At 61.1% G+C, this 43747-nt stretch carries 53 protein-coding genes (1 of these 53 only partly in view); 12 read left to right on the top strand and 41 right to left on the bottom strand.

Annotated features, from left to right (window positions below; genetic code table 11):
• The 4 genes from EHW12_RS31190 to EHW12_RS31205 all read left to right on the top strand — a co-directional run.
• Nucleotides 1-210, top strand: the final stretch of a protein-coding gene (locus EHW12_RS31190) for an AAA family ATPase (protein ID WP_125053080.1). The gene continues 1092 nt to the left of window position 1, outside the view; the window shows 210 of its 1302 coding nt (coding positions 1093-1302); its start codon lies beyond the left edge, outside the window; it ends in the stop codon at nt 208-210.
• On the top strand, nt 207-647 hold the full coding sequence (locus EHW12_RS31195; RefSeq protein ID WP_047269150.1) for a hypothetical protein: 441 nt from the start codon (nt 207-209) through the stop codon (nt 645-647). The genes EHW12_RS31190 and EHW12_RS31195 overlap by 4 nt, the downstream gene beginning before the upstream one ends.
• Before the next feature lie 180 nt (nt 648-827).
• Nucleotides 828-1034: a hypothetical protein gene (locus tag EHW12_RS31200; protein WP_125053082.1), complete on the top strand. Its 207-nt coding sequence runs from the start codon at nt 828-830 to the stop codon at nt 1032-1034.
• Nucleotides 1035-1330: 296 nt separating this feature from the next.
• Nucleotides 1331-1909, top strand: coding sequence for a hypothetical protein (locus EHW12_RS31205; RefSeq protein ID WP_047269152.1), 579 nt, complete (start codon nt 1331-1333; stop codon nt 1907-1909).
• Nucleotides 1910-2024: 115 nt separating this feature from the next.
• Here the strand turns inward: EHW12_RS31205 and EHW12_RS31210 are convergent, their stop codons facing one another.
• The 3 genes from EHW12_RS31210 to EHW12_RS31220 all read right to left on the bottom strand — a co-directional run bounded on the left by EHW12_RS31210 (nt 2025) and on the right by EHW12_RS31220 (nt 5571).
• Complete coding sequence (locus EHW12_RS31210; protein ID WP_047269153.1) at nt 2025-2396, bottom strand: hypothetical protein; 372 nt, start codon at nt 2394-2396, stop codon at nt 2025-2027.
• 134 nt (nt 2397-2530) lie between these two features.
• The gene (locus EHW12_RS31215; protein WP_064112267.1) at nt 2531-2770 is read right to left on the bottom strand and encodes a hypothetical protein; all 240 of its coding nucleotides are present in this window, start codon (nt 2768-2770) and stop codon (nt 2531-2533) included.
• A 137-nt stretch (nt 2771-2907) separates the two neighbouring features.
• A complete protein-coding gene (locus EHW12_RS31220) occupies nt 2908-5571 on the bottom strand; it encodes an ATP-dependent DNA helicase RecG (RefSeq protein WP_125053084.1) in 2664 nt (887 codons plus the stop codon).
• 135 nt (nt 5572-5706) lie between these two features.
• On the opposite strand from EHW12_RS31220, the gene EHW12_RS31225 reads away from it, so the two are divergent.
• The gene (locus EHW12_RS31225) at nt 5707-6084 is read left to right on the top strand and encodes a hypothetical protein (RefSeq protein WP_125053086.1); all 378 of its coding nucleotides are present in this window, start codon (nt 5707-5709) and stop codon (nt 6082-6084) included.
• On the opposite strand, the gene EHW12_RS31230 is transcribed toward EHW12_RS31225, so the two are convergent.
• From EHW12_RS31230 to EHW12_RS31270, 9 genes are all read right to left on the bottom strand, one after another.
• On the bottom strand, nt 6074-7216 hold the full coding sequence (locus EHW12_RS31230; RefSeq protein ID WP_125053088.1) for a hypothetical protein: 1143 nt from the start codon (nt 7214-7216) through the stop codon (nt 6074-6076). The genes EHW12_RS31225 and EHW12_RS31230 overlap by 11 nt on opposite strands.
• Nucleotides 7217-7259: 43 nt before the next feature.
• On the bottom strand, nt 7260-8003 hold the full coding sequence (locus tag EHW12_RS31235; protein ID WP_164490653.1) for an AAA family ATPase: 744 nt from the start codon (nt 8001-8003) through the stop codon (nt 7260-7262).
• 68 nt (nt 8004-8071) lie between these two features.
• Nucleotides 8072-9211, bottom strand: coding sequence for a hypothetical protein (locus EHW12_RS31240; RefSeq protein WP_125053090.1), 1140 nt, complete (start codon nt 9209-9211; stop codon nt 8072-8074).
• Nucleotides 9212-9952: 741 nt separating this feature from the next.
• A complete protein-coding gene (locus EHW12_RS31245) occupies nt 9953-10684 on the bottom strand; it encodes a hypothetical protein (RefSeq protein WP_047269159.1) in 732 nt (243 codons plus the stop codon).
• The gene (locus EHW12_RS31250; protein ID WP_047269160.1) at nt 10668-10937 is read right to left on the bottom strand and encodes a hypothetical protein; all 270 of its coding nucleotides are present in this window, start codon (nt 10935-10937) and stop codon (nt 10668-10670) included. Before EHW12_RS31250 ends, EHW12_RS31245 begins: the two co-directional genes overlap by 17 nt.
• The gene (locus tag EHW12_RS31255; protein WP_047269161.1) at nt 10934-11338 is read right to left on the bottom strand and encodes a hypothetical protein; all 405 of its coding nucleotides are present in this window, start codon (nt 11336-11338) and stop codon (nt 10934-10936) included. The genes EHW12_RS31250 and EHW12_RS31255 overlap by 4 nt, the downstream gene beginning before the upstream one ends.
• Before the next feature lie 196 nt (nt 11339-11534).
• Nucleotides 11535-12026: a hypothetical protein gene (locus tag EHW12_RS31260; RefSeq protein WP_125053092.1), complete on the bottom strand. Its 492-nt coding sequence runs from the start codon at nt 12024-12026 to the stop codon at nt 11535-11537.
• A 14-nt stretch (nt 12027-12040) separates the two neighbouring features.
• The gene (locus EHW12_RS31265; RefSeq protein ID WP_047269163.1) at nt 12041-13051 is read right to left on the bottom strand and encodes a ParA family protein; all 1011 of its coding nucleotides are present in this window, start codon (nt 13049-13051) and stop codon (nt 12041-12043) included.
• Between the two features lie 2249 nt (nt 13052-15300).
• Nucleotides 15301-15525: a hypothetical protein gene (locus EHW12_RS31270; RefSeq protein ID WP_047269165.1), complete on the bottom strand. Its 225-nt coding sequence runs from the start codon at nt 15523-15525 to the stop codon at nt 15301-15303.
• A 724-nt stretch (nt 15526-16249) separates the two neighbouring features.
• Between EHW12_RS31270 and EHW12_RS31275 the strand changes: the two genes are divergently transcribed.
• From EHW12_RS31275 to EHW12_RS31285, 3 genes are all read left to right on the top strand, one after another.
• Complete coding sequence (locus EHW12_RS31275) at nt 16250-16909, top strand: hypothetical protein (protein WP_125053094.1); 660 nt, start codon at nt 16250-16252, stop codon at nt 16907-16909.
• Between the two features lie 185 nt (nt 16910-17094).
• Nucleotides 17095-17886, top strand: a complete 792-nt coding sequence (locus EHW12_RS31280) for a CPBP family intramembrane glutamic endopeptidase (protein ID WP_125053096.1) — start codon at nt 17095-17097, stop codon at nt 17884-17886.
• Between the two features lie 40 nt (nt 17887-17926).
• Nucleotides 17927-19090, top strand: a complete 1164-nt coding sequence (locus EHW12_RS31285) for a site-specific integrase (protein ID WP_125053098.1) — start codon at nt 17927-17929, stop codon at nt 19088-19090.
• A gap of 92 nt (nt 19091-19182) precedes the next feature.
• Here EHW12_RS31285 and EHW12_RS31290 read toward each other — a convergent pair whose 3' ends face one another.
• The 3 genes from EHW12_RS31290 to EHW12_RS31300 form a co-directional block, all read right to left on the bottom strand.
• A complete protein-coding gene (locus tag EHW12_RS31290; protein ID WP_125053100.1) occupies nt 19183-19479 on the bottom strand; it encodes a hypothetical protein in 297 nt (98 codons plus the stop codon).
• A 261-nt stretch (nt 19480-19740) separates the two neighbouring features.
• A complete protein-coding gene (locus EHW12_RS31295) occupies nt 19741-20010 on the bottom strand; it encodes a hypothetical protein (protein ID WP_125053102.1) in 270 nt (89 codons plus the stop codon).
• 82 nt (nt 20011-20092) lie between these two features.
• A complete protein-coding gene (locus tag EHW12_RS31300) occupies nt 20093-20719 on the bottom strand; it encodes an HNH endonuclease (protein WP_058228453.1) in 627 nt (208 codons plus the stop codon).
• A 243-nt stretch (nt 20720-20962) separates the two neighbouring features.
• On the opposite strand from EHW12_RS31300, the gene EHW12_RS31305 reads away from it, so the two are divergent.
• On the top strand, nt 20963-21214 hold the full coding sequence (locus tag EHW12_RS31305) for a hypothetical protein (protein WP_125053104.1): 252 nt from the start codon (nt 20963-20965) through the stop codon (nt 21212-21214).
• Between the two features lie 322 nt (nt 21215-21536).
• Here EHW12_RS31305 and EHW12_RS31310 read toward each other — a convergent pair whose 3' ends face one another.
• Nucleotides 21537-21800, bottom strand: coding sequence for a hypothetical protein (locus tag EHW12_RS31310; RefSeq protein ID WP_058228455.1), 264 nt, complete (start codon nt 21798-21800; stop codon nt 21537-21539).
• A 241-nt stretch (nt 21801-22041) separates the two neighbouring features.
• Between EHW12_RS31310 and EHW12_RS31315 the strand changes: the two genes are divergently transcribed.
• Nucleotides 22042-23079, top strand: a complete 1038-nt coding sequence (locus tag EHW12_RS31315) for a hypothetical protein (RefSeq protein ID WP_064112231.1) — start codon at nt 22042-22044, stop codon at nt 23077-23079.
• A gap of 39 nt (nt 23080-23118) precedes the next feature.
• Here EHW12_RS31315 and EHW12_RS31320 read toward each other — a convergent pair whose 3' ends face one another.
• The 5 genes from EHW12_RS31320 to EHW12_RS31340 form a co-directional block, all read right to left on the bottom strand.
• On the bottom strand, nt 23119-23334 hold the full coding sequence (locus tag EHW12_RS31320; protein ID WP_064112230.1) for a hypothetical protein: 216 nt from the start codon (nt 23332-23334) through the stop codon (nt 23119-23121).
• Complete coding sequence (locus tag EHW12_RS31325; protein WP_064112229.1) at nt 23331-23657, bottom strand: hypothetical protein; 327 nt, start codon at nt 23655-23657, stop codon at nt 23331-23333. The genes EHW12_RS31320 and EHW12_RS31325 overlap by 4 nt, the downstream gene beginning before the upstream one ends.
• Nucleotides 23654-23917 (bottom strand): glutaredoxin-like protein NrdH, encoded by a 264-nt coding sequence (gene nrdH / locus EHW12_RS31330; RefSeq protein WP_047269175.1) that lies wholly within the window; start codon nt 23915-23917, stop codon nt 23654-23656. The genes EHW12_RS31325 and nrdH overlap by 4 nt, the downstream gene beginning before the upstream one ends.
• Nucleotides 23918-24516: 599 nt before the next feature.
• Entirely contained in the window at nt 24517-24792 is a 276-nt protein-coding gene (locus tag EHW12_RS31335) for a hypothetical protein (RefSeq protein WP_125053106.1), read from the bottom strand.
• Between the two features lie 74 nt (nt 24793-24866).
• On the bottom strand, nt 24867-25553 hold the full coding sequence (locus tag EHW12_RS31340; protein ID WP_064112228.1) for a DUF2786 domain-containing protein: 687 nt from the start codon (nt 25551-25553) through the stop codon (nt 24867-24869).
• A 231-nt stretch (nt 25554-25784) separates the two neighbouring features.
• Between EHW12_RS31340 and EHW12_RS31345 the strand changes: the two genes are divergently transcribed.
• The gene (locus tag EHW12_RS31345) at nt 25785-26246 is read left to right on the top strand and encodes a hypothetical protein (protein WP_058228460.1); all 462 of its coding nucleotides are present in this window, start codon (nt 25785-25787) and stop codon (nt 26244-26246) included.
• Between the two features lie 119 nt (nt 26247-26365).
• On the opposite strand, the gene EHW12_RS31350 is transcribed toward EHW12_RS31345, so the two are convergent.
• The 20 genes from EHW12_RS31350 to EHW12_RS31445 all read right to left on the bottom strand — a co-directional run bounded on the left by EHW12_RS31350 (nt 26366) and on the right by EHW12_RS31445 (nt 40112).
• Nucleotides 26366-26752, bottom strand: a complete 387-nt coding sequence (locus EHW12_RS31350) for a hypothetical protein (protein WP_125053108.1) — start codon at nt 26750-26752, stop codon at nt 26366-26368.
• 220 nt (nt 26753-26972) lie between these two features.
• Complete coding sequence (locus EHW12_RS31355; protein WP_064112171.1) at nt 26973-28178, bottom strand: PIN domain-containing protein; 1206 nt, start codon at nt 28176-28178, stop codon at nt 26973-26975.
• A 131-nt stretch (nt 28179-28309) separates the two neighbouring features.
• Nucleotides 28310-28831, bottom strand: a complete 522-nt coding sequence (locus EHW12_RS31360; RefSeq protein ID WP_125053110.1) for a hypothetical protein — start codon at nt 28829-28831, stop codon at nt 28310-28312.
• Nucleotides 28832-29084: 253 nt separating this feature from the next.
• Entirely contained in the window at nt 29085-29528 is a 444-nt protein-coding gene (locus EHW12_RS31365; RefSeq protein ID WP_125053112.1) for a DUF3846 domain-containing protein, read from the bottom strand.
• A 278-nt stretch (nt 29529-29806) separates the two neighbouring features.
• The gene (locus EHW12_RS31370; RefSeq protein WP_125053114.1) at nt 29807-30565 is read right to left on the bottom strand and encodes a hypothetical protein; all 759 of its coding nucleotides are present in this window, start codon (nt 30563-30565) and stop codon (nt 29807-29809) included.
• A 29-nt stretch (nt 30566-30594) separates the two neighbouring features.
• A complete protein-coding gene (locus EHW12_RS31375) occupies nt 30595-31212 on the bottom strand; it encodes a hypothetical protein (protein WP_125053116.1) in 618 nt (205 codons plus the stop codon).
• Nucleotides 31209-32081, bottom strand: coding sequence for a hypothetical protein (locus EHW12_RS31380; RefSeq protein ID WP_125053118.1), 873 nt, complete (start codon nt 32079-32081; stop codon nt 31209-31211). Before EHW12_RS31380 ends, EHW12_RS31375 begins: the two co-directional genes overlap by 4 nt.
• A 255-nt stretch (nt 32082-32336) precedes the next feature.
• Nucleotides 32337-32717 carry a hypothetical protein gene (locus tag EHW12_RS31385; RefSeq protein ID WP_125053120.1) on the bottom strand — a complete coding sequence of 127 codons (381 nt, stop codon included), beginning with the start codon at nt 32715-32717 and terminating at the stop codon, nt 32337-32339.
• The gene (locus tag EHW12_RS31390; protein WP_125053122.1) at nt 32710-33252 is read right to left on the bottom strand and encodes a hypothetical protein; all 543 of its coding nucleotides are present in this window, start codon (nt 33250-33252) and stop codon (nt 32710-32712) included. Before EHW12_RS31390 ends, EHW12_RS31385 begins: the two co-directional genes overlap by 8 nt.
• A 96-nt stretch (nt 33253-33348) precedes the next feature.
• Nucleotides 33349-34341, bottom strand: coding sequence for a DNA cytosine methyltransferase (locus EHW12_RS31395; RefSeq protein WP_223304381.1), 993 nt, complete (start codon nt 34339-34341; stop codon nt 33349-33351).
• A 397-nt stretch (nt 34342-34738) separates the two neighbouring features.
• Nucleotides 34739-35152 (bottom strand): hypothetical protein, encoded by a 414-nt coding sequence (locus EHW12_RS31400; RefSeq protein WP_125053124.1) that lies wholly within the window; start codon nt 35150-35152, stop codon nt 34739-34741.
• Nucleotides 35149-35355, bottom strand: a complete 207-nt coding sequence (locus EHW12_RS31405) for a hypothetical protein (RefSeq protein WP_125053126.1) — start codon at nt 35353-35355, stop codon at nt 35149-35151. Before EHW12_RS31405 ends, EHW12_RS31400 begins: the two co-directional genes overlap by 4 nt.
• Nucleotides 35352-35768 carry an ASCH domain-containing protein gene (locus EHW12_RS31410; RefSeq protein ID WP_075835589.1) on the bottom strand — a complete coding sequence of 139 codons (417 nt, stop codon included), beginning with the start codon at nt 35766-35768 and terminating at the stop codon, nt 35352-35354. The genes EHW12_RS31405 and EHW12_RS31410 overlap by 4 nt, the downstream gene beginning before the upstream one ends.
• Nucleotides 35756-36214, bottom strand: a complete 459-nt coding sequence (locus EHW12_RS31415) for a hypothetical protein (protein ID WP_125053128.1) — start codon at nt 36212-36214, stop codon at nt 35756-35758. Before EHW12_RS31415 ends, EHW12_RS31410 begins: the two co-directional genes overlap by 13 nt.
• A 278-nt stretch (nt 36215-36492) precedes the next feature.
• The gene (locus EHW12_RS31420; RefSeq protein WP_058228469.1) at nt 36493-36813 is read right to left on the bottom strand and encodes a hypothetical protein; all 321 of its coding nucleotides are present in this window, start codon (nt 36811-36813) and stop codon (nt 36493-36495) included.
• 109 nt (nt 36814-36922) lie between these two features.
• Complete coding sequence (locus EHW12_RS31425; RefSeq protein ID WP_125053130.1) at nt 36923-37474, bottom strand: hypothetical protein; 552 nt, start codon at nt 37472-37474, stop codon at nt 36923-36925.
• A 272-nt stretch (nt 37475-37746) separates the two neighbouring features.
• Nucleotides 37747-38103 carry a hypothetical protein gene (locus EHW12_RS31430; protein WP_047269191.1) on the bottom strand — a complete coding sequence of 119 codons (357 nt, stop codon included), beginning with the start codon at nt 38101-38103 and terminating at the stop codon, nt 37747-37749.
• A 177-nt stretch (nt 38104-38280) separates the two neighbouring features.
• Nucleotides 38281-38655, bottom strand: coding sequence for a hypothetical protein (locus EHW12_RS31435; protein ID WP_047269192.1), 375 nt, complete (start codon nt 38653-38655; stop codon nt 38281-38283).
• A gap of 55 nt (nt 38656-38710) precedes the next feature.
• Nucleotides 38711-38983, bottom strand: coding sequence for a hypothetical protein (locus tag EHW12_RS31440; protein ID WP_047269193.1), 273 nt, complete (start codon nt 38981-38983; stop codon nt 38711-38713).
• Between the two features lie 550 nt (nt 38984-39533).
• Nucleotides 39534-40112, bottom strand: a complete 579-nt coding sequence (locus EHW12_RS31445; RefSeq protein ID WP_064112145.1) for a hypothetical protein — start codon at nt 40110-40112, stop codon at nt 39534-39536.
• A 2316-nt stretch (nt 40113-42428) separates the two neighbouring features.
• Between EHW12_RS31445 and EHW12_RS31450 the strand changes: the two genes are divergently transcribed.
• Entirely contained in the window at nt 42429-43466 is a 1038-nt protein-coding gene (locus tag EHW12_RS31450) for a hypothetical protein (protein ID WP_052959784.1), read from the top strand.
• Nucleotides 43467-43747 lie beyond the last annotated feature (281 nt).

Genomic DNA, 43747 nt, shown 5'->3' on the forward strand with positions numbered 1-43747 from the left:
ACCGGAGGCCGGCCGATCTGGAGACCCCAGATGGCGGATCTGATAGCGGCGCAGAAGCTACTCGACGCCGGCCTGGGCGCCGAGTTCGCCGCGGCCACTCTTGTCGCGGCCTGCCCCGACCCAGATGTTTCCACATTGGTCGCCACCGCAGTCTCGACGTCCTTCGCGATCCCCAACGTCCGTCCTCTGCAGCTTGGAGGCGCAGCATGAGCAGTCTCGCTGTACCCATGCCTACGTGGCGAGCCCGCGGTCCGCTGACCAGTCTCGACGGCACGAACACCACGGGCATCGACACCACCGCTGACCTTCTCGGTGTCACCTTCGCCGACATCCCGGACGATGAACTGGTCCTGCACACTCTGAGAGTTGTCGAATACGCCTTCCGCCGGGACATGTGCGGGCTCCCGGACGTGCAGTCTGAGGCTGGGGCATCAGTTCACGGCAACACCGTTGTCGCCTTCGCTCCTCTGTCGAGGCGCCGATGCAAGACTCGATCCATCGAGCACGGGCTTCGAGCGGCACTGACCAACATCCTCCACATGCACGTCAATGGTTCGCCCGTGCGTGCTGACGGAACACAATTGTTCCCGGCTCTCGCTCGCCCGATCGTTGGCATCCGCGGGTTTTCCCTCGGTCACAGCGATTAGTGACCCCGCCACAACGCCTTCGGCGCCTTTGCGTCGAACCAGCCAGCCGTCCACCAGAATCACGTCGACTCGCCTAAGCCCCATGAAATCTCGCGCCTCCTTCTGATCTCGTCGACACCGCGGGCCATGTCGGACCATCAGGGCACACTGACCGGAACCAACTACGAGAGGATGACAGGCATGAGCAAAGAAATCACCAAAATTCTTACGGTCGTCGCGGGGATTGGCGGGATCGGCTTCGCGATCGGAACGCTGATCGGGTGGCTGTTCCTTTCCGACACAATGGAACCGTGGCAATTCGGCCTGATCTTCGCCTTGGTCGTACTGTTCTTGGGTCTCCTCGGCGCTGCCCCGCTGGCATCGCGCCTGTTCACTGGACGAAGCTAGCTCGAATCACACGCGCCGCGAACGAAGAGACGTCGCTTCAGCGTCCGAGCACTTGGAATGCGTTGCAGCGCGGCATTCATCACCTGTGGCCACCGAAGGCAAGGGACAATCATCGACTTGCAGCAAAGGAATACCGCCGGAGTTGCTCGTCCAGATCGGAATCCGGCAATGCGATGTGCTTCAGACCGAGCGATAGTGACTGAGATCGGAGCTGGACCACAACTCACTCCGCGCGATGTCCTGTTGCCCGTCGCCGCCACCGTCAACGGCGCAGAGCATTGGAAAGTGAGATAACCATGAACCTCGTCCTCGGTATCATCGGCGTCATCGCGCTCTTTCTTCTCGCGTGGCAGGTTTTCGTGAGGCTTCCGGCCACTCTCAATCGCCGCGATCAAGCTCAAGAAGAACAGCCCGATTGGCTGACCGGCGGAGGAGACAAAGACGACGCAATCAGAGGTAGCGGCGCTGTCGGCGACCACAGCGGATTCGATGGCAACGCAGACTCTTCCAAGTACGGAACCAGCCACAAGGACCAACGAGAACCTCTGGCGAGGACGCCTGACTACAAGGATCACGGTCAGGATCCCGACGAGTATCAAGAATTGGTCAACGTCGATCTTCCGTCCAACACCGCACTCGTTCAACTCACAGCATTTGAAGCCGAACACTGCGCAATGATCATCGGCGCGTACTTACAAGGTCAAACCGGATACGAGCCCGCAGCGCTTGATGTTCGGTGGTTCCTCCTGGCTGCTGCGGCTTCAGCGCGCCACCCAGACAACGACCACCTCGCGCAAGTGCTCGCTTCCCGCCGCGACGCCGTGATGAATTGGCCGTTTCCACGTCCGGGCGGACCACGGGCTCAACCGCGATAACACCTAGTCGTGACAGCGCAGAGAAAGCGGCAACCCAAATCGGAGCTCGAATGCCCACAGGTTGAGGTTGGTCTACCTGGCCGCCAATGTCTTCTCTTACCGGTGCCTGTAGAACTCACTCCACGATCAGGCCGCGTACTGCCATGATCGGGAGGACGTGCAGGTTCCCACGCTCGTCGGCGAACTGCACCGAGCACTCGTTCACCCCAACGATTGTGCCCTTCACCGCATACATCGCTCTGAGATGGGCGACGAACACTGTCCCTGACGCTGCGCCGTAGCCGTTCCCGATACGTCCGGTCAGTAGCGTCGCGACTTGCGCGGCGTGTTCACTGCCGTCGATGACTTCAAAAACAGCAGCATCGGTGGAAGCGACGATCCAGTCGTGGAAAGCCTCGATCGAAACGGACTGTGCCATATACGGGCCGACCGCTGGGATCGACTGCTCATCGACCAGGCCGGCGTAGTCATTTGTCGTGAAGCCCATCGCCTTGCTCCCTTTGTCCTGTGGGGTAGATGCGGTTCACCATCTCGCCCCGCACAAACACGTGCGGCATCAACGCGACTCCGCGGATACGCCTTGGCGTCAGCAGAGTTCGACCACCCACGCATACCACCTGCTCACAGCACGCTCGGAATACCTGACGGATCCCTCTCACTCATCACGACCGCGTCCGCTTCATCGAACTGCTCGACGGACAATCCAGTCTGAGAAACCCATTCACGGCGAAGCTCGTCGAACAGGTCCGTCGGCCACCGCTGGATCAACTTCGGCAACGATCCCGGCACCAAAGCCCCATCGACAGTTGCGCGCACCGTCACTGTCACCGAAACTTCGAAACTTCTTTTATTGCTTTCCATTTCAACCTCCTGTTCGAACAGCGTTCCTCGTGACTCGACTCTGTCTGCCGGCGCACGAGCCTGCGGCACCGACCATCTCGGCCGGACACGAATCTCTGCCACCGGAGGTTGCTTAGCGGCGCGAGCGGAACAGCCAATCAGCTCTTCGTCAGGTAGTGCGCATCGTCGCCGAGAGCAGCCTCAACTTCGCGTTTCATCAGCTGACTGCGGTGCAAGTGTGGGTCACGAGCCAAGATGTCGTGGGCATCCGCCCGCGCTGCGAGATGGATGCGAGCATCATCGATCAGGTCCGCAACCAACAGCCCAGCATCTCGCCCTGCCTGTGCTGAACCGGTCAGGGAGCCAGGCCCGCGGATCTGCAGATCGCGATCGGCGAGTACAAAGCCGTCGTCGGTCTCGCACATCGCATCCATACGCGCCACACCGTCCTCGCTATTGGTCTGTCCGACAAGCCAGCAGTGGCCGGGCCAGCGTCCACGTCCGACTCGGCCACGCAGCTGATGTAGCTGGGCCAGACCAAATTTCGTGGCATCCAAGATCGCGATCACAGTCGCATTCGGAACCGAAACACCGACCTCGATCACGGTTGTCGCAACAAGTACGTCGAGTTCGTGTTCCTTGAACGCGCGCATCATTTCTCGCCGCACGTCCGGCTTCTGCTTCCCAGTCGCCAAACCGATCCGCAAGCCTGCCAATGCGCCGGCCTCGAGTGCGACGCAAGTGTCTTCGGCTGCTGCCGCCATCTTAGTTTCCGAGTCTTGACCGGAGACTTTGACCAACGGGCACACCACGAACGCTTGTCTCCCCTGACTGATCTCGCTACGGATGGATTTCCACACCGGAGAATTCGGGTCGTCCGTCGTCGCGGATTCCAGCCACGTCGTCACTGTCGGGGTTCGACCCGGCGGCTTCTCATCAAGGATCGACAGCTCCACGTCACCGTAGGTCGTGATCGCGGCAGTCCGAGGTATAGGAGTCGCTGTGGCTTGCAGAATATCCGGCGTCGACCCACCCGGGCCCTTCGTGGCCAGCACTGCACGTTGATCCACACCGAAACGGTGTTGTTCATCGATCAATGCCACACCAAGGTTCGCGAACACAACCGGATCCGACAGCACAGAGTGGGTTCCCACCAGCAAGTTCACATGCCCGCCCGCGAGGTCTGCGAGCACATTTTTCCGCGGACGGGGAAGTCCCCGCGACACCAGCAGATCCACTGTCACACCCAACGGACGCAGCACCTCGGCCATCTCCTCGAAGTGCTGGCGCGCGAGTATCTCAGTCGGCGCCATCAGCACTGCCTGGTAGCCACCCTCAATGGCCATCAGTGCAGTTGCCGCAAGTACCAGCGTCTTTCCTGCACCAACGTCGCCTTGAAGCAGCCGGTTCATCGGCCGGGCAGCGACCATGTCTTTGCGAATCTGACCGATCGCTCGCGACTGCGCACCCGTCGGCGTGTACGGAAGGCCAGCCAGCCAAGGATCTACGAGTTTCCCAGTCGGTGTGTGCGTCACACCCGGTTCCGCGGCCTGCGCATTTCGGAGTACGCCGAGCGCGAGTTGCAGTCTCAACAGCTCGTCGTAGGCAAGCCGATTTCTTCCCAAGTCCGCGTCAGCTTTCGACTCCGGGACATGCACCGACCGCAGCGCAGCCAACCGCGTTGGTAGCTTCCGCCTAACCAACAGTGGAGCCGGGATCGGATCGTCGAGCGCCGGGATACGCCGCAACGCGTCAACCGCCGCCCGTCGCAACATCCAAGTGTCTACCGAATGCTTCTGCGACTGTGGGTAAATCGCCAACAGCGGGGCCGTGGAATCCGACATCAGTTCGAGTAGCGGAGAGGTCATTGACAACGCTCCGTTGAACTCGCCGAGATCACCCTGCACGATCAACAGGTCACCACGGTGGAACCGCTGGCCCATCCACATGGCATGGAAGAACATCGCTGAGATGTTCGTACGGTGGTCGCCGAGCGTGAATCGGACGTAACGCTTCTCCCAGTCCGTTTTCATTCCGAGGACTCGTGCAACGAACGTCACCTGCTTTGTCCCGGCGACCAGTGTCTCCAGAGGGGCCAACTGCGTTCGGTCTACGTAGCGGAGGGGCACCCGCATCAGCAGGTCGAACACACTCGAAACTCCGCCAGCCACCATCTTTTCGTTCGTCGTCTCACCAACGCCGTCAAGATCGTCGACAGGAACTCCCCGCAGAGAATCGAGCAGTCCATCGAATAGCAGCGGTTCACCGGAACCCTTCTCCGCGAGAACCGCTGCTGCTGACCTGTTGTCCTCAATATGAGGGATCGCGAGTTCAACACCCACTGCTGCGAACGATTCCGCAACGGTCGGAGCCGCCGCAACTCGCGTACCACTCCCCCACGAGACTGTCGACGCCACCAGTGAGGACACAACCGCTTGCTGAGCCTTCGGCTCTCTGGACGATGGCGCCGCGACTCGTGTCCCACTCCCCCACGGCCAGTCACTGTCCTGCACCGACTGCTCCGCTGATTCCTCGTCACGGCCGCTGTGTCGCACTCCGCCCCCTGGCGCCGACTCACCTGCCCCCGGTGCGCCGGCAGGTAGATCTGGCAAGCTCTCAACTATTACTCCCAGCGCCGGCAACGCATCGGCGTGCGCGCGTACATCAACGAGGAGTTGCAGAGACAGACGGGGCGGCCACGACGATTCATCTCGAACATTGCGTTTACGAGCAGAATCCATCGCAGGGGTACACACACCAACTGACGCCAACCGGTCCGCTGCATCCCGCAGACGCGCTCGCTGGGCCAAGCTCAGTTGCACGTCAACACGCTCCCTACTGGGTCGTGGTCACGGATGATTCCGCGCCTCGATTTCAATTCTGCGAGACGCACTTCCGGTCATGCGGCACTCTGCGTCGTGCCACACACCAGAACCACCCACACCACAATCAAAATCATGACCACCACATCCGGCAGTAACTCACTTCTAACCTGGGTCACAATCATCACTCCGACAAAGCCAATTGCAGAGTGCTGCGCGGAGTTCGGCCTCACCGTGCCGTCGATCCTGTTGGTCTTGGCCACTGATCGCGGCCCGTCCACAATGTCCAAACTTCTTGCAGGTCTATCAATTACACAATCCACCGACAAAACGGCTCACATCATCAAGGCCGCAGAACCGTCAATCACCGAATTCGCGATGCAATACCCTGATCAGCTACTCGCTCGCTCCGGAACCGGTCGACCATTCACAGCAGTCGACGACACCGGCGTCCCCTACACAGTGTGGGCCAACCTCACAAAGCTGACTTCGGCTGTCAGCATCACTGATTGAACCCGTCACTCGAGATAACCGCATCACCGAATCGAAGCAGCTGAGTGCGAGTGTTATTTGACAACTTGTCCAAAACGATGATGTCCCCGCCTTCCAGGTGCTGATCGAACGGCACCTCAACGACAGCCCTGACGATATTTCGATAGAAATCCATGATCTTCGCTGTATTGGTTTTCGTCCGGTCGTGCCTCGAATTGACCACCACCACAGCATCATCGAGTAGTCGTTTGTATTTCGGCTTGGCCTCGGCCCGGTCCATCATGCGGTTAGCCGTCCAAGTCGACGACCGAACCCCATCCCCACCCTCGGACACGATCACCACGAGATCCGCATCATCGAGGACAGCTTCCACGACATCGGAAACCATGCCTGCGGCGCAGTCGGTGATCGTCACCTCGTAATGCTCGCGAAGTATCTCGGTCAACCTTACGTAGTCCGTGCTCGTGAAAACAGCCTCCGCCGACGTCGATGCGTCGGCCGCAAGGACGTCCAAGCCACCGGCCACCCGGTTCATGTGAGCTCGCAGATCATCGAGTGTCCGGATCCGCCCGATGCCTTCGACGACGCTACGTACGTTTCCCGCAGGTCTTTTCGACTCGGGAACTCTGTTTCCCAAGTCACCACAGCCGGGTGATGCGTCGACGGCAACGATCGGACCGTTCCGGATCGAAGCCAACAACAGCCCGAGAAGCACGGCGGTTGTCGTCTTCCCTGTCCCGCCGCCCTCGTTGATGAAGGCAATGTTCTTCGGCTCGTTCAGCGGTCGCCGGATTGACTTCGCCAGTGCCACATCGTCGCCGGGGCCAGTCGCTGCGGTGCGGCCACGCAGCATCGTCAGCCATCGCCCGCGACGCTTCTCCGACTTCGGTGAATCCTCTCGGCGACGGGGCTCCGCTGCCGAAACCGGCCGTTGTCCACCAGCCTTCGTCGGATTCCCGGCGCCGGCCGGCCGCAGAGGTCGTCGGACAGCCGTGACCGACGCCGGAGTCGCTGACTCCGCCCACTGAGTGTTGTCCGCCTGCGGCTCAGCCTCTCCGGGCCCAACCTGGTCGTCGAGCGCCCGGTCATCCCACGGGTTGTCGGATCCACCCCCAAACGAATCGTTGCGCCCGGAGCCCGCATTTTCACTCATCGACGTTCACCTCCTGAAAATCGTTCGCCCACCATAGTGACTGTCACTGTTCCGGTGTTCTGGTCAACTGGTCGCGCCACCGCTCGTGAACAGTGTCCGTCCTGCGATCTACCCAGCCAGTTGTGCAGTCTTCGGTCCACTGACGAAGGCGCGATGTCGACTGAGCGCCCATCCACGCAGCCAGACCTACATCACCGTCCCAACCTTGTCTGTTCGTTGTTCCCACGATGATCAACGGCCCCTGGTGACCTGCGATCTGACCGCACAGTTCCTTCCAGGCGGACTGAATCTGATCTGAGCGCCTGGTGGCGACGCCGATGTCATCTATGAGGATCACCGACGCTCCTCGCAACCAAGCCTGCAATCGTCCTCGCAGTTCCCACGGTGCAACGTCACCGCCGAGAAGCGCTTCCTCCGACACAAATCGCACCTGGTCGGCACCAAACTTTTCAGCGACCGCATTGCAGACAGCGAACCCCGCGAAGGTCTTGCCGATTCCTGTGGGTCCGAAGAACATCAGCCCAGCTCGCGCTCGATCATCAAGTTCACAAGCGGCGACCGCTTCGCATGCTGTGCGGCCCCACCGGGTGTTTCGAACGTCCGGGTCACCCAACGTCGCCGCTTCGTAACCTGCAGTCGCATCGAACTCGGCGATCCTGCGCAACAGTCGACCGCGGGCTTGGCCTTCGAGTTCGCGATCCCATGTCTGCTCGTAGTCCTCTCCGCGACAGCGAGTGCATGTGACGTTCGACTGCCAACCAGTCGGTTGACCTGGCATTCCACTCATGCGCAGAACTTCCTCTCCGCACTGGCGACACTTCACCCTGACCACAGTGTTAGCTCTCGTTTTTGCCATCAGATCCCCCGCACGGTCACCGTGGTGGATCCCACGGCCGCGACACTGTCACCCGCGAGCGTATTCGTCTCGTTCACACCTGCCCCAATACCGCTTCGTGTTCGGATCGATCCTGATGCCATGTCCACCATCGCCTTTCGGATCTTCTCGATCGAGGGAAAGTCGTCGCCTTGTACGTAGAATCGTGCGCGTCCGGCGTCAGGTGCGAGTATCCACAAGATGACTGCCTTCACATCTGCCACAGGCACGGAGGCGCCGCCGTCCGATCCCGTCAACACCTCCCAGATCCTGCGATACGTCACCCCCCGAACGGGAACTTCCCCGTTCTTGAGCAGTTTGCCCAGATAGCACGACCAGCCGCGACTCAACTCCTTGATCGCCTCGGCATGTTCCCCACCGTCACGCACAGGGTCGAAACCGGCACCTGCAGTTCGATAGTCGGCGTACAACTTTTGGAATGTTCGTTCGGTTGGCATGCCCTGGATATTCGACTTCCAATGCGGCTTATGCTTCATCGCCCATGAGATCGCCCCGGAAGCTTCCTCGACATCTCGAATTCGAAGCACAGCCATAGCGTTTCGCCGCCACGCTGTCGTCGGGGTCACATCTCCCACCACCCCGTATGTCCGTACGGTGTTTATCACTGCGCTGATCAAACGGTCGATGCCAGCGACTATGACTGCACCGCTCTCGGACTCGGCAAGTCTGAATTCAGCAAGCATCTGCGAGTACGGCCCCGCTTTCGGAGCCCCCGACCGTGTCGGGTGTGGCGCGGGAATCGGCGCTTCTCGGCTTCTCCAATGAGAGGTTGCACAATCGTTGCCGAGTGCCCATTCCAACACTTCGCGGGGATCACTCGCTCCGCTGGCCCCGACAATCGCGGATGCCCACGCATGTCGGTCGCCGTCGATGAGTTTCTTCGGCGACGTTCTGACCCACTCAAGCAATGTTTCGACGCGAGTTTCGTCTGTTTGCCACGTCGATTCTGCGCGGTGTGAATTTCGAGCAGAGTCACCAGCTGCGAGCGCCTCGGCGATTCGGCCGGCCACCGCGTCTGCGAGTCGTTCGATCAATTCCGGTCGAGCCTCGAATGCGGCGACGATCGATGCTGCGAGTTCCGCCTCGTCCAAGTTCGCCATGGTCCCTCCCGGTCGGGCTGAAGTCGTGTTGGTGTTTCCGATCGCCAACGCTAGGAGCACCGTTTCCGGTGTGCGGCACGTACTCGCGCTGCTTACCGGTTCCTCGGACGGCATCCAGGACACACAAAGCCGCCACTGAGCGCCTCGCAGAAGCTGCGCCGAGGCGTACTCGCGGTCCGTGGTCGCATTCCGCCGACAAATGGCCCACAAGGCCTCTCAGCGGCGATTCCACTCGGAACCTATTCATGGCCGCCGTAGAAGTTCATCCGGGGATGCGCTTGCGCATCGGGGTCTCGGCGCGAAGCGGCGAGGTCGTCAACTCGAGCGAAAACCCTCCCCCTGCACCCCCACCGACCGTAGGGAGGTGGGGTTTTGTTGTGGTCTTGTTCGTGCGCGCGCGGACGCGCGCACGTGCGACTATCCAATACCCCAGCGGATACCCTATCCACCACGGCTCTGACCAGCGAGTTTGAATGCGGATACCCTATCCGTTGACCTATCCCTAGGGGTATCCGAAGACAGCGAAATGGATAGGGTATCCCGTGCGGTATCCACAGGTTTTGAAGCTGATACTCGCTCGTCCGGAGGGGAACTTGAAGTCTGGCCTCAACACCTTTAGTGCCCCTACTCCCTGCGGAGCGGACGACATCCAACCGATCAGGCCCCATGCCTTCGTCGACGAAGGCATGGGGCCTGATTTAGGTAAAGGATGGGCTCACATCGCGAACGTGAGTCCCAGCCTTAGTGATTGCTGGCGCGCGGTTGAATCTGAGTCACTTTGCGATGCTTCCCGAGCGCCTGTTGCAGTGGTCGGTGTAGCTCGGCCTGCACTACACACCAGGTCCGCCGGTCGAGTTCTGTCACGGCTAATTCGATCCCGGGCATGTTGCTCAGCGCCGTGACCATGTAGTCGTTCGGCTGGTCTATGTCGCCGTCCATTGCGTCAGCAGGTGGAAGTGCGGATCCCGTGATTTCGGCCCACAGGAGCGATGCACTTTCATGAAGGTTTGCGGCTTTCGTCTTGTCGAGGTCGCAGAGTCTGAGCTGTAGTAGTTGTGTGCCGAATACGAACCGCAAGAATGGGCTGTCGATCTCGTTCTGAAGGGGATACAACCCGGCGCGCAGGTATTTGGGGTTGTTGAAGGCGTACTGGCGAATCCAGGACACGACGAGGATGTAGTACCCATCGCGGGCTATCAGGCCGCGTTTCTCGAGTTGTTCGAGAGTGCGCTCTGCATGGTCCAGGTTCGTGCCGTCGAGGTCTGCCCATTCGTGGCGCATGTACAAGCTGCCAATGGGCGAAGTCGCCTTGCTGGTGGAAATCATGGTGAAGTAGCCGATCTCCGACAGGTTGCAGCCGAGTGCTGCGAGGTCTTTCCAGAAATCCTTGACCATCGGGACGAAGAATCCGGTCCGGCCGCGAGCTCGTGTTGCCTTGGCCGGCGAAGTGTCGTGCCTACGGGCGTCGACCATTTTCGGCACCTTCCTCGGATGTTTCAGTCAAGTGCCAGTCGTCGAAGGTCCCGGTGACCCTCCCCGCCTCGACCAGCTCACTCCATGCCTGTTGGGGGCTCACCACATCCGAGTCCGGCCCCAGTTGGGTGTATCGCAAACGGTCCGGTAGCAGTTCGGTGGCGGCCGTGGCGTCGAAGGTGGTGTCCGGCGAGCATCGGGCTGCGAGTAGGAGTGCTGAGCCTGCGACGGTCAGGGATTGTCGGCGGCTCATGCTGCACCGGTGCCCATTGCGATCTGCGCTCGGGGCCTTACTACGCCGAGGTGTTCGGCGATTTCGTCGACGGTCGCAGTAGAAATCCAGTGTCCCCACGCTGCACGAACGATGGCGGATGTCGACGCCAGTCCCCCACCCTGGTGGGTCAGGAGAAGACCGACAACAGACTCGCAGTGTTTGGAGAGAGTGGTGGTCATTCGACTGGTGTGGGTTTTGTCGGGGCTCGGTAGGTGGGGGGCCAGTACTGCTCGGGCTGCTTCGATGTCAGCAGCGCCGGCGACATCGACCATGGCGGTGATAGTCGCTTCCCCGAGTATCCATCCCAGGGGGCGGTCGGTTCGTTCGGCGACCTCGTCCAGGAGGGCTCGTGCGTCGCGATGCAACCTCAAAGTGATCATGGGCAGTTCCCGTCAGGTGTAGATGTGTTCATCTCCGGTGTAGAGCATGTAAACATGCCCAGTTCCGGTGATGCGGCACATGTATGCGTGACGTGTCACCTCCATCGTCCTGAGCTGGGAAGACGCTGGAAACAGGGTTGGGGCCGTACAAGTGGCTACTTGTACGGCCCCAACTAGGTGGCGATCGGGTCACTCGCTACCGGTTGCGAACTCGCGCGTTCTCTGGGAAGTAGCGGAGCAATCGGTCGGCGTCCTTCTGGTTCTTCGAAATGCGATCGACGGCGAACAGGAGAAGTGCCTGAACGAACGCTGTTTCAGATGCTGTTCCACCGAAGTGCTGCATCCGCGTTGGGTCGGCGATGTGCCAGGCCAACGAGGATTCCGAAACAGCGTCAACGGTGGTCTGCAGCATCGGGAACGTCTTCGTCCTGATGGTGTCTTTCCGCTTGCCTGTCGACCTTCGCGGCGTCGGGGCCGGCGCGTCGTCTGCGGGGTCCTCAAAATCGCCGTAGTCGTTGTCGTCGTCAGGAGTGACCACCGGTGACGCCGCGGGCAGTGGGCTCACCTCGGACTGGGTGTCCTCAGCGGGGTTTGGCACCGACGGTTCTTCGGTGAACGCTGCGAGGCTGGTCCCGCCGGATGCAGCCCGCGCCATCTTGAGTGGGTCACGCCTAGGTCGTTGCGACATCGGTGGTCCCCTTCCTAGTTTTCTTGTCCGGTATTGACTGTCTCAGCGCGACTTTCGAGAGCCGCGTAGATGATGTCCGCGATCTCCTCGGGAAGATCTTCCTTCTCGATTGCGTCGAAAATCGCTTCGAGGCGCTCCGGTGTCACCGCTGCGACGACTGCCAAAGCCACTGCGGCGTAACGGGAGGCGATGTCTGCGTTCTTCAGCTTGCCTGTTACGAGGCGAGAGACAGGAACCATCGACGACCCTGCTTCTGACACGATGGTTCGACGTGGGATCTGCGGATTGAGAACGCCGATTTGCCCCTTGAATCGCTCGTCCATCCACTCCTGCGCTGCTGCGAGGGTCAACGTGTGTTCGGTGGTGCGATCGAGCATCGTCGCAACAACCCCGATACCGTTCACCCGCCGACGGGAAAGACTGCTGAACTTGATCGCAGATTCCACCGTAAGTGTGAGTCCGGAAAGAGCGGCCGATTCGGTCTGCAGCGGGAACACCAGGTGTTCGGAGGCGTACAACGCCAAATAGAGGGTCGACGATGTGCTGGCGGGCGGATCCACGACGATCAGGTCGTAATGCTCACCGATTTCCGATACTGCGAGCGCTTCGAGGAGAGCCTGCTCCGCGTCGGTTCCAGACCTCGATGTCGTCACTTCAAGGCCGCGGTCCGGTGCTGGCAGGATGTGGACCGCACCTCCGGGCAGGAGCGGACCGCCCTGTATCCACGGACGATCGAAGGCAATGTCAGGCTGCCAGTCCACTGGAACTCGGGCCACCTGCTGCGGCCTTGCAGCGCCCACTAGGACGTCGCCGATCGACAACTCCCCTACCGGAGCGACCGTGCCTGTCAGTCGAGACAAGGTGCCGTTGGGGTCAAGATCGATACCGAGAACTTTCAGTCCGAGCCTGGATGCGTCGGAGATGATCTGCGCAGCTAGAGTGCTCTTCCCTACTCCACCTTTGGAGCACAAGGTCGCAACTGTCTTCGCACGGTAGTCGGCGCGGCTTTCGCCTAGATCGGCCATCGCACACCCTCTCTGTAGTGGCCCGCACTCGATGCCTGATTTCAGTGAGGCGACATCGGGTCGAACCGGCTGTTGTGTTGTCACAGCATATAAGCCGTGGTTCCTGTGTACCTATGACTAGGCGTGCAGTACGTGTTGTGTTGCAGGTAGTGCGTTCACTGGGTCTCCGTGTGATCTGGCGATACAAGCTGATCAGTGAGTACCTGACTTGCTGTGTGGCCTGTCCCCTACGGGTACCTAGTGTCAACTTTGATCTTAGTGTCTACATGCTTGGCTGCGTAACCAGTGGAGGCAGTAGAAGCCATATGTGCAGTGCCACAATGGCTGTCTTGCTGGACCGTGTTACATGTGCAAGCTGTGGTGCACAGTGCAGTAACTATAACCCATGGACCATTGTCCGCACAGTACATCCGTGCACCGATGTGTGGCTGTGTAGTGCGGGTAGCCCATCTTCCACAGTCATGACATATGACACGCATAGACAATCAACCATGTGTTACCAGTGCAGCACATATCACCTGCATACAAAGTGTCATGTTGCTCGCACTAACAATGGGTGCATCAAGTGATCAAAAGTGCGTGCTGACTACCCGATTACTCTTGCCCCCAAGTTGTACACAGTCGTGCATTGCAACACGTAGTACACAGATGAACCGTGTTAAACATACAAAACATATTACATGGATATTAAGGCTTACATAGCTCACACATGAAACACAGAATTACCGTGCCGAATGTAATAAAAGTGCCACACGCAATGTCAGTTCTAACCAGACTACACGTATATACACCGTTTACACTGTACATCTGCATACATAGTGTGAGCAATATGCTACTAACCATACAGCTCTGCCAGTAGTCACGCCACACACTGTTGACACGGACTAGCTGCGATACACGTACATACAATACTTTCTTTGACAGTTATCGCAGCTAGATGCATATTTTAGTTCACACAATGAGTCACGTGTTGAAGACTCTCCGCCGCTCTAGGGTTCCAATATTTGCACCTTCGAACCGACATACCTTCACTCTGCGCGCTGTTCCGGGTCAGCACCAGGAAGTCGATAGGGGAGAGTGAGAGATGGATTCTTCGAAAATTGCCCGTTCTTCCGGACCTATTCATGCCCCGGAACTCGGTCCGCGCCCGGACAACGAGGTTACCGTTGAGGTGAAACTCTCAGCAGGAAACCTCATAATCTTCGCCGATCAACTCGCTGGTTCCGCAGTCGACTGAAGTGCGCGCGACGAGAAGAAGCTGACAGCCATCCGGCAGTTGCGAACAATCGAGGCGCTTCATCATTGCCCAATGAGGGGAGTGATGCGATCGTTTCAGGCACCGCATAGGGAATCCACTGTCGAATACCGGCTCCCACTCGTATATCCATTTGTTCTATCCATAGGAGGGTTCGTGTCGTCAGCCTGGCATATCTGCCGCGGACAGGACGGCCACCTCGAGCGCGATCACAGAATCTCGATGGCTAGAGCGTCCTCTTGGATGACACCAGCGCGGACGCCCAATTGCTGTCTCCGAAGCCCTGCCTAGAGCAGCTCTCGTCAGCTCCTCCTTCACGATTCGTACGGCAGACGCGGACGCCAAGGACTGAGGAATCTTCCAGAAGGAGGCCTACGTCCACTTGAGGGGAGGGCGCAGCAGGCACACGTTTGGAGACGGGATGGTGTACCCGCAACTGGTGGGATGGATTCGGCACTGACGAGCGCCGGAGCGGGATCGACCGAATTTTCGAACCAAGTTTGGCGGGCAGTACCTGTGTTGGAGGTCGTCAGATGCACATCCGGCCCCAATCCAGTCAGCCGTTTCCTGAGCGCACTGGCGTCCGATATTCCTGATTCCGAGCCACCTGAAGAGACACTCCGGACGTCAGTCTGACCCCGGGCTGATTTGGCCAATTGTGATCCAGGCCATACGATTTCGCGAATTTGCAACCCTGGGAAATCGTCAAATCGCGGCAATGCGCCCCAGCATCGACGGAGGCTGGACAGACCCCCTCGCCGCGGTAGATACCCAAGAGGGGGCCCGAATGGCTGTCCGTGGCCATCTGGGGGCACTATGCCTGTGACCTGCGGTGATTGGCGCGCAATTTCCCGCCCGCGAGCAAACAGTGGATCGAAAATGGAAAACGGCCAGCTCGTCGTGCTCGAGCTGGCCGCAGGGTCGATTCAGGGGAGGGGAGGGGTGCGCTGTCGATCGGAAGCTTCCGATCCCGGGTTGGTCCGATGCGGACCGGTCAGTCGTGAGGCGCCTTGTCTGATGGGGGAGTGATCAGGAAGAGGCCGACAACACCGCCAACACCTATTGCCAGGATCACGATGGACCACACAGCCGGAATGATCAGCAACAGCACAACACCGATCAGAGCGATGAGCCCGAAAGACAAGTAGCCAATCCCGACGATCTGCGCTTGCTTCTCATTCCGGTACGTAATTCTGGGGCGGTGACTCTCTGGTGGCATTGGTGCTCCTCGGGATGGCTGGATTCGACTCAGGCCTGACGTTACGGACGAGGGTTCCGGTGCATCGCCCTGTCAGCATCGTCGACGCCAGCGCTGTTGACCGATGGAAACGACGCCATCTGTCCTGCGTACACGGGCAGATTGGAGGCTAGTTCGGGGCCGGCTTGGTATCGCAGCCCCAGCGCACGTCGGCGGCATAGTGGCACTGCGATTGACATCGCTGAACGGCGTGGGGAGGCCAGCTTCCAGGGCCTAACGTCCGACAGTTTGCTTGCCAGGCACGATGCGCAGAGTGGGCGACAAGATTGGCAGGCTCAGCCAGCATGAGAAGTACGGTGACCTGCAATTTTGCGCTCTGATTTCGCAGACAACCGTTTCCGGTCTCCGTTGGCCAAGAAGTGGTGAAGTTTCTCGAAATTGGGGGTTCTTTGCCTCACTCACGTTTGACCCGGTGATTTTGCGTTCTGACCAACGATAATATTCATTACCGCAGTCGAGGCCTGAAAGGCCCAGGTGAGCGTCTTTTTCGCCGAAAATGGCCGAAATCCCAGGAACGACCGATTGTCGCCCGGGAGCCCTTACCCCTACCTGCAGGCGATTCGTCGCTCTACGGGGCGCTGACAACGACGCTCAGAGCCTGAACAAGCGGCCTGCACACGCCGACAACACCAGCTGCCCATCTCACGCTGCCGCACTCACGAAAACGCCTTGGTCGACTGTTGCCATGACAGCAAAGCAGCAACGCCAAATCTCCCGCACCGACGGCAGCGAGATCCTCGCTGCATCCAATCTCCGGGCCTGCGACGTTGTCCGGATGAAGGACGCCGACGGCAACGTCACCGAACCGACTGTGAAGGCGGTGAAAGCGATCGACAAGTGGTCTACCGAACTCGACCTACTGGACGAAGCCGGAGCGTCACTGGTGACTGTGCATCTCCGGCCCGAAACGCTGGTGACTGTTGTCCGTCCACACGAACATGTCCTTCGTACGTCGAGCCCGGTGGTAGTCGACGGCTCGGCAACCTTGCAGCCGCTGTTCTACGACCGCGACGCGGTTCCCTTCCCGTTCAGCGAAGGTCATCGGGTTGAGATGGTCAATGTTGCGAATGCTCCGATGCAGTCGGATTCGGACTACGACAAACAAATGAGGATCAACCAGGATGAGATGTCGCTGCTCGTGAACGGGTCCCTTGTGTGGAACGCCGATCACCTGCGCGCCCGAGCAGCCGGGGTCACCACAAGCGAAGGCGGTTTTCTGGTGTTCTATGTGACCGACCGCTCCCGAAATGAGGAGCAGAAGGTGGGGGAGTGGCCCGTTGACCTCAACGATCGTCATGCCGTTGCTCGGTCCGCATTGCACTTGTTCGCCTTGTGCTCGATCTGACCTGCCTCAGCTGGCCCCGATCACTCGATCGGGGCCGATTCATGTCAGGTTGAGTGGGCCAGCAGGACAGTTCAGCCGTGACGGCCGATTGGTGGATTCGACTCGGCGTCCACGGAGGACTCCACTAGTTGAGGTGCGGGCGTGTTGCTTCCGCGATCGCCGCGTAGAGCTGATCGAATACCGGAATGACACGAACGCCAGCGTCGGCACCTGCGATTCCCCTTCGCATTGCTCCGGTTCCAGTCGCGGTTTACGCCGCCTTCACGATGCTCGTGCTCGTCTTCGCTGCGTACTTAGTCTTTGACGGCCTCACGCAACCGATTGCCCTACCGAAAGTCATTGCGGGTGCAATGTACGGAGCCATCGTGATTCCAGGAATCGTGCTGATGGTCGGATACTTTGAAAAGGTCGACCGTCGCACATCGATGCGAAGCGTGTTGCTCTCATCCGGATTTGGCCTACCGCACCCCATCAGGACCCCTCACCGTCCCGTCGAGCCATTGCTACTAGGTGTTGTTGCTCCCCTCGTCCTCGTCTTCGTCTGGTTACGGGTGTTGGATCCTCTGTTGCGTTCTGCCACATCGATTACGCCGGCGATCGTTTCCACTGACCGCATCAACTGGTACACCGGTCTCTCCACGGGTCTGGTGATCGTGTCGATCTCAGCTGGTGTGCTCTGGGAAGAGCTCCTCTTTCGTGGCCCCGGACTGCTGCTCTGGCAGCTCCGTGACAGTGTCGAGAGCCAGACCAGCAGACGCGCGCTGACGATCGTCTCGATCATTGGTGGTGGTCTGCTCTCCACCGTCGCATTCGGCTTCCACCACAGCAATCAAGGCGCATGGAATGTGCTTCTCGGGTGCACGTTCGGTGCACTGTTCTACCCGCTCACGCTGGCAACACGATCGCTGTGGCCCTCGATTGTCGGGCATCTGGTGTGGAATCTGGATGCGTGGGGGATCGTGAACTGGCTCCAATGATCGGTCGGTGAGGTCAGAGGGCACCGCTACGGTTCCAGATATGGATCCGTCAACGATTCCGAACCTCCCCGCCACCACTTCGGCTGGCGGACAGCTCTCTCCCTGGGGGAGAGGGGGCGACGAAGCGAAGGCCCGCGTCGTCGAAGCGGTCAGTCAGTCGCAGGCCTCGACCACAACCCGCGCGTATCGCTCGGATTGGAATCGGTTCGCTCGTTGGTGCGCAGCGAATGAACTCAATGCCTTGCCGGCGGCCTCCGAGACGGTGGCGTCGTACATCGCAGAAGCCGCCTCAGAACCCCGGGAGGGCATGGGTCCGTACTCGCCGACGACTCTGCGCAGGTGGGTGGCGTCGATCAACTTCTTCCACAAGGCCGCGGAGTTGCCGCCGCCGGGCACGAGTCAGTTGGTGGCTTCCACGCTGGCCGGTTTGCAACGCAAAGCTGCGCGCGATCCGAACCGACGTAGCCGACAGCGAGAAGCGTTGCTGCTCGACGACATCGAACACATCCTGGTGACCGCTCGTGAGGGGTGCAGTAGTTGGGTTGACCAGGTTCGTGAACGCCGTGACTCTGCGCTGCTGCTTCTTGGCTTTGCTGGTGCGTTCCGGCGATCAGAGCTCGCGAACCTCGTCCTCGCCGATGGCCGGATGCACCGGGAGGACGGCCTGCATCTCCGTGTGCGGGTATCGAAGTCGGACCAGAGTGGTGTCGGACAGACCAAGGTGGCGCCTTTCGGGCGGGGTCATCATCACCGGTGCCCGGTCTGCGCGTACCGGCGATGGCATCAGGTGGTGTGTGCGTTCGATTCGGGAGGCCGGCCCGCGGTGATCGCGGAGCTGGCACGGACCGAGCCGTTCACTCATCATGTGTGCCGCGACCACGGTGTCTCCCCGGTTGATGGGTTGGCGCCGTTGTTCCGCAAGATCGACAGGCACGGGAACATCAGCGAATCAGGGTTGTCAGGGGCGGCGATTCACAGCGTCATTCGGGTGCGGGCCAGTGCGTCCGGGTTCAGCGATGAGGAGGTGATGATGTTGGGTGGGCATTCGCCTCGCGCTGGGTTCGTCACACAATCGCTGTCGAATGGCGCAAGTACACATTCGATCATGCGTCAGACTGGGCACAAGTCCCCGGCCACGGTTGAAATCTATGCGCGCGAACGCAATCCGGCACAAAACAATGCAGTCATGGATCTCGGGTTCTGACCACTGGACGCCACGGCGACCTACGCCCGCCAATTCCCTCGCGTGGTGCATCTACGAGGGGAATTGGTTGTGCCCACACCGGCATATGCGAATCAGATTTGAATCAGGTCCATGATCATGTGGATGCCGAACGGAGCGCTGAGTAACAGCGCTATCCCGATGAGAGCGGCGACGATAAGTTGTTTGCTCTGGTGGATCTTGAATTTGTTGTAGGCAGCCAAGGACTCTGCATCTCGTCGCGTGTATTCGTCGAGGAGCACTGCATCGGCAGTGTTTGAGGGTCCGCCGTCTCGGAAGATCCGGACCAAGTTGTAGCGGTCCGCCTCGGTGAACCCGAGTGCCACGATGTTTGCGTCCTGGCCGTGCGTTGCGTGATTTGGGACATTCATTGCGCTATTGCCTTTCTGGTCGTGCATCTTCCGAAACGGAGGTTCCGGCGTGGCTGCCTCCTCACGATGCGGGGCCCTGGAGGAGGGTGCGGCACGTGTCCCGCGTAGGAATTGACTCGGCCTTCGAACGATTGACGTCGCACATACATTGTCGAGCACGCTCGGAGCACTCGATCATCGTCAGGCCGGAGACTCCCTGGTTAATTGACGAGACGAGGGCTCCCCGGGCTCCAGACATGAGACGAGCGTTCGGCTGGATACCTACTGATTGAGAGCGGAGCTGTGTAGCCGCTCGAAGAGGAGCGCCTGATTGGATGCGGCCAATGCCAGTGTCGAGTAAACGCTCGCGAGCTGGACATGTTGGGTCGCAACGCCATCTGGGTCACCGCTCCTGATCACCTCTTCGGCGTCTTCGATTTTGTCCATCGCTAGATTCGTAAAACCCTGCACGCCTTTGCCGTCGAGAATTGCCTGGCCTGCAGCGAGATCCAGGATTTCGTTTCGCACGCGGTTTTTCGCTTCTTCGTCCATCGAATATCTCCTCGGTTCTGGTGGGCTGCTGAGTCCGTCACGTGAACCATAGCGATTTCGGCGGCCGCTGTGGCACATCGTGTTACCACAGCGTGAAGGGCAGTCCGGCCTGTTCTGCGAGATGGATTCGACGGTCGATTTCGGCGTTGTCTTCGTTTCGTTCGAGGCCTGCTCGGACAGCGTCAGCGATGGCCCGGGTGCGGCCGGCTGGTCCGCGTACGTCTGCGAGAGGGCTGGCGATGTTGCGGCGGCGGAGTTCGTATTCGCCGCGGTTTGTGCGACGGGTGCCCAGTCGCAGATGAGCCGGGTTTGTACAGCCAGCGAAGTCACACTGATGGCACAGCACGGCGTCGTCCGCGTTGGACCAGCCCAACCGTGGAATTACGCCGTATTCGAGCTGAAATGCGAACAGGTGGGCCGGGACTGTTCCCCGACGCGAGGGGCCTGGCAGGCTTGCTGCGCGGAAGGATCCATAGCCTGTTGATGACACCCCGGAAGTCCATGGCCAGCATTGGTCGTCCAGCCGCCGGTATCTTTTGGACTCGAAGCGAGCCACGATCGCGGGGTTCTCGAACCAGGATCGCCATATCCGTTCCGGGATCCGGACTGGTTGAGGTTCGCCGATCAAAGTCAGTTGGAATGCATGGGGTTCCGGCGCGGGTTCAGGCATCGAGGGAAGTGGCTGTGGTACGTCGTTTCCGAATGTCATCAGCGGTGCACCTCCCGCGGTTTTGGACTGCTACCGGTACCAGCGTAGGCGGCTGGACAGTAATCGCAGACAACCGGGAGCGTTCGCGCACTCGGAACGTGAACTGACATTGCGATCGTCGGCGCCGTTCGGGTACGAGCTGGAGTGACGGTGTGCCACAGCCAATAGGCACGTAGGGAAGAGTTGTATGTGAAATCACCGGGAGAAACTCGGCCGGTTCGTACCAACATCATCGGAGGCTCCATGTCCACTTCCCCTGCCCTGAAACAGATCCCGCAACTCTCGCCGGAAGCACCCCCGGGTGTCGCTGAACTCGTGGGCAAGTTCGACGGGTTCTGGTGGTTCGCCCTCATCGTCGGGATCGCTGCCTTTGCGATCGGCTTCGCGTCCTATCAGGGGCGGATACGCATGACGGTGAGTCAGGAGTTCCCGTTGCTCTTCGGCGGTGCAATTGCCGCTGTCGTCGCAGGCGCTGCACTGATTTGGGGCGCGTAGCAGCGACACAGCCGACCCACGAAAAGCCTAAGCGGTGCCTCGAATAGCTATTCGAGGCACCGCTTTCGTTCTGGTCGCTGCACGTTGTTGTCGTGGCCGTCGACTTCGCCGAGGCAGGCTCGGATATGGGAAGTGGTTGGACAGCCAGCCCCAGGGCCGGCAGGGATGGGCTGGTGTCCACCACGCGGAACTATCAGTCACTGGCGGGGTCTGTCGCACACAGAAATGCCGCAGCCGGAACGCATCACCCGGGGGAGGGCTGACGTTCCGGCTGCGGGGGGAGACCTGCACCCGCTCGGGGGGTTGCGGGTGCAGGTGGCTTTCAGGCCGCGATCTCGCGGCGGTAGCGGTCTACGGCGGCGTGCCAGTCAGTGCCCGCGTCGGCGATCCAACCGGCCACGACAGCACCGTCGAAGGTGCGGGCGACTTCCTGGGTCGACACTTCGAGGAATCCCTCAACGAGGACACGGGGACCGGAAGTGGTGGAACCGTCGGCGAACACGACGAGCATGGCGCCCTCGCCCGCTGCGTTGTGCAATGCGGTCGAGATCATGTTGTCGTCGGTGATGTCGTCAGTGGCGTTCATCGTGTTCTCCTCGGCTCGGCGTTTGCTGTTGGGACAACTCTCTCTGGCGGGGTTCCGGTGTGCGGCACAGTCGAACAGCGCAACCGTCGGGCTCACCTCCGCGTAGGCCGCGACATTTCCACCGGTGAGCGGGCATTCGACGAACGATTCGTAGGTCCGCGTCGACGGACAGGGTTCAGAGCTTCGGCAAGGAAGCGCCGCGCACGATTTGCGGCGGGACCGTGGCGGATACCGTAGGGCCATGCACGATCACGATGAACTCGAACGCGTGGGCATGGTGCTGCCTGTACGCCATCGAGCGCGGTGGTCACTGTTCACGGATTGGTGCATCGGTGTCGGCGCCACCCCTATCCCGGCAGACCGTGAGACGCTGATCGGATTCGTGCGCGCCAATCCGGCGGCGTTGTCGACACAACGGGAACGACTGGCGGCTGTGCGGGCAGCTCATATGCACGCTCAGGTCCCGGTGCCTGCCAAGGCCGATGCGAGGGCCGTGAGAGGCGGTGGCGGTCACGAGTGGCCGTCGAGCGAGGCCGCACAGGTGGTAGCAGCGCTGCCGTCAGCTGGATGGCCGTCGGGATTGTTCGGCCGCCGGGATGCGCTGCTGTTGGTGTTGTCGAAGGCCGCTGGAATGTCCTACGGGCAGATCGAACGGCTGCAACGAAGCCAGGTGCGGGTAGTCAACTCGACGTTGCAGGTTCAGGTTGGCCAGGTGTGGATTCAGGTGCCGGCCAACGATGATCCGCGCGTGTGTCCGGCTGCGGTGTTTCTGCGCTGGGCGCGGTTGTTGGCGTATGTGGACAGGTGGCCTTCGACGGCGGCGGTCGCGGCCGCGCTCGCGAAAGCTCAGCCGATGACCGCGCAGTCGCAAGAGTCGTACGCAGCTTTGCCTCAGGTGGTCCGAGACGGCCCGCTAGTGGTGCCCATCGATCGGTGGGGCGGCCTGGGGATGGGGCGGTGGCGGCAGAGTGCGCGCGCTCGGTGGGGGTTGAGCGCGACGGCGATTGGGGAGATCGTGGCCGCGCACCTATCTGGCAATGGTGGCCGGCACGTGGGGTCGGGCTGGGATGGTTTGCCCCGGATGCCCGAGCTAGAGGACGAGCCGGACAGCCCACCGGTGTCGACGCTCAGTGATGTGGATCCGGCAGTGGGTTGGCACGCGCGGGCGCGGGCGCAAGAACAGTTGGCGAATGTGCGGGAGACGCTGAACGACGTGGAGCGGGAGGCTGAGGCGTTGGCGGCGAGGATCGCAGCGATCCTCGCCGATGACAACGAATAGCGTTCACGCCCTTCGTCGATCAGATCCGCGCTTCGGAGATCAACGTGTTCGAAGTCGATGGGCTCTGATGAAGCTGTAGGCAGAGGCCGTGAGGGCGAGGACTCCCGCGACGAACATGGTTCGGGTGCCGATGACGAAGTCCAGGGCCGCGACAGCAAGCGCTACGACGCCGAAGACGTTGTGGCGGATCACTCCCGCCCTGGTTCGGTGTTCCGTTTCCTGATTCGCGGGCCGGTTGTTCGCTGGATCGGTCACAGTTGGCCGTCACGGATGTGTGGTGTCGTCAACTGTTTTTGGCTGCGAATGACTGCCAGAGCTGCGCGCAGGCTGCGGGCTGCGGCGTCGAGATGGGTGGTGATGTCCTGGTTGGAGGCTTCGCCTGCGAGGAATGTTTCGACTTCGTCCGATGCGGTTGGACCTGAGTACAGGTCTCGGAGCGCTTCGCGAGCATCGCTGATTCCGGCGAGAGAATCGTCGAGGGCGGCGAGCATGGCTCGCAGCTTCTTCTCGACGGCATCAACATCCGCGCCGAGGTTCCGGTTCGGAATGCCTGAGACGGAGTGCAGTGCGGCGCTCACGATGCATCCTCCAGTCGATTGGCGGTGGACGCTGTTCGATCCACCAGGTCCTTGATCCGGTCTGGGCGGTACCCCGCCCAGTGGTCGTTTCCAGCGACGACGACCGGCGCTTGCAGGTATCCCAAACTCATGACGTGTTCGCGGGCTTGAGCGTCTTCGGTGATGTCTATGACGGCGTACTCGATGCCGGCTTTGTCGAGGGCGCGGTAGGTCGCGTTGCACTGAACGCACGCGGGCTTGGTGTACACGGTAACTGTCATGTCATCCCCCTAGGAAGTGAGTCGATCTTGCCACTATTGTATATCGAAATCTATTGTGCTGCAATAACTTTCAAGATTCAAACATGATGCTTTGACTATAAAAGCTTTCCGTTTCACCTGCCTGATGGTTACAACGGTTGTACGGCAACAATTTTCAAGAGAATTTCTGCCTACATGGCAGACCTTGATTCGTCGGGCTGGGCGAGATCTGGCTGCCAGCCTCGGCCACCTCAGCGTGTTCGCCGTGGTCGGCATCCAAGTCGACACGACCAGCGAAGCGGCGATGCGGGTCTTTTGGACTCTTAAAACGGGGACAAAAATTAGCATGTATTAGCAGCTCAGAGATACTGCATAGTATTGCATTCACAGCATGTCCAGACAGTGAATAATCCACAGTGATATCAGGATGACCGCGCACCCTGAAGTATCCGCGGCCGCCGTGAGAATCGTGTAGACACGAACACCCGCTCAATCCGGAAAGCAGTGGGCGGAACCGCCGGACAGGACCGACGCGGAAATCGGCCGGCGACGGAGGTGGATCCGGTGGGCACAGGGGGCGGCGAGTCACCCCTGCGCCCACCGGCGCTCGCGTCACCGGATCAGACGGAGGCAGATCCTGGTGAAGCCTTGTAGACGGCTTCGGTGTGCCGGTCCTGGTAATCGCTGGAGGGGCGCAACCCAGCTGCGATCTCCGCGGTGACCAGACACGCACCGGCCGACTCGACCCACCACATCCGGCGGGCACGGCCCAACTCGTCGACGACCCGTCGCCGATAGTTCGGCCCGCAGACGGTGAACTGCTCCAACGCCGCCAGCCGATCCTCTGCGTTCGGCACGTTCTTCAATGCGTCTCCACGCTGGTTGATGCTTGACATGATGTCCTCCTGGTCGGGAACCGTTGGTATGTCCACTGTCTCGCCGCTCGGCAGGGTGCGCGGCACGTGGCGCGCTAGCGGGTCAGTGCTCGGCGCGAGCTCATTCGGGCGTTGCCGATATCGGCGCGACCTCCCGCGTTGGCTCCGTCCGCGTGGGCGCGGCCGTCCACATTTCGCCGCACCTTGAGTTGCCGGATATTGGGATACTCGAGCCGAAGCGCAGCGGCTGCACGGTCAGCGTCGTTGACGTGCACCAGATCGCTGCCAACGATGTCGTATGCGGCGTCCTTCTCCGCGACCTCGAGCCGGGTGGATACAGCGTGAATGAATCCGAGCATCCACGACCGACGAGCCCTGGACGTCGACGACGCGGAGACGCCTTTAACCTTGGCTGCACCGGCATTCATCTGCACCGAGAGAAGCGCGAACAGCAATTTGAGCCGCTCGATATTTGCGGCGGTGCCGAACACCTTGCGGCGGTCAGACTTACTCACTCGAATCGACGAGCAGTGCAGTGCCCCGGCAAGCGCGTTGAAAAGGAGACCGCGATCGACCTTGTAGGCGCCGGAGATCTCGATTTCGTAGACGATGATCTCGGCAGGGCCGGAACCGCTTACCCGTCGCACTTCGGCCTCGTCGACACCGTATTTGGCGATCAACTCGAACGCCTTCTGGTTGAAGACGTCCGCTTCGGGTGTGCCTGCAACGCTGTCTGCCTGCGCGAGCAGCTTACGAATCCGGTCAATCCTGTCGTCGCTCATTGCGACCTCCCTCGTCCCGTTCGGTTACCTTCTGCGACTACGTTCGCGAACGACCACGGCGACTGCGGCACCTCCGCAACCTCGGTACCGGCCGATCACCAGCAGCAACGACATGAATGCGGCGGACAGGACTCTCGACTGCGGGCGCCCCTGTTTCGGGCCGCATACACCGGAACCGGGCTCGATACGGTGGCCCTTCGATTCACTCGTCATCGAATGAGAGGACTTCCCATGACTGTTCGCCGAGGTTTGGCCCGGGCGACTGCTGTTGCCGCCTCCGCCGCGATCTGCGCTGCCGGGGTTGCCACGATCGCGGCTGGCACCGCGTCCGCCGCCCCTCCGGCCGCTGTTCTGCAGGTCACCGGCACCGACATCGTTCCTGTTCCTGCCGGTCCGTGCTTCGGCACGATTCACGTCGACTTCGAGGTGGTGCCGGGACATCCTGATCAGACAACGGTGAATCTCACACCGAACGGCACCTACGGCTCGATCCCGGGGTGTGAGGTGCCGGTAAACGTGTCGTGGCAGAACGGCATTGCGCCGTTCAATCACGTTGAGTCCACGCTGGCAGCCAACGGCCGGACCAGCACGACCATCACCGCCGGACAGGGTTTGAGTCTGGTCAGTGTCGGGGCCGGCGCGTATCTGGGTGGCCTTCCGAGTTGGGTGTCGAGCGGATACCTGTGGCTGTAGCTGTAGCCGACTCACATGGGAACGGCCGCAACACACCTAATCGTGTTGCGGCCGTTCCCATGTGTGGATGAAACGATACCGCCGGATCGAAGCGATACGTCTGGATCTGGCGTGGTCGCTCAGGCCGCTGCAATCGGCTCCGTGGGCTGCTCAACGGACACGGGGAAGGTGTTGCGTGTGACGGCGTTGGTGAACAGGTGCCGAAGCACGATGTAGTCCGTTTGAACTCTGACGGCGGACTGCGCCAACGGCAACGTCAGGGTGTCGAGGCTTGGTAGCGCGATGGCGATCGGCTTCCTGTTCGATCGCGCCCGAGGAGCGCGCACCAGGGTGGGTGTGGTGACGGCGTCGGTGACGACGACAACCTGATGGGTACGCCGTTCGATGCTGTCGTACGGGCAGAGTACGTATTGCGGAGTCACAGTCTTCTGGAGCGCTTTCAGCCCAGGTAAGACGTTGCGGGAGAAGTCGGTCCAAGTCATGTGGGGGAGCGCGGTCAACGTCATTGAAGATCCTCTGCACTGGTCGGCGATTTGGTCGCCTTCACGATGCCGAAGCTAATTATGTTGTGCGGCAGCCTTTGTCCGTCACGCTATGGTGATGGACCTGGGGCTTGCCAAGCGGACGTCGAGTATTTCAAACACTGCTCGGACAGCTCGCAACCGACCGGGAATCCTGTCGTCAGTCGGTTGCTTGTGTCAGGCCCGTTGATGCTAATGGTGCGTTCTAGTTGTCGTAGAACAGCGAAGAACTCGCCCACTTCTTCTTGGGGGTGGAGGTGACCTGCACTCCGCTGTCGAATTCGAGCGAATCAACCTCATTGCCGTTCACCAAGAATCGGAACGTCAATTCGACTTCTACCGACGTGGCTACCTCCATGTAGTGCTTGTTGAAGTCTGCGTCTTGCACGTCCCAATCAACATCGGAGATCGCGAAGTCAGCCTTATGAATCTGACCGCTGCATGTGACAGTAGCCAGGAAGCGAACTTCGCCGATTTGTGTGTCGCCTTCGTATTTCTCGTGCACATCGATGCCCACAGTGTCGAGACGTGGGTCAACTTCAGTGACGATGACGGGACCTTCGAGGTCCGGAATTGTCAGTTTGAAGGCAGACTCGTGAAAGAAGTCGTCGGAGATATAGTCGGGTAGTTCCATGCCCAGTATGTCGTCGCACGCGCCCGGGATCGCAGCCGTTATCAGCTGTGAGATGTCGTCATACAGCTCAAGGTCGTGATCGTCCTCGGACAGTTCTGCGTGAACGGAGTCCAGCTTGGTCAGAGTCATGGCTTCGGAAATGGTCTTCGCCAGGGCGACCGCATTGGGTGTCGCCGCCTTCAGGTCAGCGATCAGATTCTTGTGCAGCTTCCCCGAGTCATCTCCGCTCCCACAAAAATCGTTGTCATTGGTGATGAACACGATCTCGCTATGCGCCGGCGACGCCACGGCGATGGCCTTCACTGTCCCCCAGATCAGGGCGTCACGGTATCCCTTGTCGGTGGTGTCGAATGGTGGATGCGCGCTCAGGGACCACTCGACCAAAACATCGTGGTCAACAGGTGGGATCGGTGCGATCTTCACACCGTGGTCGGCGAGATTGGTCCTCAGCTCGGCAGTGTGATCCACCCGTGAGATTGTCGGGCGGTCACGCAGTTCGCGGACAGTCGGCACTTCAGGCGGCAATTCCACTCCCGCGGCTGCCAAATCTCGAAGGGCAGTGCTCCACGACTTGATTCCGGCTTTACGGAGTGATTCAGCGGCCGCGAATCTGCGGCGGCCGAACTCCCGAACGACCACCTCCGGGACCACGAGCGTGAATGAAGGCCCAAACTCCCTGACCAGGAACATCTTCTTCCAGGCCACATCGTCCAGTCGCGGCGTCCCGAGGACGATGTTGGTATCGAAAATGAAGATGGTGGACGACGTCGGAGTCATGGAATCAACTCTTCCACACGCGAACCGCCCGCCTCGACGGGCTGTCATGGCGGGCGGTCGCGTGGTCGCTACGGTCCGATGGTCACGTGCGATCGATCAGGAATCGCGGTCCATCGTCGCGTGTGGTTGTGTCACACAGACGCGCGGAGGGGGTGCTTCTGGCAGACGGGCTGGCGAAGGGGTGCAGCTGGTTCCGACGCACCAGCGGGTGCGACTACGGGCGCTGGCTCAGCTGCCTGGTCGGGAGTAGCCACGGATGCAGCACTGGGGTGGACGATTTCGAGTGCTACCGCCGCGCGACTGGCCCAGCCCTTGCGGTCGTAGTCGGGAACCCCACTAGCCTTGGCCAGTGCGTTGAGAAGGATCTCCGTGTGCTCCGGGCTGAGCTCCACGATCTGCCCGTGCTCGTTGGATGTCCCGATCACGACCGGCCCGAAGTAGTAGCGGGTGAGCTGGGGGCGCAACACACGCACGATTGCAGATGCGAGCGGGTTCAGCTGCCCGTCAGCGGTTTCCCTACTGTCGATCCACATCGCGAGGCTGGTGTGCTCGTCGCCAGCGAGGGCGACAACGTCGACCGCAGGGCATCCGATCTCGACGCGTAGGCCGACCTCGGCGGTCTGCCGCCCTACGGTCAAGTCGACTTTGTCCACGTTTGCATCTGTGCCGACCCGAATTGCGTACATAACGTCCTCCAAGATTTTTGGTGCGGTGCATTCTCCGATGGGATCAACATAGATCGACGGCCTCCGGTGCGTGGCACGTACGTCAAACACCGACGGGTTTGCGAGGGCACGTTTCCACTGGTGAGGCTGCGGAAGAGGCCGGACAGGCGGCCTCATGCGACGCACGCACAACTCAGCCCGCTCACCGGCCGTGGGCTGGTAGGCGGGCTGAGTTAGTTGGTCAGACCGACGCGCTGGCCGGCGCCGGGACGGTGAACCCCAATGCCGCTGCCCTGGTTGCGATCCACTGCACGCGGGCCGCCATGGGTATCCCGGCTACCTCCGCCAGACTTCCGAGAACCTTCGACACGTGCTCCGGGCGGAGGTCGACGGTCTCGCCTTCGTCGTTGGACGTCGCGAACAAGGCCGTACCGAAGTAGTACGCCTGCGCGTCTTCTTTGAGTTCACGGGCAATCCCGGACGCGGCGAGGTTCGGAGTGCTGTTGTACATGCCCTCGTCGTCGACCCACATATCGAGGCTGGTGTCGTCATCGCCTGTAAGGCCGACGACGTCGAATACACGGCAGTCGATTTCCGCACGCAGCCCGTCACCGATGCTGCGCCCACCTGCGGTGAGGTCTACTCGGGATACGTTGAACTGGGTGTCGATCTTGATTGCGTCCACGGTGATCTCCTGATCGGTTCGGTTGGTTGCTGAAATCAGCTTGCGTGGAGGCACTTTGGGATGCGGCACCACAAAATCAGGCGATCTGGAGCAGCGTCGCCGGCGTTCACGGCTCCGCAGGCTCTCGACCAGCAACGGGGCGCGGCGGCCAACCGGGCGCTCGGCCGGACAGGATGCAGTTCATCCACTCAACAACGACGCTCGCCGGACAGCGTCTTCACTTGGATCCGAAATCCCAGTACGAGATCTCGAATCCAACACGTTGACCTGCGCAACCTCTACCGATCTGGCATGAAGACACCGATCGTAGAGTCGTTTGGTCGTGTCAGCGTGGTCCCATCGCGGTACGTGATCGTTATCTGATCGGTGGTCGTTGATCCGGTGACCTGCTCAACGGCCCCCACGTTCAGGACATGAGGATTCAGTGCCACCCACATACCCGGAAACACCCTGTCGATACTCGTCAAAATCCATCGACCGTAGACGACGGGCCGAGCTGTGGCGTAGTAGCCCAAAACACCAATCACCAGACTTAGACCCCAACCCGCGGCAATCAGCGCGCGGTCGACGACATCGAGTTCGCCAATCGAAAAGACAATCAGAGCCAGCACAACAGCGGTAACGACTCCAACTGACAAGCCGAAGGCATCGAGATTCTTACGTGGGCGACCGAACACGCTGGGTGCCGGCACGCCAAGATTCAAACGCCAAGGACCGTTTCGTACTACTGAACCCCTCCCCGGTATCGGCAGCTCCAGCGCGCCCAACGCCTCAACGAGCTGCCCCTCCGTGACTGCTTGTTGCATTTCGCATTCGGGGCACACCCACACCAGCGAGGCTGCACGCGCCGCCGACAACTCAATCCCGTCGCGAGGGCACGCCAACGGATCCACAACGAACTCGCTGTTCCACCGATTGAGCGCACCAACAGTGTCTGTGGCCGAGTCCTGATTTCCTGTAGCCATTTGGTTCCCCTTGCTCTCCATTGCCCAAATATGCAAAACCCCAAGCGAATACGCGGCAACGGCGGTGTGCACTCATCGGTCATCGTCGATTCGTGGAGGTATCACTCGCCCCGGACGACCCTCAGCGCCGGCTTCGGCGGTGTCGCCTCCTTCGCACCATCCAGCGGCTCCCGGACAGGACAAACGCGCTGCCAGAGCGCATCCCAATCACAGGTGAAATAGCGAGTCAGCACCCCGCCACGGTTGGGCGGCGGAACCGGCTTCCCGTGTTCGTTCCACAGTCGTTGTCGTTCATCGCGCTGTGCCTCCACCTCGGACGTGAGGTGTCGGCGGCAGTAGCCGATCCACACAGATTCTCCGGTGGCCGGTTCTCGGTCGATCCAGACGGTGACAGCGGGCTTGCTGCACTGCCCGCCTTTCCGGACCATCTCAGCGCAGCAACGCATAAGCCCCTGTGTACTTTCCGGGTCGTAGCGGGGAAGATCCCGTTCGACAGCTCGCCGGGCCCAGTAGAACGCCTTTCCTGGGTTGTCGCCGGTGGCTTGTTCCCCGACCTCGAGCAGGAGCCCGTCCAAGGTCTTCACTCGCACCCGTAGGCCGTCGTCGTCGCTCACTCGATCGAGAACGTGACGAAGGCACAGCGCGAACAGCAGGGTGTCGCCGACGAGGTCCGGATCGGAGAGCATCTGGGCAATGCCTCGATCGCTGTCGGCGATCATGGTCTGGCCTGCCTTTTTACCTTCGGCGCGGCGAGAACGTCGGCTTTGGACAGGCTCAGCCGCACTCCAGATTTCGGGTCGATCAGCTCTTCGACGATGTTCGCGAGGCTGCTCCTCAGATTGGTGGCAGCGCTGCGTACAGCGACGTGGTCAACTACCGCGTCCGCGATCGTCTCGAGCAACTCCTGATCCTCTGTGCGGGCCCATAACCACAATCGCTTCGCCACGATCTGCTCGTCGACCAAATTCAGTATCCGATGGATCCGCTCCGCCTCGAACTCTCTGGCACCGGTACCCACGGCTTTCACCCGAGCAAGCTCCCGCTGATCGCGCTCGTGCGTGCGTTGCGCTTCCTTCACTGAACGGGCAGCCTCGCGTTCGGCTTCCGAGGATTTCCACGCCTGCCAGCGAGCGAGTTTGCGCCAGGCGGCGCCAGTGTCGATCGGGGACAACTTCGGTGCGGGTCGCAGCACTGCCATCGACACCCCACCTCGCCGGACAGGTGGCGCCATGATGCCCCAGGATTCGGGAATCGTCAGGCCTTCGATGAGGGCGGGGTCGGAGATGACGAGCCACCACTGTGAGCAGTGCTTGGCCCAGTCGTCGTGTTTGGTCGGATTACGTAGTTCTGAGATCACGTCCTGCCTGCTGACTTTGATCTCGTGCCCGATGATGTGGTCGCCATTCGAGTGGGTCAATGGCGCCGCGATCAGGTCGGCCCGCCGATCCGATCCGGGGGCTGCGATCTCCGCCGCGAGTATGAATCCGGGTCGTTGAGCGCTCGGCGGGTTGTAGTGCCGGCGGAGCATCTGCTGGACCTCTGCAGCGGTGAGCGCAACGGCCTTTGTGGATGCATTTTTGGTGGTCATGTCAATGCTCCTGACTGCCAATGATTTCGGACAGCTCGGCTTCGCCCTGCGGATGTTCGTTGTGGCGTCATCCGTACTCCACCACGTCGCCGCACCGGGAGCAGTTCCAACCGAAAAACCGTTCCCCGATTTCGTTCCGTTCCCAATACGAGCCGGGCCTGACGAACCTGCCGCACGTGCATTGAATCCACTGCTGGCGTTTGGCCTCTTCGTATTTCCACTGCTCCGTGAACAGTTGATCGAAGGTCATCAGGTTCATGACTGTCTGACCTTCGGAAGCGTGATGTACGTGCACATTTCCTCGGTCTCGTAAACGACGGGGTGATCGCCAGCCGGCAGGTCGTCGGGATCGAAGTCGTAGTCGGTGTGACCTGTCAAGACGATGCACGTGTCGCCCTGTTGGCAGATCATGTCGCCGATCATCTGGTGTGGAAGGTCGTGGACCTGGCTCACTCCGTCGCGGTCGAGTTGGTTCTGGAGCTCGTTCCGTGGGGTGGTCGGGAGTTCCTTGCAGTCTTCGCATTCCCACCAGACCGTGCACGGTGCGCCGGGATGCTTGTACGGGCACACGATCTCGTATTCGGCGTCGTGCTCGTTGTCGGCGGCGCGCGTGATCCGCAGAATGTGATCACTCATCATTGTCCCTTTCGGAGCGCTTCGGGATCACCACGTCGAGGTGTTCTTGGTGGATTCGGCTGCCGACCCACGCGTTCGGGTGAGGGTTTTCGTTGTAGATGCGGGTCGCGTTCTCAAGGGTCGCTGGCCACACCCAGAGCGGGTCAGGCCAGCCAGGATGGCCACAGAACAGGTATCGCACCTGCACCTTCTCTTTCGGGACGACAACGCTGGTGGCCACGACTGCCTCGGCGACGTGGTGGCGCAGAAGGTACGAGAGTGCGCCGGATGTGCTGTCGATCGGCGCGGACCGGAACTCGTCCCCCGTGCAGAAGACCTCAGCGCCGCAGGCACAGTCGATCACCAAACTGCGGTTGTCGAGATGTGTGACTGTCGCGGGACCATGCTTGCCCAGCAGGTCCGCCAGTTCGGTCGTCGTGGACCCGGACATGGACTCCGCCTGTGTCTGGGCGTCGAGAACTGCGATTGTTTCCGTTCGTGACCGTGACGAACGATTGTGATGCGGATCGTCGAGGGCGCCGGCTACTACGGCCATCTGGTCTCCTCGGTCACCGGTCTCTGCGTAGTACATTCGCGATTCTCCTGACTTGATCGAAAACTGTTTGAGTGAACTGATTTCTGTGTGTCGCGGTCACGAGTTAGCCCCTACGAGGGCTCGTCGATCGACACTCACTGGCGCCGGACCCTCCAAGGCCACTCGTACGCGATCCCCGATCCACCGCGCAGCGTGGACGGATACCGCATTGCCAATCTGCTTCTTCACTTGCTTGGTGTTGCCCACGAACTCGTAGGCGTCCGGAAAACCTTGTCCCCTTGCGCATTCACGGTTCGACAGCATCCGGAAGCGAACACCCTCGTCGGTGACTGTCGCGATGCCGTGGTGATTACCGCCGGCAGTGATGGCAGCGAGCGGATGCGCATCAGCTCTGCGGGCCTGCGCGTTGCGCCGGTAGGTCACAAGGTGCGGGGTGTCGAATTCGGCGATCTGCTCGATCTGTTCCGACACGTACAGCTTGCGGGTGACGATCTTCCCGGGGTTCGGATCAAGGATCGTCGACGCGCTGACCTGCTCCGGTTCGGTCACGGTGAGATCCACGTTCCCGTCGCGGGTGAACACGGCGAAGTAGCGAACACGTCGCTGTGCTGCGCCAACGTCGGCGGCGTCCAGAAGCACGATTTGTTCGCGGTAGCCGAGCATTCGCATCCCGTCCAGCCACCACGGGTAGAGAGTCCAGGCCTGGAATTCGAGGACGTTCTCTACGATCACAGCGTCGTAGCGGTGCACTTCTGTTGCGGCGATGACAGCGAAGGCTGTAGCGCGGTCGATGGATCCCGCGTCGGCACGCAGTAGTTCCTGTTCCACCGGTGGTTTCTTGTGCCCGCCGGATCTGGCGTGCCATACGCACGACGGGGAGAACCATGCGATGTTCGTTCTCGGGAAAGTGCGCCAGTCGACTTCGCTGAGATTCTCGTTCCGGTGTTCGGTGTTGGGATGGTTCCGTTGATGAGTGGCGATAGCCAGGTCCCAGTGGTTCGCGGCGGAAACGACCGAATACCCTGCCAATTCAAGACCTGTTGAGCTTCCACCAGCCCCCGCGAAGTTGTCGCTCGCAGTCAGTGCCATTCGGCCTCCGTTCAGAACCTGGGACATGTTGGCGGGCGCCTTCAAGTCCATCCAGTTCTACAGATGCGGGTTCCGGTGTGCGGCAAGGAATGCAGCGGTGAGGGCAGCTGGTGTTGGCAACCAGGATGAACAGATGACCACACGGCCCGCACAGGCGGACAGCCTTATCAGGCCCCTCGAAAACCCTTCAAGACCTGCTCAGTGAAGCCTGGCCACCACATTCGGCAGCGTCACGACGACACGTCACGGCGCTCGAGATTCGCGACGACAGTTCCATCGCGAACTCGTGGGCGTCACCTGGCGAGTCTGTGTATATGCCACTGCTATTCCGTCCAGGAAGATCGTGGCCTCAATCTCCCACTCGCCCGCACGGTCAAAGATGCTTCCGCTCAGGGCTTTATCTCCGAATTTGGTGCCCGAGAACATGCACGGTGGTGTGGTTCTGTGCGTCGATGTACGACTGAATTACCTCCGCAGCAGCTCTGATTGCCCACTGATCGGGTGGCTTCGACAGGTCGTCCTGCGCTATGTACGCGGCCTCGATCAACGCGGGTGACGGATTCTCCGGGTCCGGTAGTCGGACGTAGACGGCCACCTCGACCGATTCAGTAGGTTCGCTTCCGCCGGAGCAGCCGTCGATATGCTCAGGCGCGTCACAGTCTCCGTCCATCGTGCATTCCTTTGCCGGCTCGGGAACGTCGTGCCCGCGTCGCCTTAACTCGTCCCGGCCATGCCGAGCGAGTTTCGTCGCAAAAGGTTCAGTGCGGATCTCCACTGCCCGGGGCTTCGCATGGCCTCCAATGTCAGTCACGATGCACCCCTTGCATATCCTGCCTTTTCGACCATCCGCAACGTCAACTCCGCCAAGACAAGCACTTTGGTGCCATCGTCGGCACACAAGCTCATCGGCTGTGATGCGATCTCTTGGAGCCACATGTCCGCGATCTTGCGCCTGATTGACGTTCGATCCTCCGCGAGCGGCAGTGTGCTCTGTTGATCTGTGCTGCTTGTCACTGGTACGCCTCCGCTAAATCGAGCCGCCGAATAATGCTGTCGTCAGCGATGGTCCGAAGTCCCAGTGCGCCCTTGTACTCGATCGGGGATTCGAGTACTCGCGGATTTCGTAGGCGCAGATGGAAGTGACCCGGTTGCGCCCAGTCCGAGCAGTCACATTCGCAATCCCGGTCATGATGCACACTCGAGAGGTCGACGACACCGATGATCGCACCGTAGTAGTGGATCCGGGGGATACCACGGGGGTGCCTCATCGGAAGACCTCGCAGTGCTTCCATGTCGGGCTTGAGTGAAGCGTGGATAGCGACGGGGCCGCGGTATTTTCCTGCGATGTTCCTCGTCCGGTTCTCGATGTTCTTGTCTCCGTGAACGATTTGCCACGCGTAGGGCTGACGCACGGTCAGGATTCGCATGCTCTTCCCTCCTCCGCGGCTACCGACGGGGCGAGGAGCTTTGCTAGCTCGCGACTCTTTCCCGCGCCTGCAAGATCTGCGATTGACTGCCCCGAGACAAAATCCTTCGGCACCCGCACGGTTACGTAGGCGTGTTCTCCACCGGGGTTGCTGTCTGCTCCTGTGATTGCGCATAACATCTTCGATCCGGTTTCGGGGGGTACAGCAGTGAACGGCGCATGGTGGTTGAAGTCATTCCGCCCCGCTTTCGTGCTCTCCTCGGTGGGCACCATCTGCTCCGCGGTGAGAATGGGGTACCCATTCAAAGGCAGCCAGAAGAGGACTGCGTTGCCTGCCGCCAGGAAGAAGTCCTCGGGATCGGAACCATGGGCGACGCCCTCGCTCGCCTCCAGCGCTACTCTCCCGACATCGATTGCTACTTCATCTGAGTTGTTCAAGTTGTTCATGACATTGGCTCGATTCGTAAGTGGACGGGATGGGTGCGGCGATCGCTGGGCGACGACGTGCTGTCGGGCCGAAAAGCTGCGTTGACGGTTATCGTTTCGCTCAGCCAAGTTCTACGAATGAAGGTTCTGTTGTGCGGCATCAGATGCGGCGCTGACGGTAGATGGCGCCGGCCGCCGCGCTGAGTGTGTAGGACAGTCCTGAGGATCCGCGAGCGCGCAGCGCGATCAGATCAGCGCTGATGCACGTCGGGAATCCGATGCAACCCGGTGGCGGGCTGTCACGGTTTCACGGTCACGATGTCGAGCTCGACGAACTTCGACGTTTTCTTCGAGACGGAGATGCTTCCGGCGACCAGCTCACTCAGTCGCGCATTGATGTCCTCGTCGGACTCGTAGCCGTTGCTGAAGATCCTGTCGTCGGGGCCACGTACACCGCGCCGGTTGTCGATGATCGTGTACTGCACTGTCTTTTTGAGATTGAACGGGCTGGTGAGGATCACGAAATTGTTGTCCTCGGACACGGCCCGCACGCGCCACCAGCGCTTGGATTCGGCGAACTGAACCTTCGTGCCGACAGCCAGGGATTGGGCAGTTGTCATGCACTCTCTCCAATGTTCTGAGGATCTGCCAACGAGCGATTATCGCGCTCTGCGCCTATGTCTACCGCTGGCCCTTCCGGTCACTGCTGGGAGAAATCGGCAGTGTTTGTCACTCTTTGCTGACTGTGGGCTCACCGAGCGGCCGGACTTCGTAGATCGCCCAGCCTTCACCGACCTCGTTCTTCCGCTGTTCGGCGTGCGCCATTTCTTGCCGAACCGCCTCGAGTGTTGTGTGTACAACGCCGTCCCACAGGTCGGCGGTGTTTTCGGGGTTGAGAACCATGTACCCGGTTACGTCTGAGACGTGCTCTGAGGGTGCAGGTACGACGAAGTAGCGCTCGATGTGTTCGGCGATCTCATCAGCGGTATAGGCGATTCCTGAGTTGATGTCGGTGATCACGTTCTGAGCGAATTCTCGGAGTTCCGCGGGTGAGGAGTGCACCACCGCGGGGCCGGCTGGTTTTGCCGGCGCGTCCACAGACAGTGCCTGGTGCAAGTTCGACGCGCGCTCGCGGACTTTGTTCGGGCACATGGTGTTGAGAATCCACGAGATCAGTGCCTGTGCGTCGCCGACTCGTTCTGCGGGCAAGGCTCGGCCTCCGGTGGCGATCAGGTCTGCGACGGTTGTCGCGCTACTGACGGTTGAGGTGGTGTCGGCCATGATCGTTCCTTCGGTCGGGTGAACAACTTGTGGAAGGAAACCTTGGCTGGTGTCTGGTCACGCTGGGGCACTGCCTGTTGGGGAGTTTTCTGGCAACGACTTGTCCGCTGCCGGACTGGGATGGCGTGCTGGCGGAGAGTTCGGACAGCTCTCTCCCTGGGGGAGTGGGGGAGTGGGGGAGTGGGGGAGTCGCGTTTGCCTGCCCGGTCGGGGCAGCCGAACGCCCACCCGCCAGGCGTCGGCGGGTGGGCGCGAGTGGGCCTGTCGCGGGCTCAGCGCAACGGTGCGAGGGGAATCGAGTACTCCGTGGTGTTGTCGTAGGTTCCACGCTGCCCGGGCGGCAGAGCGTGCACCAGCGTCGTCATTTCGCTCAAGTCGACTCCATCGGCGTAGAAGTTGTCGAGGTCGTCGCTCGACGCGAGTACCCGCCCGCCGTCGACCGTGGTGACTTCGTAGACGTTGAATTCGATATCTGCCCGCAGCATCCCGGCCTCGGGCCACACATTGCGCACGAACTCGCTCAGGGCTGCCATAGCGATCTCGTCGATCTGGCGGTCGAGTGCCCTCTTGGCGTCGCACAGTTCGGTGAGCTTGTCCTGGAAAGGGGTGGGCGTCTTCGTTGTCAGCATCGCTGCATCCTTCTGTCGTGTGGTTGACGGTATGCCCCTACTCTCCGAGAACCGTTGTCCGAGTGCGGCATGACAGAAACAGCAGCCGCTCACGCATCGATGGGCCGGACAGCGCTCTCCCTGGGGGACTGAGCCGGACGCATTCACCCACCAGCGTCGGTGGGTGAATGTCGGCTTCTACGCGCCCTGGTACAGCCGGATAACGAAGTCCGGTTCGTGATGGTTGTAGTCCCCTCGCTGAGATGGCGGAAGGTGCGCGATCAACGTTCCGATGTCCTCGACGATGGGTGGCAAAGAATCGTCATTGTCGATCATCAAATAGGGCTTGAAGAACTCCTCGTCGGCGAGCACCCGCCCGTCCACCGCGACTACCTTCTCGACGACCCATTCAGGACTGGAGTAGACGATCGCCGCATCCGGCCATAGGGCGCACACGTACTCCCTCATCGCCGGGAGCGCTAGCCTCTCGATCTTCTCGCCCAGATCGACATGCTCCGCGCTCAGACGGAGAAGCTCGTCCTTTAACGTGGCGTGCTGCTCGGGTGCAGTCATGATTGTTTTCCTTCCGTCAGGTGGGGCCGGGCCGAAGTCAGCCGCCCCTGGGTGGTCAGATCGCGCGGGCGTAGTTGAAGCCCAGAAGGTCGTATCCGGCGTCGCTCAGGATGGCGCGCTCCTCTGCGAGCGTCGCCCATTCCCATCCGAGAATGAACGCGACTTCGGTGCCGTCAAGGGTGGTGACGCTGTAGCCGACTTTGTAGACCGTCATCTGGTCTTCGGCGACGTGGCGACCACTGCGGCGGATGAGGTGGGTGGCGTGTTTGCGCGCTGCAGCTCGGCGCTCGTCACTGATCTGTCGAGACTCGTATGCGGTGGTCGTCATCGTGCCCTCCCAAGGCCGTCGGCGTTCGTTGCCATCGATGACGATCCGCGCCGGCGCCTGACACTGCGGCACTGAGCCACACGCGAGATCCTTTGTCCCCCTGACAACATCGACTGGGTTTGCCGATACGCGACACCCCGAGCCGGACAGCTCTCTCCCCGGGGGAAGGGGGCATGCCGGGATAGGCAGGAATCCAGCCCATCCCGGCAGGAGGGTCAAGAAGCATCACCACTCGGCAACTGGCCGACAGCGAACAGGACCGGGTGAACGCCGGGCGCGCAGCGACGAGATAGTCGCGCCACGCCCAACGCGACTATTGGCCGCCGCACTGGTCGACCGCGCCCGACCACGAATCGGCGTCAGCCGACCGCGTCGACTGGCCACGGACCGATTGCTGAGCTGAGCTGAGTTCAACTCGACCCGCCCACAACGGCCACGGAACTACATACCGGGTGAAATTCTTTGTCCCCCCGCTGCCCTCGCTGGAAACAGCACCCACACCATTCGAAAGCGGACAGCTCTCTCCCTGGGGGAGTGGGGGAACCGACGGTCAGGCGTCGCCTGGGAGGTACCCGGCGGCCGCGGTGAAGGCGATGCCGGCCGCGGCTTCATCCCGCACACCTTCCGGACCGGCACCAGTCTCGGCCGCCACAACAGCTTCCTTCGCTGCAGCCAACGCTGCGTGCCCGACCGCCCGGACTCGAGTCTGGATCTGACGTGGATCGGTCTCGTCGACCAGGTGCGCACGCCGAGCCGCAGCCGCCGCCAGATCAGCTCCGTTTGCGGCGGCCTGCCGGACGCTGGCGAGTCGCCATGCCCCGGTATGCCCTGCCCCAGGGGGTGTCTCGATTCGCGTCCCCTCCCACGAGGCGCTACGGCGGCTCTCCGAACGGGCCTCGAAACGCATGACACGTTCAGTCAACGACTGCCGCGTAACCCCACCGAAGACGCCGCTGATCTCATCCCACGACACCCCGACCTCGCGGGCGTTGACGATCGCCGCCGCCGAACGATCCCGAGCTGTCTCCATCCGTTCCCGCAGCGCCGACTCCTGCTTGACCGCATCGGTCAGCGCGCCCACGGCCTTGCCTCGGGCCACATCCGACAGGTCGGTGCGAATCTCAACCACGCCAGCATCATCTCCTCGTAACCGGTGGGCCCTGGACATCACGCGACGGCGCAGGGTGCACATGCACAATCCCACCCCCGGTTCCGGCCACCCACGGACCGTAACGGACGCACCATCGTCGCAGTCCACGTTGATGATCGGCTCCTGTCACCACGATCTCTGCAGCTGTCGGACCTCACGCCACGCGCGCGTTCACATGACGCCGGCGACCGGGCACCCCCAACCTCACGCTCGGAGCGCGGCGCCCACCGACCACCCATCCGGACGAGCAACCTCAACCGCGAGAAACTCTGTCCCCCCACTGACCTCACAACATCACCCCACCCACCGACTCCCACCTATCGCACCCCCAAACGCCCCGATCCGGACAGCCTTCCCCCTGGGGGAGCCCACCCCGACCCTCCCCACAGCCAGCACGCACCACCAACCCAGCCCCGACACCCGGCCACGGCCGACTCACCTCACCGACGGAACCCCCTGCCCCGCAACCACACCCACCCTCCCGCACCCACCCTCGAACCCTTGTCCCCCACCAGCCAGGCGCAGGGAGCACCTGCACACCCCACAGGGGGGCCCGCAACATCACACCCAACGCACCCGCCGCCACCCACCACACCTCCTCCCCCCACACCCCCAACCACCCCTAACCACCCGCGCGCTTCGCGCGCGAGGCGACGTCGTCGACGGATGGTGTCTGCAGTTGTTGTCAGCCCCGGTGGCCGGGGTTTTGCTTTTGGCTCGAGAAGGTGACCACGAGGGTTCTGTTGATGTCAGCGATGGTGATGGGGTTGGGGCCGTCAGGCCCCGGTTTTTGCGGTTGGTGTTTGCAGCCGCTGGTGGCTGCGTTGGGTGGTTCGGGTGTCGGTTGTGTTGTGGGCGAAGGGGTGTCTGCCGGACCGGTTGTTGTGGTGGTGGGCTGCCCCGGCCGGCTTCCACTGCGTTCTGCTCGGCGCCGTCCGTGGCTGGGTCCGCTGCGCTCGGCTGCGGATGGTTGCGTTGTGCAGGTGCTCACCCTCGGTGTTGTCGTTAGGTGTGTGGGTTTGTGTTGGTGGCAGCTCGTTGTTGGCAGCGGGTTGGGCGGCCTGTTGGCGGTGATGGTGGTGAGGGTTTTCAAGCCGGGTTGTTGGTGCTTCACCGGTGGGCGTTGAGGTCACGAACGAGTGGTGTGCGGGTTCGCGACTCGGGTGACGGTTGGGGTCGTGGCCCGGCTTCCACTGCGTTCTGCTCGGCGCCGGTCCACGACTGCTGTGGCTGGGTCCGCTGCGCTCAGCTACGGATGGTCACCGCATGCAGATACTCACCCACAGAGTGGTGCTGTTGGGAGAGCTGGTTGAGGCTCGTCCGACCCGGGTTTCGGGTTGGCGGCCGCACCAGTTGTCGGTGACATCAACGGGCTGCGCGGCTACCGGCAAAGGGGGGCTCACCCTGATGTCGACAACGCAGATCCCAACGAAGACAACACCGTTGACGACACCCCGCCAGGGGTGCGACACACACCCGGCCGGCCGACCCAGATGACACCAACAGCTGCACACAACAGATGACACCAACAGCAGCGACCAAACACTCAGGGGCAACCACCACCCGGGGGCGAGAAGCCACCGACAGAAGCCGACAAGGCTTAGCGCAGCGGACCGACCACCACCAACCGGATACGACCGCAGGTCAGTCGGCCACCCACCCCGTCAGGGCACCGGAGGATGCGAGCGAGCGAGCATTCTTCGGGGCACTGCTACGGGGTGGTCCACGAAGTGGCCGACACCTGCGGCGTAGCCGGAACCCCCATCAACCACGCACTCACACCATCACCCAGACAGCGAAGCGAATCTGTGGTGTGTGTGACGTGCGGTTGTGGGGGTTAGTCAGGAATTTTCTCGGGGGGCTGAGTGTCGGGGTTTTCCGATAATAGTTACTGGTTGCAGCATTTTTGCCCGAAAGTTGTTCTCGACAACTGGTGTCGGGGTTGGGGTCCGGGTTTCGGCGAGGTTGGTTCTGTAGGGTGTGGGCAGTGCCGCTGCGGTGAGAGGTGAGACGTTGGTTTCGGTTGTGCAGTCCTGGGAGCGTGAAGTTTTGGCGACTCCGGAGTCTGTGTCCGAGTGGAAACGTGCTCGGTCGCGGCGACGGTTCGCAGCTGATGCGGTGCCGGCGGATCGGCGGGGAAAGCCGGGTGGGAAGGGGCCGGCGGGGTGGCGTCGGAAGCCTGCGGATGAGGACTTGCTCCGGTTCATGACGTTGCATGGTGTGGTGTCGTTGAGGCAGGCGGCGCATTGGTTTTACGGGGGGAAGATCAGTACGGCTCGGCATCGTGTTCGGTCGATGGAGGACGCTGGTTTGTTGACGCGGAATCAGGATCAGCCGTGGGCTGGTGTCGTGTTGGTTCCGACGCTTGATGGTCAGACGGTGGGGTTGGAGACGGCGGAGTTTCCGGTGTCGCATTCGTCGTTGCGTGGGCACATGACGGTGCCTGCGAATCTGTTGCATCGGTTGTTGGTTGCGGATCAGACGTTGGCTGCTCGAGCTCGTGGGCGCACGGTGATTTCGGAGCGCCAGATTCGGATGCTGGAGGCCCGCGATGAGAGCCAGTCGCATCGGTTTTTGCAGTCGGTCGGGGTGCACTATTCGTCGGATGGCGTCGCGGCCGGTGTTGTCCCGTCGCGGCTGACGTTGATCGATGAGGGGCCGGCCGGGACGACGGTTGTGGGGGAGAGGAACACGTGGTTGGGGTTGCCGGTTCGGACTGACTGGGATAACCGTGTGGCACCGTATTCGCCGCAGCGTTCAGGTCTGCGTTTCCCTGATTTCATCGAAGTGTTGGAGTCGGGTGAGTTGGCTGCGGTCGAGGTGGAAGTCGCGACGAAATCGGAGGCACGCATGAAGATGCTCGTCGACGGTTACCGGTCGTCGTTGCCTGCCGTTGAGGACGTCGTTGATGCCAATGGTGCACCGGGGAAGCGGCTTCGGCGCGGCCAGTTCCGGCACTGCCGGTGGGTGGTGTCACCGGAGGTGCGGGTGGTGTTGCAGGGTACGACGAACTTCATCAGCGGTGGGCATCAGGATGGCCTTCTGCAGAAGCTGATGCCGGATGTGTACGCGCAGAATTTTGATTGGTCGAAGCAGACTGACAAACTGCCCGTTCGGGTGATCGCGGCGACGTCGGAAGACACCGGAGTGCAGTACGCGTTGGATCAACGCAACCTTGAACCGCAGTACCGGTGCGACTATCGGACGTGGCTTCGGTGGCGACGGTTGTGGGAGGCGCAGATACCTGCTGACAAGCGTGCCGTGTATACCTTTGCCCGGTGGATCAGGACGGCTGACAACCTCGAAATCTGCCGTCGTTTGGTGCGAGGCTGATCGTTTTCGATTTGGTCGTATTGGTCCTGTCGGCCGACTAGCCTTCCGTCAGGTGGTACGTTCGGCCATCAAAATGCGAGACTTCTTGGGAGAGAATATGACCGATCAGCCAACTGCTGTGAGTGAAGAGCCCATGACAGTGGCTGATGCTTATCATGATGCGAACGGTCAGCCGATCATGGCTGAGTCGATCGTCATCTACATCGACGCGCTCGCAACCAAGGTGTACTGGGAACAAGAATCTGACCCCACGAAACTCGAATTCGTAAGGGATTGGGTAC

The sequence above is a fragment of the Rhodococcus sp. NJ-530 genome, assembly GCF_003860625.1.
Lineage (GTDB): Bacteria > Actinomycetota > Actinomycetes > Mycobacteriales > Mycobacteriaceae > Rhodococcus_F > Rhodococcus_F qingshengii.

What these genes read in the sequence shown, in the direction of transcription:
- EHW12_RS31420 (WP_058228469.1), bottom strand. Translation starts at nt 36,813, where the DNA reads ATGACAACTGCCCAATCCCTGGCTGTCGGCACGAAGGTTCAGTTCGCC.
- EHW12_RS31295 (WP_125053102.1), bottom strand. Translation starts at nt 20,010, where the DNA reads ATGGACGAAGAAGCGAAAAACCGCGTGCGAAACGAAATCCTGGATCTC.
- EHW12_RS31275 (WP_125053094.1), top strand. Translation starts at nt 16,250, where the DNA reads ATGACAGCAAAGCAGCAACGCCAAATCTCCCGCACCGACGGCAGCGAG.
- EHW12_RS31380 (WP_125053118.1), bottom strand. Translation starts at nt 32,081, where the DNA reads ATGACCACCAAAAATGCATCCACAAAGGCCGTTGCGCTCACCGCTGCA.
- EHW12_RS31235 (WP_164490653.1), bottom strand. Translation starts at nt 8,003, where the DNA reads ATGAGTGGAATGCCAGGTCAACCGACTGGTTGGCAGTCGAACGTCACA.
- EHW12_RS31310 (WP_058228455.1), bottom strand. Translation starts at nt 21,800, where the DNA reads ATGAACGCCACTGACGACATCACCGACGACAACATGATCTCGACCGCA.
- EHW12_RS31290 (WP_125053100.1), bottom strand. Translation starts at nt 19,479, where the DNA reads ATGAATGTCCCAAATCACGCAACGCACGGCCAGGACGCAAACATCGTG.
- EHW12_RS31385 (WP_125053120.1), bottom strand. Translation starts at nt 32,717, where the DNA reads ATGAGTGATCACATTCTGCGGATCACGCGCGCCGCCGACAACGAGCAC.
- EHW12_RS31270 (WP_047269165.1), bottom strand. Translation starts at nt 15,525, where the DNA reads ATGCCACCAGAGAGTCACCGCCCCAGAATTACGTACCGGAATGAGAAG.
- EHW12_RS31450 (WP_052959784.1), top strand. Translation starts at nt 42,429, where the DNA reads ATGGAGGACGCTGGTTTGTTGACGCGGAATCAGGATCAGCCGTGGGCT.
- EHW12_RS31265 (WP_047269163.1), bottom strand. Translation starts at nt 13,051, where the DNA reads ATGGCCGATCTAGGCGAAAGCCGCGCCGACTACCGTGCGAAGACAGTT.
- EHW12_RS31350 (WP_125053108.1), bottom strand. Translation starts at nt 26,752, where the DNA reads ATGACGTTGACCGCGCTCCCCCACATGACTTGGACCGACTTCTCCCGC.
- EHW12_RS31390 (WP_125053122.1), bottom strand. Translation starts at nt 33,252, where the DNA reads ATGGCCGTAGTAGCCGGCGCCCTCGACGATCCGCATCACAATCGTTCG.
- EHW12_RS31345 (WP_058228460.1), top strand. Translation starts at nt 25,785, where the DNA reads ATGACTGTTCGCCGAGGTTTGGCCCGGGCGACTGCTGTTGCCGCCTCC.
- EHW12_RS31305 (WP_125053104.1), top strand. Translation starts at nt 20,963, where the DNA reads ATGTCCACTTCCCCTGCCCTGAAACAGATCCCGCAACTCTCGCCGGAA.
- EHW12_RS31340 (WP_064112228.1), bottom strand. Translation starts at nt 25,553, where the DNA reads ATGAGCGACGACAGGATTGACCGGATTCGTAAGCTGCTCGCGCAGGCA.
- EHW12_RS31435 (WP_047269192.1), bottom strand. Translation starts at nt 38,655, where the DNA reads ATGACTGCACCCGAGCAGCACGCCACGTTAAAGGACGAGCTTCTCCGT.
- EHW12_RS31335 (WP_125053106.1), bottom strand. Translation starts at nt 24,792, where the DNA reads ATGTCAAGCATCAACCAGCGTGGAGACGCATTGAAGAACGTGCCGAAC.
- EHW12_RS31315 (WP_064112231.1), top strand. Translation starts at nt 22,042, where the DNA reads ATGCACGATCACGATGAACTCGAACGCGTGGGCATGGTGCTGCCTGTA.
- EHW12_RS31410 (WP_075835589.1), bottom strand. Translation starts at nt 35,768, where the DNA reads ATGCGAATCCTGACCGTGCGTCAGCCCTACGCGTGGCAAATCGTTCAC.
- EHW12_RS31245 (WP_047269159.1), bottom strand. Translation starts at nt 10,684, where the DNA reads ATGGTCGACGCCCGTAGGCACGACACTTCGCCGGCCAAGGCAACACGA.
- EHW12_RS31210 (WP_047269153.1), bottom strand. Translation starts at nt 2,396, where the DNA reads ATGGGCTTCACGACAAATGACTACGCCGGCCTGGTCGATGAGCAGTCG.
- EHW12_RS31255 (WP_047269161.1), bottom strand. Translation starts at nt 11,338, where the DNA reads ATGATCACTTTGAGGTTGCATCGCGACGCACGAGCCCTCCTGGACGAG.
- EHW12_RS31375 (WP_125053116.1), bottom strand. Translation starts at nt 31,212, where the DNA reads ATGATCGCCGACAGCGATCGAGGCATTGCCCAGATGCTCTCCGATCCG.
- EHW12_RS31300 (WP_058228453.1), bottom strand. Translation starts at nt 20,719, where the DNA reads ATGACATTCGGAAACGACGTACCACAGCCACTTCCCTCGATGCCTGAA.
- EHW12_RS31230 (WP_125053088.1), bottom strand. Translation starts at nt 7,216, where the DNA reads ATGAGTGAAAATGCGGGCTCCGGGCGCAACGATTCGTTTGGGGGTGGA.
- EHW12_RS31215 (WP_064112267.1), bottom strand. Translation starts at nt 2,770, where the DNA reads ATGGAAAGCAATAAAAGAAGTTTCGAAGTTTCGGTGACAGTGACGGTG.
- EHW12_RS31200 (WP_125053082.1), top strand. Translation starts at nt 828, where the DNA reads ATGAGCAAAGAAATCACCAAAATTCTTACGGTCGTCGCGGGGATTGGC.
- EHW12_RS31195 (WP_047269150.1), top strand. Translation starts at nt 207, where the DNA reads ATGAGCAGTCTCGCTGTACCCATGCCTACGTGGCGAGCCCGCGGTCCG.
- EHW12_RS31225 (WP_125053086.1), top strand. Translation starts at nt 5,707, where the DNA reads ATGACCACCACATCCGGCAGTAACTCACTTCTAACCTGGGTCACAATC.
- EHW12_RS31240 (WP_125053090.1), bottom strand. Translation starts at nt 9,211, where the DNA reads ATGGCGAACTTGGACGAGGCGGAACTCGCAGCATCGATCGTCGCCGCA.
- EHW12_RS31430 (WP_047269191.1), bottom strand. Translation starts at nt 38,103, where the DNA reads ATGCTGACAACGAAGACGCCCACCCCTTTCCAGGACAAGCTCACCGAA.
- EHW12_RS31285 (WP_125053098.1), top strand. Translation starts at nt 17,927, where the DNA reads ATGGATCCGTCAACGATTCCGAACCTCCCCGCCACCACTTCGGCTGGC.
- EHW12_RS31280 (WP_125053096.1), top strand. Translation starts at nt 17,095, where the DNA reads ATGACACGAACGCCAGCGTCGGCACCTGCGATTCCCCTTCGCATTGCT.
- EHW12_RS31415 (WP_125053128.1), bottom strand. Translation starts at nt 36,214, where the DNA reads ATGAACAACTTGAACAACTCAGATGAAGTAGCAATCGATGTCGGGAGA.
- EHW12_RS31425 (WP_125053130.1), bottom strand. Translation starts at nt 37,474, where the DNA reads ATGGCCGACACCACCTCAACCGTCAGTAGCGCGACAACCGTCGCAGAC.
- EHW12_RS31395 (WP_223304381.1), bottom strand. Translation starts at nt 34,341, where the DNA reads ATGGCACTGACTGCGAGCGACAACTTCGCGGGGGCTGGTGGAAGCTCA.
- EHW12_RS31355 (WP_064112171.1), bottom strand. Translation starts at nt 28,178, where the DNA reads ATGACTCCGACGTCGTCCACCATCTTCATTTTCGATACCAACATCGTC.
- EHW12_RS31250 (WP_047269160.1), bottom strand. Translation starts at nt 10,937, where the DNA reads ATGAGCCGCCGACAATCCCTGACCGTCGCAGGCTCAGCACTCCTACTC.
- EHW12_RS31260 (WP_125053092.1), bottom strand. Translation starts at nt 12,026, where the DNA reads ATGTCGCAACGACCTAGGCGTGACCCACTCAAGATGGCGCGGGCTGCA.
- EHW12_RS31205 (WP_047269152.1), top strand. Translation starts at nt 1,331, where the DNA reads ATGAACCTCGTCCTCGGTATCATCGGCGTCATCGCGCTCTTTCTTCTC.
- EHW12_RS31440 (WP_047269193.1), bottom strand. Translation starts at nt 38,983, where the DNA reads ATGACGACCACCGCATACGAGTCTCGACAGATCAGTGACGAGCGCCGA.
- nrdH (WP_047269175.1), bottom strand. Translation starts at nt 23,917, where the DNA reads ATGACAGTTACCGTGTACACCAAGCCCGCGTGCGTTCAGTGCAACGCG.